This is a genomic window from Streptomyces sp. NPDC058195 (genome assembly GCF_042883525.1).
GTDB lineage: Bacteria > Actinomycetota > Actinomycetes > Streptomycetales > Streptomycetaceae > Streptomyces.
Map to the genome: position 1 here is coordinate 1 of NZ_JBHVVM010000035.1, position 57,671 is coordinate 57,671.

Annotated in this window: 24 protein-coding genes (1 of these 24 running past the window's edge); 7 read left to right on the forward strand and 17 right to left on the reverse strand. The window is 72.8% G+C overall.

The window, feature by feature from the left end:
• From ACFVWY_RS31220 to ACFVWY_RS31230, 3 genes are all read right to left on the reverse strand, one after another.
• On the reverse strand, positions 1-3,604 hold a 3,604-nt coding region (locus ACFVWY_RS31220; RefSeq protein ID WP_389878252.1), incomplete at its 3' end, for an amino acid adenylation domain-containing protein.
• 482 nt (positions 3,605-4,086) lie between these two features.
• On the reverse strand, positions 4,087-7,299 hold the full coding sequence (locus tag ACFVWY_RS31225; protein ID WP_389878254.1) for an amino acid adenylation domain-containing protein: 3,213 nt from the start codon (positions 7,297-7,299) through the stop codon (positions 4,087-4,089).
• A gap of 120 nt (positions 7,300-7,419) precedes the next feature.
• Positions 7,420-7,644: an MbtH family protein gene (locus ACFVWY_RS31230; RefSeq protein ID WP_389878255.1), complete on the reverse strand. Its 225-nt coding sequence runs from the start codon at positions 7,642-7,644 to the stop codon at positions 7,420-7,422.
• A 312-nt stretch (positions 7,645-7,956) separates the two neighbouring features.
• Between ACFVWY_RS31230 and ACFVWY_RS31235 the strand changes: the two genes are divergently transcribed.
• A complete protein-coding gene (locus tag ACFVWY_RS31235; RefSeq protein WP_389878257.1) occupies positions 7,957-8,469 on the forward strand; it encodes a flavin reductase family protein in 513 nt (170 codons plus the stop codon).
• Between the two features lie 19 nt (positions 8,470-8,488).
• Here the strand turns inward: ACFVWY_RS31235 and ACFVWY_RS31240 are convergent, their stop codons facing one another.
• From ACFVWY_RS31240 to ACFVWY_RS31250, 3 genes are all read right to left on the reverse strand, one after another.
• Positions 8,489-9,418 (reverse strand): ArsR/SmtB family transcription factor, encoded by a 930-nt coding sequence (locus ACFVWY_RS31240; protein WP_389878259.1) that lies wholly within the window; start codon positions 9,416-9,418, stop codon positions 8,489-8,491.
• A gap of 424 nt (positions 9,419-9,842) precedes the next feature.
• The gene (locus ACFVWY_RS31245) at positions 9,843-10,640 is read right to left on the reverse strand and encodes an ABC transporter permease (RefSeq protein WP_389878261.1); all 798 of its coding nucleotides are present in this window, start codon (positions 10,638-10,640) and stop codon (positions 9,843-9,845) included.
• On the reverse strand, positions 10,637-11,602 hold the full coding sequence (locus tag ACFVWY_RS31250; RefSeq protein ID WP_389878262.1) for an ABC transporter ATP-binding protein: 966 nt from the start codon (positions 11,600-11,602) through the stop codon (positions 10,637-10,639). The genes ACFVWY_RS31245 and ACFVWY_RS31250 overlap by 4 nt, the downstream gene beginning before the upstream one ends.
• 196 nt (positions 11,603-11,798) lie before the next feature.
• On the opposite strand from ACFVWY_RS31250, the gene ACFVWY_RS31255 reads away from it, so the two are divergent.
• Positions 11,799-12,491 (forward strand): response regulator, encoded by a 693-nt coding sequence (locus ACFVWY_RS31255; RefSeq protein ID WP_389878264.1) that lies wholly within the window; start codon positions 11,799-11,801, stop codon positions 12,489-12,491.
• A gap of 25 nt (positions 12,492-12,516) precedes the next feature.
• Here ACFVWY_RS31255 and ACFVWY_RS31260 read toward each other — a convergent pair whose 3' ends face one another.
• The 10 genes from ACFVWY_RS31260 to ACFVWY_RS31305 form a co-directional block, all read right to left on the reverse strand.
• Positions 12,517-14,433, reverse strand: a complete 1,917-nt coding sequence (locus tag ACFVWY_RS31260) for an ABC transporter ATP-binding protein (protein ID WP_389878266.1) — start codon at positions 14,431-14,433, stop codon at positions 12,517-12,519.
• Complete coding sequence (locus tag ACFVWY_RS31265) at positions 14,430-15,629, reverse strand: pyridoxal phosphate-dependent aminotransferase (protein ID WP_389878268.1); 1,200 nt, start codon at positions 15,627-15,629, stop codon at positions 14,430-14,432. The genes ACFVWY_RS31260 and ACFVWY_RS31265 overlap by 4 nt, the downstream gene beginning before the upstream one ends.
• Complete coding sequence (locus ACFVWY_RS31270; protein WP_389878270.1) at positions 15,626-16,585, reverse strand: TauD/TfdA family dioxygenase; 960 nt, start codon at positions 16,583-16,585, stop codon at positions 15,626-15,628. The genes ACFVWY_RS31265 and ACFVWY_RS31270 overlap by 4 nt, the downstream gene beginning before the upstream one ends.
• Positions 16,586-16,650: 65 nt before the next feature.
• Entirely contained in the window at positions 16,651-17,904 is a 1,254-nt protein-coding gene (locus ACFVWY_RS31275; protein WP_389878272.1) for a cytochrome P450, read from the reverse strand.
• A gap of 180 nt (positions 17,905-18,084) precedes the next feature.
• Positions 18,085-43,236, reverse strand: coding sequence for a non-ribosomal peptide synthase/polyketide synthase (locus ACFVWY_RS31280; RefSeq protein ID WP_389878273.1), 25,152 nt, complete (start codon positions 43,234-43,236; stop codon positions 18,085-18,087).
• Positions 43,237-43,266: 30 nt separating this feature from the next.
• Positions 43,267-43,545: an acyl carrier protein gene (locus ACFVWY_RS31285; protein WP_389878274.1), complete on the reverse strand. Its 279-nt coding sequence runs from the start codon at positions 43,543-43,545 to the stop codon at positions 43,267-43,269.
• Between the two features lie 25 nt (positions 43,546-43,570).
• Complete coding sequence (locus ACFVWY_RS31290) at positions 43,571-45,283, reverse strand: acyl-CoA dehydrogenase (RefSeq protein ID WP_389878275.1); 1,713 nt, start codon at positions 45,281-45,283, stop codon at positions 43,571-43,573.
• Complete coding sequence (locus tag ACFVWY_RS31295; RefSeq protein ID WP_389878276.1) at positions 45,280-46,989, reverse strand: acyl-CoA dehydrogenase family protein; 1,710 nt, start codon at positions 46,987-46,989, stop codon at positions 45,280-45,282. Before ACFVWY_RS31295 ends, ACFVWY_RS31290 begins: the two co-directional genes overlap by 4 nt.
• Entirely contained in the window at positions 46,986-48,764 is a 1,779-nt protein-coding gene (locus ACFVWY_RS31300; RefSeq protein WP_389878277.1) for a fatty acyl-AMP ligase, read from the reverse strand. Before ACFVWY_RS31300 ends, ACFVWY_RS31295 begins: the two co-directional genes overlap by 4 nt.
• An 89-nt stretch (positions 48,765-48,853) precedes the next feature.
• Positions 48,854-49,891: an ArsR/SmtB family transcription factor gene (locus ACFVWY_RS31305; RefSeq protein WP_389878278.1), complete on the reverse strand. Its 1,038-nt coding sequence runs from the start codon at positions 49,889-49,891 to the stop codon at positions 48,854-48,856.
• Between the two features lie 337 nt (positions 49,892-50,228).
• On the opposite strand from ACFVWY_RS31305, the gene ACFVWY_RS31310 reads away from it, so the two are divergent.
• From ACFVWY_RS31310 to ACFVWY_RS31330, 5 genes are all read left to right on the forward strand, one after another.
• A complete protein-coding gene (locus tag ACFVWY_RS31310) occupies positions 50,229-51,416 on the forward strand; it encodes a LeuA family protein (protein WP_389878279.1) in 1,188 nt (395 codons plus the stop codon).
• The gene (gene leuC, locus ACFVWY_RS31315; RefSeq protein ID WP_389878280.1) at positions 51,413-52,813 is read left to right on the forward strand and encodes a 3-isopropylmalate dehydratase large subunit; all 1,401 of its coding nucleotides are present in this window, start codon (positions 51,413-51,415) and stop codon (positions 52,811-52,813) included. The genes ACFVWY_RS31310 and leuC overlap by 4 nt, the downstream gene beginning before the upstream one ends.
• A 133-nt stretch (positions 52,814-52,946) precedes the next feature.
• On the forward strand, positions 52,947-53,546 hold the full coding sequence (gene leuD / locus ACFVWY_RS31320; protein WP_389878281.1) for a 3-isopropylmalate dehydratase small subunit: 600 nt from the start codon (positions 52,947-52,949) through the stop codon (positions 53,544-53,546).
• The gene (locus ACFVWY_RS31325; RefSeq protein WP_389878282.1) at positions 53,543-54,571 is read left to right on the forward strand and encodes an isocitrate/isopropylmalate dehydrogenase family protein; all 1,029 of its coding nucleotides are present in this window, start codon (positions 53,543-53,545) and stop codon (positions 54,569-54,571) included. The genes leuD and ACFVWY_RS31325 overlap by 4 nt, the downstream gene beginning before the upstream one ends.
• Positions 54,572-54,624: 53 nt before the next feature.
• Positions 54,625-55,650 (forward strand): MupA/Atu3671 family FMN-dependent luciferase-like monooxygenase, encoded by a 1,026-nt coding sequence (locus tag ACFVWY_RS31330; protein WP_389878283.1) that lies wholly within the window; start codon positions 54,625-54,627, stop codon positions 55,648-55,650.
• A gap of 140 nt (positions 55,651-55,790) precedes the next feature.
• Here the strand turns inward: ACFVWY_RS31330 and ACFVWY_RS31335 are convergent, their stop codons facing one another.
• Positions 55,791-57,671, reverse strand: partial view of a pyridoxal-phosphate dependent enzyme gene (locus ACFVWY_RS31335; RefSeq protein WP_389878284.1) — the 3' portion only. 408 nt of this gene lie beyond the right edge of the window; the window shows 1,881 of its 2,289 coding nt (coding positions 409-2,289); its start codon lies off the right edge, out of view; its stop codon occupies positions 55,791-55,793.

Consider the following 57,671-nt stretch of genomic DNA (forward strand, 5'->3'; position numbering starts at 1 on the left):
CCGGCAGCGCGGTCCACACCGGAGCCCCGCCGCCCAGCCGCGCCTCGTACGCCACCGTCAGATCACGCACCAGCGGACGCAACGACCAGCCGTCCATGGCGATGTGATGACACACCAACGACAGGACGTGCTCCTCGTCGGACAACGAGAACAGCACGGCCCGCAACGGCACCTCGGATCCCAGAGCGACAACGCCCGCCGCCTCCAGGGCCAGTCGCCCGGGAAGGGCCGGCTCCGCCACCGTCTCCTCGCGCCACGGCACCTCGGCCCCGGCACCCAGCACCACCTGGTACGAGCCCCCCGCGTCCTGGCCGTACACCGTGCGCAGGCTCTCGTGCCGGGCCACCACGTCATCCAGCGCCGCCCGCAGCGCCCCGCGGTCCAGCGGGCCGCTCAACCGCACCGCCATCGGCACGTTGTACGTCGCCGACGGACCCTCCAGACCGTGCAGGAACCACAGCCGCTCCTGCCCGAACGACAGCGGCACCCGCTCCGGACGCGCCATCGCCCGCACCGCCGGACGCCCCGTGGCCGCACCGTCCAGCACTCGCGCGAGCCCCGCCACCGACGGCGTCTCGAACAGCTGCCGGATCGACAGCTCCGCCCCGAGCACCGCCCGCACCCGCCCGACCAGACGGGTCGCCAGCAGCGAGTGACCGCCCAGATCGAAGAAGCCGTCGTCGATACCGACCCGCTCCACACCCAGCACATCCGCGAACAGACCGCACAGGATCTCCTCGCGCGGCGAACGCGGACCACGGATGCCGACGGCCGCGTACTCGGGCGCGGGCAGCTTCCGGCGGTCGGCCTTGCCGTTCGGCATCAGCGGGATCTCGTCGAGGACGACGACGACCGCGGGGACCATGTAGTCGGGCATCCGGTCCGCGAGGTCGGCGCGGAGCGCGGCCGGGTCAAGGACGGCACCCGGTTCCGGGCGCACGTATCCGACGAGCCGGCGGTCCCCGGGGGTGTCCTCGCGGACGACGGCGACGCTCCTGGACACACCGGTGCACTGGCCCAGGGCCGTCTCGATCTCACCGAGCTCGATGCGGTAGCCGCGGACCTTGACCTGGTCGTCGGCACGGCCGACGAACTCCAGCACACCTCCGGCACGCCAGCGCACCACATCACCCGTGCGGTACATCCGCCCGCCACCCCACGGGCACGCCACGAACCGCTCCGACGTCAGCGCCGGACGGTCCAGATACCCACGGGCCAGCGGCTTCCCGGCCACATACAGCTCACCGGGCACCCCCACCGGCACCGGCCGCAGCGCACCGTCCAGCACATACACCCGCGTGTTCGGGAACGGCCGCCCGATCGGCACCGCACCCCGCGGCGTCGCGTCCCCCGGCTCCAGCCGCCACTCGCAGCAGGTGACGGTGGATTCGGAGGGGCCGTACGCGTTGAAGACCGTCACGTCCGGGTGGCGCTCGCGCCACCGGCCCAGCAGCTCGCCGGAGAGCGCCTCCCCGCCCACGAGCAGCGTCCGCGACGGCGCCACCGACGCGTCGAGCCCCTCCAGGAGGGCCAGATGGCTGGGCGTCATCTTCAGCAGGGTCGCGCCCTCGGCCTCGGCCAGGTCGCCCAGCCGCACGCAGCCGCCCGACACCAGGGGCGCGAACAGGGCGGTCGCCGTCAGGTCGAACGAAACGGAGGTGTGCAGCAGGGAACTGCCGTCGGCTCCGGCGTAGGTGCCGCGGCTGTGCAGCAGGTACGCGCCGAACGAGCGGTGCTGGACCACGACGCCCTTCGGGCGCCCCGTCGAACCCGACGTGTAGATCACGTACGCCGCGGACGACAGGTCCGGCACCACGCCCAGCGGCTCCGCTGCGAGCGTGGCCAGTTCCGCCAGGACGCCTGCGTCGTCCAGCTCCACCACGGGCACGTCCGGGATGGTCCCGTCCAGGGTTCCCGAGGCCGTCAGCACCAGCACGGGTGCCGAGTCCTCCACCATGTAGCGCACGCGCTCGGCCGGGTACTCCGGGTCCACCGCGACATAGGCCGCGCCCGCCCTCAGGACCGCCAGCAGGGCGACGACGACCTCGGCCGACCGCGGCAGCGCCACCACCACACGCGACTCCGGCCGCACCCCACGCGACACCAGCAGACGAGCCAGCCGGTTCACCCGGCCATCCAGCTCCGCATACGACAAGGACACCTCACCGCACACCACCGCCGGAGCATCCGGCACCGCACGCACCTGCTCCTCGAACAGCACCGGCAACGACACCCCCGGCACCTCGACCGCCGTATCGTTCCACTCCTCCAGCACCCGGCGACGCTCATCCACCGCCAGCACATCCAGCCGCCCGACCGGAAGATCCGGCGAGTCGGCGATGGTCCGCAGGACACGCAGGAGCGTGCCGATGATGGCCTCGGTGCGCTCGGTGTCGAAGAGGTCGGGCCGGTGGACGAGCCGTCCGCCGACCTTCTCCCCCACGCCGGAGATGAGCGTCAGGGGGAAGTGGGTCGCGTTGCGGGAGTCCACGTCGCGTACGCGCAGCACCCCGGCGTCCGCGTCGTCGGCGGTGCGGGGGAAGTTCTCGAAGACCATGGCCGCGTCGAAGAGTTCATCGACACCCGCGGCCCGCTGGATCTCCTTCAGCCCGAGGTACTGGTGGTCCATGAGCCGGGCCTGTTCGCGCTGGATGCGGACGAGCAGGTCGGCGAGGGGTTCATGCGACCTGAGACGCAGGCGCATGGGAACGGTGTTGATGAACAGGCCCACCATGTTCTCGACGCCCTCCAGCTCGGGCGGGCGCCCGGAGACCGTCACGCCGAAGACGATGTCCTGGCGGCCGGTGAGGTGGGAGAGGACGAGGGCCCAGGCGCACTGGAGCACCGTGTTCATGGAGACGCCCTTGGCACGGGCGAGTTCGGTCAGTGCGGTGCCGGACGTGTCGTCCAGGGTGAAGTCGACGCGCTCGGGCACCACGGGGGTGCGGTCGGCTCCGGGGACGAGCAGGCACGGCTCGGTGACACCGGCGAGCGCCTCCCGCCAGGCTGCCCGGGAGGCGTCCTCGTCCCGGGTGCGCAGCCAGTCGGGGTGTTCGCGGTGCGAGCGGACGGGCGGCAGGATCCGGGGGTCGCCGCCGTTGCGGTAGAGGGCGATGAGTTCGCGCAGCAGGACCGCCATCGACCAGCCGTCGACGACCACGTGGTGGGCGGTGAGGACGAAGCGGTAGCGGTTGTGGCCGAGGTCGAGAAGGGTGAAGCGGACCAGTGGTGCGTCGCCGAGCCGGAAGCGCTGCGTCCGGTCATGGTCGGCCTCGGCTGTGACGGCCTGGTCGAGCTCCGCGTCGGGAAGGTGGCCGAGGTCGCTCTCGCGCCAGGGCAGCCGTACCTTCCGGCGGATGATCTGGACCCATTCGCCGGAGCGGCGCTGGCGGAGTCCGGAGCGGAGGCTGGGGTGCCGTCGCAGGAGTTCCTGGGCGGCGGTGCGCAGGGCGTCGCGGTCGAGCTCGCCGTCGAGGTGGAACACGATCTGGGCCACGTAGACGTCCGGCGCGTCCTCGTCGTAGACGTGGTGGAAGATCATTCCCTCCTGGAGCGGGGTCACAGGCAGGATGTCCTCGATGGACTGCGAGCGCGCGTTCACCACGGGTGTCCCTTCACTCCTCGACACAGAGCGTCAGATGCGAGGAAGCGGAAACGAAATACCGAATTCACGCTGCCTGCTCTCGTTCGAGGCGGCAGGAGAACTCGGTGGTTGTCGTTTTCCCAGTTCCTCTGGGTTGTTTTCCGACCATGGGCCGTGCCGAAGCTAATTGACCCTGGAAGACAGCGTCAAGCGTTTCGTGATCGGCCGAAGAAGGCCCGTTTCCTGGCCTCTTACCAGCCTGCCGCGGGTGTACGGAGTGTTCCGCGCACCTGGTGATCCGGGCGGCTCCGGCCCGTCGGCGGAACTCGTCGGGCGAATTCCATCAGCGTCTTTCAGGCAGGGGTTAATCAGGTGAATTCCTTCGTCAGCCGTGCGGCGGGTCCGCGGGGCCTGACGCGAGGAGGGCCCGGACCTGAGGAGGCCCGGACGCGAGGAGGGGCCGCCCGGTGTTCCCGGGCGGCCCCTCCTCACGTCAGGCGTTGTCAGGCGGCGGGCGGACCGGCCGCCGCGCGGACCCCCGCGACGATCGCCGCGGTGTCCGCGGCCCGGGTGCCGGCGAAGTAGTGTCCGCCCCCGGCCAGCTCGTGCAGGTGCAGTTCACCGGCGATGGCCGACCAGTCGCGGTACCGCTGGTCGCCGCCCTTCGTCGTGGGGTCGTCGGTCGCGATCACGACATGGACCGGGGTGCTGACCCGGTGCGGCGCCGGGTCGGCGTGCAGCTCCATCAGATACGTGTTGGTGGAGCGGACGTCGTGCTGGTAGGCGGAGCCGACGAGGGTGGCCCGTTCCGGCTTGAGCCGGTCCAGCTCCACGTAGGAGCTGTCGACCATGAGCCGCTCGGTGATCTGCCGCGGAGTGAGTGCGCTGACCTCGTCGATCTCGGCCCGGAGGTCGGCGACCGAGTCGAGGAGCAGCGCTCCGAGGAAGACCTCGGTGAGTTCCGCGTCGCTCTCCTCCAGCAGCTTGGCGGTGGCCAGGGCGTGCGCGCTGCCCGCGCAGTGGCCCCAGACCATCACGGGGCCGGTGACGTGCTGGAGCACCTCGTCGCGGACGCGGCGGGCGATCTCGGGGACTTCCTGGGGCTGCTCCGGGGAGCCGGTGAAGTCGTGGGCGGGCAGCTCCACGCCGAGCACGGCGATCCCGTGTTCCGCCAGCCGTTCCGCCAGCACCCGGAAGTTGACGGCGTTGCCTCCCGCGTAGGGGAAGCAGACCAGCGTGGCCAGCGGTTCGGGCACCTGGTCCGCCAGCGGCTGGAGCAGGCCGTACTCGGTCGGCCGGGCGTCCGCGCCGGCGTCGAGGAGGGCGGCCAGGTCGGCCAGGACCGGCGTCCCGATGAGCTGCTTCAGCGCGATGGCCCGGTCGAGCTTGACGACGAGCCGCACCGCGGTGAGCGAGGTGCCGCCGAGCCGGAAGAAGTGGTCGTCCCGGCCGATGCGTTCCAGGGGAACGCCCAGCGCCTCGGCCCATTCCGTGGCGAGCCACCGCTCGGTGGGCGTGCTGGGCGCGGTGCGCGAGCCGAGGGCGTGGCCGAGGGTCTCGGCGAGCTCGGCGAGCATCCGCTTGTTGATCTTGCCGTTCTCGTTGAGCGGCATGGAGTCCAGGCGGTGGATGTGCGCGGGAACCATGTAGTCGGGCAGGAGCGAGGACAGGTGGCTCCGCAGCGTCTGCTCCTCCACGGCCGGGTCTGAGGCGACGAAGAAGGCCGCGAGGCTCTTGTCGCCGCCCGTTCCCGCGCCGGGGTCGACGACGACGGCGCAGTCGAGCACCCCGGGCGCACTGCGCAGCTTGTTCTCGATCTCGCCGATCTCGATGCGGAATCCGCGGACCTTGACCTGCTGGTCGCGCCGGCCGAGGTACTCGATGGTGCCCTCGGGAAGCCAGCGGCCGAAGTCGCCGGTGCGGTACATGCGCTCGTCCGGGAAGTACGGGTCGGGGACGAACGCCTCCCGGGTGCGGTCCTCGTCGTTGATGTATCCGCGTCCGACGGACACACCGGAGAACACGATCTCTCCGGGGGTTCCGAGGGGCGCGAGCCGGCCGCGCGCGTCCAGGACGTAGGTACGGACGTTGCGCAGGGACCGGCCGACCGAGACGAAGTCGCGTACGGGAGCGGCGGTGAGCACCTCGTGCATCGTGTCGTCGCTGACCTCGGTGGCGCCGTAGGCGTTGACGAGCTGGACGCCGGGCTGCACCGCGAACCAGCGCCGGACCGGATCGAGTTTGAGGGCCTCGCCGGTGATGGAGATGGAGCGCAGTACGCCGAGGTCACGCGGGGTGCGCTCCAGCAGGCCGAGCAGGATCTCGAAGTAGGAGGGGACCAGCTGCGCGACGGAGACGTCGGTGGCGGCCAGTTCGTCGAGGAACCGCTCCGGGTCGAGCTGGGTGTCGGTGTCGACGATCCGCACGGCCGCGCCGACCAGCCAGGGGGCGATCAGCTGCCACAGGGAGATGTCGAAGCACTGGGAGGCGGTCTGGGAGACCACGTCCCCGGCGCGCAGACCGACGGAGTCGATCTTGGCGTACAGGTGGTTGATCATCCCGGCGTGTTCGCACTGGGCGCCCTTGGGCGCTCCCGTGGAGCCCGAGGTGAAGTAGACGTAGGCCGACTGCCGCGGCCCGATCTCCGTTCCCGGGTCGCCGGGGTCGTCCTCGCCGCGCAGCACGTCGTCGGTGAACAGGACGGTCCTGGCGTACCGCCCCTCCGGGTCGGTGGCCCGGACGAGTTCGCGGGCGGTCTCCTCCGCGATGACGAACCGGCAGTCGCTGCGCTGGAGCTGGGTGGAGACGCGCTGGGCGGGGAAGTCGGGGCGCACCGGCAGGTAGGTGCCGCCGGCCTTCATGACGCCGAGCACGGTGGCCGCCCATTCGAGGGTGCGGTCCATGACGACGGCGACGACGTCCTCGGGCCGCAGGCCGTCGCGCAGGAGGGCGTGGGCGATCCGGTTGGCGGCGGCGTTGAGGGTGCGGTAGTCCCAGCTGGTGCCGTTCCGGGAGGCGGCGATGTCGTCGGGGCGGGCGCGGACCTGCTCCTCGAAGAGTCCGGGGAACATCGTGCCGGGAAGTGGTACGACGGGGCCCGCGAGCCCGTCGAGGTGGTGCGCGCGCTCCTGCGGCGACGGCAGGTCCAGGTCGGTGTGATCGCTGCCCGGACTGGCCGCCAGGTGGTCCAGGGCGGCACGGAAGTAGCCGCCGATCCGGCGCGTGTAGGCGGCGTCGATGACACCGGTGCGGTGGCGCAGACGGAGCGCGGCCCGGTCGCCGGTCACCACGGATATCTGGAGCGAGGTGTCCGCGGCGAGCTCCGCGAAGGTGCCGGGAGCGCCGTCCGGGAAGAGGTCCAGGACGATGTCGAACGGCTGGGCGGGAGCCCCGCCGCGGCGGGCGAGGCTCAGGGCCCGGCTCGTCGCCACCACGGCCAGCAGGTCGCGCCAGCTGCCGTCGGGCAACTCCGCCTGGAAGGCGCGGAGGGCCGCCGGGTCCGCGGACCGCGGTGTGCGAAGGCCGACGGCGACGAGCCGCTCCGCGGCGAGGTCGCCGAGCACCTTCACCAGCGGTGCCAGGAGCAGCGTCTCCATCTCGACGGATTCGTCGGCGGACAGCCGGTGGAGGGCGTCGAGCAGGCTGGGTGGCAGCGGCACCACCTCTTCGCCCACCGTGTCCCCGTCGGCGCCCCACGCCGCCCATCTCGGGACCATGGTCGGCACCATCACCGGCTCCGTGGCCGACGGCGACGTCGGGTGTGGCTTTGCGGACACTTCAACCCCCGTTTCTCGGGCGACTGCCGCCCCCGGCTGCTTCAGCTGACGAACCGCGTATCACTGGCGCGAGGCGCCTTCCATGGCCGCGACAAGGCTCTTGGGGCGCATGTCGGTCCAGTTGGTGCTGACGTAGTCCAGGGCGGACTGCCGGTCGGTCTCCGTGAGCGCGACCGTCCAGCCGTCGGGGACCTCGGCGAACGAGGGCCAGAGCGAGTACTGGCCCTCGTCGTTGATCAGGACGAGGTAGACACCATCGGGATCCTCAAAAGGGTTAACGCTCATCGTTATGGCTCCTTCGGTTCCGTCAGCGCACCGCATTGTCGGGCGCACAGGACCGGAGTATACGAATCTGGATGGGCCGTAACAGGGCTCGAAGGAAATACCGGGGGCTGATTAAGGAGAAGGTGAAGGACAACGCGGGCCGGCGGGTCGGCGGGGTGCGTCATTAATCACTCGTTGAAAGCAGGTGACAAAGTGAACCGGACGTCGCAAAGCTTGCGCCGCGACCTTAGGGCTGTCCCGTAATCCCTGGCAGGCGTGCGACGACAGCCCCTTGGAAGATTCGTCGATCCGTGAGAGGTGGCGTGGCACGGCGTGAGGACTCCGCAGCACACGACGGCGACGGACGGTGAATTCCGCGCCCTGATGTCGAGCTTTCCCTCCGGAGTGGCCGTGCTCACGAGCGTCGGACCGGACGGCGCCCCGGTGGGCCTGACGTGTTCGTCGCTGTGCAGTGTCTCCGTGGACCCACCGGTCCTGCTGGCCTGCGTCAGGAGCGCGAGCCCCACTCTGGAGGCGATCCTGGCGTACGGCGGCTTCGCGGTGAACCTGCTGCATGAGGACGCCCGTGCCACCTCCGAGTTGTTCAGCTCCGGCGCACCCGACAGGTTCGACCGTGTCCTGTGGCGGTCCGCTGAGGACAGTGGTCTGCCCCACCTGGTCGACCAGGCCCACACGGTCGCCGACTGTGAGATCCACCGGTGTGAGACGGTGGGTGATCACATGGTCGTGTTCGGCGGCGTGCGGCGCGTGCGTCCCCTGACGTCCGCACCGCCCAGGCCGCTGGTCTACGGGTTGCGCCGGTACACGGGGTGGCCGCCTCGGTGAGGGGGCGGCCACCCCGCGGTCACCGTGCGGCGCTCAGTGCCGGTTCCTGATCCGTGAACGGTTTCGGAACAGGGCTGCCCATGGTGACCAGGGCGGAGCCCAGCGGTGTCAGCGAGTGCAGCATCGTGTTGAAGCGCCGGCGGCTGGTGACCAGCCCAGCCCCGCGCAGCACCGTGGCGTGCTGGCTGGCCGCCGCGGGCGATATGCCCAGCCTCCGGCCCAGTTCGCTGGTGTTGCACGTCTCGGACAGCGCTTCGAGCACTCTCGCCCTGGTACGGCCGACCAGTGCGGCAAGGGCACGGGCGTCGGTACCGGGTGCGTCCCACAACGCGTTGGCCACGGTGGCGTCCAGGATCGTCGGATAGACGAGTACGGGCGTGCGCGGTTCACCCCGCCGGCTGGTGAAGATACGCGGCCGGTCGATGAACATGGACGGCACGATCTTCAGGCCCCGGCCGTCGAGATGGATCTCCTCTCCGCGCCCCGCGGCGATCGTCAGGGACGGCGGCCGCCAGCCCATCCAGGTGTGCAGGTTGCTGAGCATGGTCTCGATCCCGCCACCGGCCATCATCCGGCACCGGAACTCGCGATCCATCTGCAGGTAGGCGCGCACCTTTCCCCAGTAGGGGCTGACACCCAGTTCGAGCATCCGCCGTACCACCGGGTCCGGTGTGATCCCCTCGCCGCCCTTCGCCGTCTGCTGATCCAGCAGGTCGAACAGCCAGGTACCACCGGTGCCCGTACGTGCCGCGGGCGGTCCGGTCTGTCGTGGGGTGGTCGGGCCCGGCGGCATGCGGCGCATCCGCAGGCTCACGTCGTCCCTCCACTTGGAGAAGGCCGCTCCGCCTCCGCCGCGCCTCAGCAACTCGGTGGCGAACACCGCCTCGGCCACAGGACCGACCGTGGGCAGGACTTTCAGTTGTGCTAAGTCGTCCATCGTGAAATGCACTCTCTGCATCTGGCTCCCCCTGTTCGAGCCCGATTCACTGAACAGCCAATATGCGTGCAAGCCGCTGCGAACCGTGCACTTTTGAGCCAACTACAGACGGTTGGACGCTGAGAACGCGCTACCGGACTCGACAACACCCCGGCCGGCCAACGGCCGGCCACGTCGCGAACACGGTTCCCGTTGTCCTTGAGAACCCCCCTGTAGCGCTCCCCGACTCATCAATAGACCGCCCACACTCTATACACAGATAGACGTAGAAGTCCTCCGACAAACCAACCATGTCCCTGCTGCCCGGTGTAGACACGCGGAGGCGGACCCCATATGTAATGTTGGGGAGTTTTGCGCTGGTCGCGCATACCAATGCCCGGGACAACCGTCGGGGGAACGGTCGTACCGGGCATTGGAGTTGGGTGGACGCCGCAGGTCAGGCGTCCTTGCGCCGCAGCACGTAGGCGCCAGCCACATGGGCCGCGACCGCCCAGGCCACGATGACCAGGAGACTCACCGCGATCGGATAGGGCGCCTTGCCATTGCCGAGCATGAGGTAACCGCCCGCCGTCTGCGGCATGTAGTCGTTGATCGCCATCAGCACCGGACCGCCCAGGCCGACCAGCATGCTGGGCAGCGCGGAGATCACGAAGAAGAGCACCGACACCGCTCCCGCCGCGGTCCGCAGCGCGAACGACACACCTACCGTCATCACCCCGATGAGGGCGCAGTAGATGGCCATCGCGAGGATCTGGTAGATCACCTTGGACATGTCGAAGCTGGCGTGCCCGCGGAAGGGGCTCCAGGCCAGCGCGACGCCCAGGACGCCGAACACCACTCCCATGACGAAGCCCACCAGGGCGCTCAGCAGCGCCTTGGCCATCTGCACCCGGTGCCGGACCGGCACCCACAGCAGCGAGGTCCGCACACTGCTGGTGGAGTACTCGCTCGTCACGATGGTCACCGCGAGGACCACGAGGGCGAACTGGGTGAGGATGGCCGAGGAGACCGGGGCGTTGCCGACCGGCTGGATCGGCTTGTCGTTGATCCGGGCGATCGACCCGTAGTAGAAGGTGAAGATCGCCGTGACGACCAGCCCCACCACCAGGCAGACATAAGGTGTCCGGATGGACCACAGCTTGGTCCACTCCGCGGTGAACGCTCCGGCGAATCCGCCACCGGTGTGGCTGGTCGTCGCGCTGTCGCTCCGGTCGGCGGTCGATACGGCGCTCATGCTCCCGCCTCCTGCATTTCCTTCGAACCCGATTCCTCGAACACCGTCTTGCCCGTCCCGTACTCCACGCTCTGCGCGGTCAGTTCCATGTACGCCTGCTCCAGCGAGGCCGAGACGCTGCGCAGTTCGTGCAGCCTGACGCCGAGTCCGTGGGCCAGGTCGCCGACCTCCTCGACGTTGCGGCCCCGCACGACGATCTCGTCGGCCGCGGACGACTCCACGTTCACATCGCTGTCCCGCAGCAGGTGGTCGACCAGCAGGCGCAGACTGTCCGGGTCGGGGGTGCGCACCCGCACCGACGCCAGCGAGCTGTTGGCCAGCAGGTCGGACATCGGGGTGTCGGCCAGCAGCTTGCCCCGGCCGATGATCACCAACTGGTCGGCGGTCAGCTGCATCTCGCTCATCAGGTGGCTGGACAGGAAGACCGTCCGGCCCTCCGCGGCCAGCGAACGCACGAGCTCACGCACCCAGCGGACGCCGTCCGGGTCCAGGCCGTTGACCGGCTCGTCGAAGATGAGCACCTTCGGGTCGCCGAGCAGTGCGCCTGCCACGCCCAGTCGCTGGTACATGCCGAGGGAGAACGCGCCCGCCCTGCGGCGCGCCACCTTGGCCAGACCGACCGTCTCCAGCACCTCGTCCACCCGGCTCAGCGGAATGCCGTTGCTGCGGGCCTGCGCCACCAGGTGGGCACGCGCGGAGCGGGCGGGGTGCAGCGCCTTGGCGTCCAGCAGCGCGCCGACCTCGCGGATCGGGTGGCGGAAGGAGGAGTACGGCTTCCCGTCGATGAGCGCCTCGCCCTCGGACGGATGGTCCAGGCCGAGGATCATGCGCATGGTGGTCGACTTGCCGGCGCCGTTGGGCCCCAGGAAGCCGGTCACCTGGCCTTCCTTGATGTCCAGCGTCAAGCCGTCCACGGCGACGGTCTCGCCATAGCGCTTGGTCAGGCCTCGCAGCGTGATCACAGGTTTTCCCTTCGGCTTACTCGAACTGCTTCCACCCTAGGAAGCGGGGGGACTTCACACATCGATCGTTCGCCATGACCACCACCTACTTTCGTCAGGGGTGGTGCCACTCCCTTGGGCAAGAGGTCGGCCGGCGGCGCTGATCGGGGCGTTCGCGCCGGTCCGCCGGGGCGTGCGCGGTACTAGGCTCGTCCTCGTGCAAGAGACGCAAGAGACGCCTCAGGACAAACCACCGGTGCGGATTCTCCTCGCCGACGACGAAGCGATGATCCGCTCGGGGGTGCGCGCGATCCTGGCGCGGCACCCGGGGATGGACGTGGTCGCCGAGGCGGCCGACGGCCAGGCGGCCGTCGAGCTGGCCCGTGTGCACCGGCCCGACGTGGCCCTGCTGGACATCCAGATGCCCCGGATGGACGGCCTGGACGCGGCCGCCCAGATGTACCGCGACCGCCCCGGAGCGGCCGTCATCATGCTGACCACGTTCGGCGAGGACAAGTTCATCTCCCGTGCCCTGCACGAGGGTGCCAGCGGATTCCTGCTGAAGGCCGACGACCCCCGCGAACTGCTCAACGGGGTGCTGGCGGTGGCCGCCGGGGGCGCCTACCTCTCGCCGCACGTGGCGGCCCGGGTCATCGGTGTGCTGCGGGACGGACCCGCGGCGCGGGAGACGCCGTCGCCGCAGGTCGTGGACCGGCTCACCAAACGCGAGCTCGATGTGCTGGCCCTCCTCGGGGCGGGGCTCTCCAACGCCGAGATCGGCGCGGAGCTGTTCCTGGTCGAAGGCACCGTCAAGGCACACGTGAGCGCGATCCTCGGCAAGCTCGGGGTACGCAACCGGGTGGAGGCGGCCATCGCCGCCCACGAGGCGGGCGTGGTCAGACGCGGATAGCGGCCGGCCTCCACCGGGCCGGGGCTCACACCTCGGCGTACGCCTCGGCCTGGAGCGCGTACATCTCGGCGTACCGGCCGCCCAGCGCCATCAGTTCGGTGTGCGTGCCCTGCTCCACGATGCGGCCCTGGTTCATCACGATGATGCGGTCGGCACGGCGCACGTTCACCAGCCGGTGCGTCACCAGGATCGTGGTCCGCGAACCGCCCTCGCTGAGCGCGCTGGCCCGGCGGAGTCCCTCGAAGACGATGGCCTCCGCCTTGGCGTCCAGGGCGGCCGTGGGCTCGTCCGCGACGAGCACGGCGGCGTCCCGGTAGACACCCCGGGCGACGCCGACGCGCTGCCACTGCCCGCCGGACAGGTCGCGTCCGCCGACGAACTCCTTGGACAGGACGGTGTCCACACCGTCCGGCAGGGAGGCCAGCACCTCGTCGATGCCCGAGGAGTCCGCCGCCTCCCGCCAGCGGGTGCCCGACTCGTCCGGGTCGTCGATGCGGCCGATCCGGACGTTCGTCCCGGCGGTCATCGGCCAGCGCGCGGGCTCCTGGGAGATCAGGCCGACCTGCCCGAAGAGCGATTCCTCCGTCGCCACCGAGATGTCGACCCCCTCCCAGAGGACGGCGCCCGAGGTGGGCCGGTACAGGCCGGTGATGACCTTGCTGAGGGTGGTCTTGCCGGATCCGTTCTCGCCGACCAGGGCCACCACCTCGCCGCGGCCGATGGTCAGCTCGATGTCCTGGAGGGCGGGTGCCGTGCTGCCGGGGTAGCTGAAGTCCACCTGGCTCAGGTGGATGTCGGCGGGGTTGTGGGGGGCGTCGACGACGGCGGGGGGCCTGCGCCGGGCCGCCGCGTCGGCGAGCAGCTCCCGGTACAGCTGGAGGTAGTGCGACAGCTCGTAGATCCGGTTGACCGACCGCATGGTCACCACGAGCCCCATGTTCGCGTTGCGCATCGCGACCACCGCCGTGCCCGCGAGGGCCAGGGGCATGAGCCCGGAGTAGAGCAGATAGCCCAGCAGGATGTAGGCGAGGCCGGTGCTGACCCCGGTCATCGTGCGCCCGATCAGCTGGACGGTGCCCTTCTTCGTCTCCAGCGCCACGGCCTCACCCGTCAGCAGCCGGGCGACCCGCCGGTGCTCGGCCATCAGGGGTTCCTGCAGGCGGTAGGCCCGCACCTCGGCGGCCACCTCCCGCTTCACGATGAGGTCCTGGACGACGCCGATGCGCAGCTGCCGGGTGGCGTTGCTGAGGAAGCTGAGGAAGTCCAGCTTGCCGACCTGGGTGGCGGTCCAGATCTCCGCCAGTGCGGCGAGCAGCATGACCGGGAGCAGCCACATGCTCAGCAGCGCGGTGGCGAAGAGGGCGGCGATCATCGACACCAGCGAGCGCAGCACCTCCGCCAGGAGGCGGATGCTCTGGTCGATGGAGGGCATGCCGCGCATCACGCCCTGGCGGACCAGCTCGCGGAAGCTGGGGTCGTCGAACGCCTTCAGCTCGACGTGGACGACGGAGCTGTCCATCGCGTCCTGCGCGGCCTCCATGATCCGGGGCCGCAGACGGCCCTGGAGCACCGTCGCGGCGCTCTCCATCAGGCCGCGCAGGGCGTAGGAGCCCACCACGGCGAGGACCGAGGGAAGCGAGTCCATGACCCGCTCGGGCGTGGGCCCTTCGGCCAGCAGGACCGTCAGGACGTTGGCGGTGGCGATGAGCCCGAACGCGGCCGCGCCGCCGGCCAGGAGCTGGGCGAGCCCGACGATCAGGGTGAGGGAGCGGGAGGCGCGCCAGGCGAGGGCGACGATGACCGCGACCGCCGACGGTACGGCCCGCAGAGTGGCGGCGACCCCCCTCTTGGCGATGGTCTCCCCGGGGATGGCCCAGGTCGGCGTCTGGAAGTTGTCGGTGCCGATCAGCGACGTGCTGGGTTGTGCGGGCTTCCCGTTCACCGGCTCTCCCCGCCGTTCGCGGCGAGCGCAGCCCCCGCGAGGTGTGCGACGACGCGGTCGAGCGCCGGGGCGAGTTCCGCGCGGTCGCGTACCAGCGCGATCCTGACCCAGCCCTCCCCGGCCCCGGGGTCGGCGAAGAAGGACGCGCCGGGGGCCACGAGCACCTTGGCGTGCGTGACGAGCTCGGCGGCGAGCTCGGACGACGTACGGCCGAGACCCGCCGTGCCGGCGAGGAGGAACCAGCCGCCCTCGGGGGCGTGCACGGTGAACCCGGCACGGCGCAGCTCCGCGCAGACCAGGTCGCGCCGGTCCTGGAAGCGGGCGCGGGCCTCTGTCACGTCGGTGCCGTCGAGCGGGCCCAGGGCCGCGGCGCCCCGTTGCAGGGGGTGCGGGGTGCCGAGTGTGGTGCGCTCGTGGACGCTGCGGAGCCCGGCGGTGATCTCCGGTCCGGCGACGCAGTATCCGAGGCGCCAGCCGCTCATCCTGCGGGTCTTGGAGAAGCTGCCCACGACGACGGAGCGGTCCCGCAGCGCGGGGACGGCGCCCAGCGGCGACAGGTGCGGGCGGCCGTCGTAGGTGAAGCGGTCGTACACCTCGTCGGTGATGAGGATCAGGTCGTGGCGCTCGCAGAACGCGGTGAGCACGGCGAACTCCGCCGCGTCGAAGACCCGGCCGGTGGGGTTGTGCGGGTTGTTGAGCAGTACCGCCCGGGTCCGCGGGGTCACCGCGGCGTTCAGCGCCTCCTCGGTGAGGCGCCAGCCCGGCCCCTCCAGTGCCACGAACCGCGGTACCGCACCGGCGAGTTCGACGACCCCGGGATGGTTCTCGAAGAACGGCTGGGGGATGAGGACCTCGTCGCCGGGGTCCGTCGTCGCGATCAGCGCCACCAGCAGGCCCTCGGTCGCCCCCGCGCTGATGACGATCTCCCGCTCCGGGTCCACCGTCACCCCCCGTACGGCGGCGAGTTCGGCGGCCACCGCGTGGCGGAGTTCGAGGAGTCCGGAGGGGTCCGCGTACTGGTGCGCCCCCGAACGCAGCGCCTCGGCCGCCGCCTCGACCGCGGCGGCGGGCGGGTCGCCGGTGGGGATGCCGAGGGCGAGGTCGGTCGCGCCGCCCGCGCGGGCGGCGGGCAGCAGGGCGGCGAGCCCCAGCGGGGGGATGCCCGCGGTCCTGCGCGACAGGTGCCTGGACGTCACAGTTCGCAGTCCTTCCGGTCCACCGGGTCACCCATGGCCACCAGCACCTCGCGCTCGCCCTCGAAGGGCTCACGGCCGTGTGCGAGGCGGATGTTGTCGACCAGCAGGATGTCGCCGGGCTGCCAGCGCTCGGCCATTCTGACCTGCTCGTACACGGCGTTGATCTGCTCGATCTCGCGCTGCCCGACCGGCTCCCCGTCGCCGTAGAAGGTACGGAAGGGCAGGTCGTCGCCGCACTCCCCGCGCAGGAACTCGCGTACGGACTCCTCCAGGCTCCACTCGCTCCAGAACGCGGCGTGGTTGAACCAGGAGGTGTCGCCGGTTTCGGGGTGGCGGACCAGGGCGGAGCGGTGCTGGGTCGTGGTCAGCCGGTCGCCGTGCCACTCGGTGGTGAGGTGCTGGGCCCGTGCGTATCGCTCCACCTCGGCGCGGTCGTCGGTGCCGAACGCCTCCTGCCAGGTGAGCCCGAAGTGGCCCCAGTAGTTGCGCACCAGCTTCCAGCCCTGCTCGCGGAAGCGTGCGACCAGGTCCTCGGGCAGCAGCCCGGCCGCGGCGCGGACATCGCCGAGGAAGGTCTCGCCGCCCGCGGTGGGCGCGGTCAGACACGCGAAGACGAGGAGGCCCGGATAGCTGAGCGCGTAGCTGTTCTCGTTGTGCAGCCGGATGCGGCGGCGGGCCGGCACGTCGGTGGCGGTGAACACGCCGCGTCCGTAGGCGCTGCGCGGGGTCGCCTTCTCCACGTAGTCGGCGGGCCTGCCGATGATCCGGTCGCGCAGGAGCGCGAACTCGTCGGCGGTGGTGAACGGCAGGCCGCGCAGCATCACCGAGCCGCGTTCGGTGCGCAGTTCCTGGAGTTCGCCGAGGTGCTCGGAGAGCCAGTCGGCCGCTCCTTCGAGGGACAGTCCCCGGGGTACCGGTCGGACGGGTATCCGGTGGGGCGCGAGTTCGGTCGGCATGCGTGTGGTTCCTTCTCGAGGAGCGGACGGCGGTGGGCCCCGCGCGGGCCGGGCGGACGGATCGCTCAGGCGGTGACGGGCAGGTGCAGCAGGCCGCGCAGGGCGGCGGTGGGGCGGCGGGTGGGGCGGCCGGTCTGGCGGAGCCCCGGCGCGCGTTCGGCCAGCACCTTCAGCGCGACGTCGGCCTCCATGCGGGCGAGCGGGGCTCCCACGCAGTAGTGGGCGCCGCTGAGGAACGCCAGGTGCGAGGTCGCGTCGGACCTGGTGATGTCGAAGCGGTGCGGGTTCCCGAAGACCTCGGGATCGCGGTTGGCGCCGCCGAGGACCAGCATCAGGACCGTGTCCGCGGGCAGCGTCTGCCCCACCGCGTCGAACTCCTCGCGGGCGACGCGGATCGAGTACTGCACGGGCGGGTCGTAGCGCAGCGACTCCTCGGCGGCGGCCGGGGCGAGGCCGGGGTCGGCGACGAGCTTCTCCCACTGCTCCGGGTTCTCCTTCAGCCGCAGGACGACGTTGGACACCAGGTTCGTGGTGGTCTCGAAGCCCGCGGTGAGCAGCAGCTGGCAGGTGCCGACGATCTCGCGCTCGGGAAGGGCCTGGTCGCCCTGGGGCTTGAGCAGTTCACTGACCAGGTCGTCGCCCGGTTCGGCACGGCGCCTGCGCACCAGTCCGGCGAAGAGTTCGTCGAGTTCGCGCACCGCGGTGCGGAACTCGTTGGCCTGCCGGGTGGAGCGGATCCCGTCGATGGCCTTGCCGGTGATCAGTCCGTAGTGGGCGAACTTCTCGACGTCCACGTCGGTCAGTCCGAGGAGTTCGCTGATGACGGTGATGGGCAGCGGCGAGGCGTAGTCGGTGACCAGGTCGAAGTCGTCCTTGGCCAGGGCGGCGTCCAGGAGCCGGTGGGCGACCTCCTCGGTACGGCGCCGGTAGTCGCCGATCTTGCGGGGCCGGAAGGCGGGCGCGACCAGGCGCCGCCACCGCATGTGGTCGGACACCTCCTCCTGGAGGAAGGAGGAGTCGCCGGACGGCCCCTGCTCACCGGGGGGTGTCACGCGCTGGGGTTCCTCGTTGCGCCGGGAGAAGGCCGGGTCGCGCAGCACCCGGGTGCACAGTTCGTGCGAGGTGACGGCGTTCAGCCCCATGCTGCTGCGGTAGACGGGACCGGCGGCCCGCATCTGCTCGTACAGCGGGTAGGGGTCGTCGAGCCGCTCGTGCAGCATCAGCTGGCTGACGAGGTCGCCCCGGCGTGCCTTGGACCATACGAGGGCGTGCCTGAGCCTGCGCTTCGCTGTCCGGCGCAGGTCTACGGCGTTGGGCATGAGGCTCTCCCGAAAGGTGGCTTCGCCGACTCTTCCAGCGAGGCGGCAGGCGGACAATCACGTTCAGGCGGTACGAAATGTCGTGGGTGGCCGGTCCGTGGCGGGGCGCCGCGGACCGGGCCGCCGGGCGGGGCCGGGCCGTGCGACGGCCTGGCCCCGGGACCGGCGCTCCCCTTGCGGTCAGTCCTCCTCGTCCAGGTCGAAGTCCAGCTCGAACTCGTCGATCTCGTCCTGGCTGAGGTGGCTCACCGCCACGTCGGAGGGGGTGAGCCCGTGGTCGCCGGAGGCGTGGCGGGCGAAGGTCTCCAGGGCCCGGGTCCACAGGGCGGCCAGCGCTTCGGCCCGCTCGCGCCCGATGGCCGCCGAGGCCCAGGTCCAGTTGGCCATCAGGGTGGGAGCGCCGTCGTGGTCGGCCACCAGCGCGGAGAGGTCCAGCAGGTGGCCGAGGGGGGCGCCGGGGTCCTGGTCGGCTCCGGTCTCGTAGCCGGGCAGGGGGGTGAAGAGGCTCTGTCCGGCGTCCTCGCCGGCGGACCCGGTGAACCGGCCGAGGTAGTTGAACGCCAGGTCGGGTGCGGGGAGGGCGGCGATCTCGGCGCCCGCCCCGGCGTTGAGGTGGCGCAGCAGTCCGTAGCCGGCCCGGCGCAGCGGCAGGGCCCTCAGCTGTTCCTTGACGGTGCTGAGCAGGCGCCCGGTCGCGGGGCCGCCGGACCAGGCCTCGGCCCGGTCGGGAGCCGCGAGGTCGAGGCGGACGGGGTAGGTCTGGGTGAACCATCCGACGGTCCGGGACAGGTCGGCGCCCGGTACCAGCTCCTCGTCGCGGCCGTGCCCCTCGATCTCGGCCACCACGGCGGTCCCGCCGTTCGCGGACCAGTCGGCCACGGCCCATCCGAGGGCGGCGAGCAGGATCTCGCGCAGTTCGCAGCGGTAGGCGGCGGGGGCCTCGGTCAGCAGGGCGGCGGTCGTCTCGGCGGACAGCCGGGTCATCAGGTGCCCCGCGTCCGCCGCGAGGTCGGCCGTCCTGTCGAGCGGCCGGGCGGCGAGCTCGGCCCGCGGCGCGCGCAGGGTCTGCGCCCAGCGCGGCGCGTCCGCGGCCAGGGAGGGTTCCTGGGCGAGTTCGGTGAGCCGGGTGGCCCAGAAGCGCAGCGAGGTGCCCACCGGCTGGAGCCGGACGGGCTCGCCGGTCATGACGGCCCCGCACGCCTCCGCGAGGTCGGGCAGGAGGATGCGCCAGGAGACGGCGTCCACCGCGAGGTGGTGGACGACCAGCAGCAGCAGGCCGTCCTCCTCGGGGCCGCGGTCGAAGAACACCGCGCGAAGGACGGCGCCCCGGCGGGGGTCGATCCGCTGCCTGGCCGCTTCGCCCTGCTCCAGCAGGACGGCCCGCAGGGCGTCCTCGCCGAGCCCGGAGGCGTCCACGTGGTGCAGGCACCCGGACGCGTCGACCGTGCCCGGCTCGCGTACCCGCTGGTCCCAGCGGCCTTCGTCGGTGTCGAGGACCAGGCGCAGCGCGTCGTGCCGGTCGATCAGCGCGGTGAGCGCGTCGCGCAGATGTCCGGCGCCCGCGCCGGCCGGGGTGCGGACGAGGCTGGACTGGCTGAACCGGGTGGACGGTCCCGCGCTGTCCCGCAGCCAGGAGACGACGGGGGTCGGCGGTACGGGACCGACGCCGCCGCCCTCGGGCTCGAAGGCGGCCTGGCCGGCTCCGGTGACCGCGGCGGCGAGCCGGGCGGGGGTCGCGTGTTCGAACACCTGGCGCGGGGAGAGGATCAGCCCGGCCCGGCGGGCCCGGCTCACCAGCTCGATGGCCAGGATGCTGTCGCCGCCCATGTCGAAGAAGCCGTCGTCGACGCCGGCTTCGGGCAGGTTCAGCACCTCGGCGAAGAGGCGTACGAGGATCTCCTCCCGCTCTCCGGAGGCGGCCCGGGTGTCGCCCGCCGAGGTGAAGTCGGGGGCGGGCAGCGCGGCTCGGTCGGTCTTGCCGTTCGCGGTGACGGGGATGCGGGGCACGACGACCACGGCGGCGGGCACCAGGTGGCGGGGCAGGACGCCCGCGGCGTACGCGCGGACCGCCGCGGGGTCGACGTCCGCGCCGGGCTCGGCGACCACGTGGGCCACCAGGCGCGGGACGCCGTCGGCGGTGTGCAGTCCGGCGACGGCGGTGAGGACGCCGGGGGCCGCGGACACGGCCGCGGCGACCTCCCCCGTCTCGATGCGTACGCCGCGCAGCTTGATCTGGCCGTCGGCGCGGCCCAGGAAGACCAGCTGGCCGTCGCGGCGCCAGCGGACCAGGTCCCCGGTGCGGTAGGCGCGTTCGCCCGGAGCGCCGGAGGGCAGGGCCACGAAGCGCTCGGCGGTGAGCGCGGGGCTGCCGAGGTAGCCGCGGGCCAGGCCGGAGCCGCTGACGTACAGCTCTCCGGGCACGCCCACCGGGACGGGGCGCAGCGCGGCGTCCAGGACGTGGACCCTGGTGTTCTGGACCGGCCGCCCGATCGGGACGTCACCGTCCGGGGTGATGGGGTCGGAGGTGGAGGTGACCACCGTCGACTCGGTGGGGCCGTAGGCGTTCACCATGCGGCGCCCCGGGGCCCAGCGGGCGACCAGTTCGGGCCCGCACGCCTCGCCGCCCACGACGAGCGTCGTCATCGAGGACAGCGCGCCCTCGGGAACGGTCGCCAGGGCGGCGGGGGGCACGAGGGCGTGGGTGACCGCGTGGGCGTCGACGACCTCGGCGAGGATCTCGCCGGCCAGCGGGCCGGGCGGCGGGACGACGAGGGTGGCGCCCGCGGCGAACGCGGAGGTGACCTCCAGGACCATGGCGTCGAAGCCGGGGGCGGACAGCTGGAGGAACCTGCTGCCGGGTGCCACCGCGAACCGCTTCCCCTCCTCGGCGGCCAGGGAGGCGAGTCCGGTGTGCGGGACGACCACGCCCTTGGGGGTTCCCGTCGAGCCCGAGGTGTAGATCAGGTAGGCGGGGTGGTCGTGGCGCAGGGGGCGCACCCGGTCGGAGTCGGTGGGCGCGTGGCGCGGGCGGGACGTCAGGTCGCTCTCGCCGACCAGGACGGCCGGGACCTGACCGGTGCGGGCGGCGCCCGCCCGGTCCGTCAGCACCCTTACGGCACGGCTCCCTTCGAGGATGACGCGGATCCGGGTGTCGGGGTGCGCGGGGTCGATCGGGGTGTAGGCGGCGCCGGTCTTGAGTACGGCGAGCAGGGAGACGATCAGGTCGGCGGAGCGCGGGAGCAGCAGGGCGACGATGTCCTCGGGGCCCACCCCGGCGGCGATCAGCTCGTGGGCGAGGGCGTTGGCGCGGGCGTCGAGTCCGGCGTAGTCGAGCTCGACGCCGTCGCCGTGCAGGGCGGGGGCCCCGGGAGTGCGGCGGACCACGGACTCGAACAGTTCGGGGAACGTGGGGCTGCCCGTGTCGGAGGCGGTGTCGTTCCACTCCCCGGTCAGGCTCCTGCGCTCGTCGGCCGGCAGGACGTCGAGCGAGCCGATGGCGCTGTCCGGGGCGAGGGCCGCCGATTCCAGCAGCGTGACCAGGCGGGCCGTGAAGGACTCGGCGGTCTCGCGGTCGTACAGGTCGAGGCTGTACTGGAGGGAGCCGTTGAGCCCGCCTTCCGGGCGTTCGCCGAAGCCGAAGGCGAGGTCGAACTTGGCCGCGCCGGTGTCGACCGGGTACGGCTCGGTGGTGAGGCCCGGCAGGCCGGGCAGGGCCGGGGTGCTCTGCGCGTCCGCGTTCTCCATCGACAGGGAGACCTGGAAGAGGGGGTGGCGGGCGGCGGAGCGCTCCGGGTTGACCAGCTCCACGATCCGCTCGAACGGAACGTCCTGATGAGCGAAGGCCGCCAGATCAGCGGCACGCACCCGCCCCACCAGCTCACGGAACGACGGATCACCCGACACATCCGTCCGCAGCACCAGCGTGTTCACGAAGAAACCCACCAACCGCTCCAGCGCCACATCACCACGCCCCGCGACCGGCACACCCACCGGAACATCATCACCACCCCCCAACCGCGACAACAGCACACCCAGAGCAGCCTGCATCACCATGAACACCGTGGCACCACACTCCCGCGCCACAGCCACCACACCCGCGTGCAGACCCGCCGGAACATCAAACTCCACACGCCCGCCACGCTGCGAACCCACCACCGGACGCACCCGGTCCACCGGCAACGACAACTCCACCGGCAGACCCGCCAGCCCCTCACGCCAGAACTCCACCTGACGCGACAGCGCACTCCCCGCATCACCCTCCGAACCCAGCAGCTCCCGCTGCCACAACGCATAATCCGCATACTGAACCGGCAACGGCTCCCACCCCGGAACCCCACCACCACAACGAGCCGCGAACGCCTCCGCGAAATCAGCCGCCAACGGCCCCACCGACCACCCATCACCCGCCATGTGATGCATCACCATCAGCACCACATGCTCATCCACCCCCACCTCAAAAAGGAAACCCCGCACCGGCAGCTCACCCGACAGATCAAAACCCCGCCGAGCCGCATCCGACAACGCCCCCTCCAGCTCCCCCTCACCAACCGACCGCACCACCCACTCCGGAGAAACCGAACCCGCATCCAGCACCACCTGATACGGACCCTCACCATCCTCCGCGATCACCGTACGCAACGCCTCATGACGCCCCACCACATCACCCAACGCCCCAAACAACGCCCCCCGGTCCAAACGCCCCGAAAACCTCAACGCCATCGGCACGTTGTACACCGCACCCGGACCATCCAACCGATGCAAGAACCACAACCGACGCTGCGCGAACGACAACGGCAGACGATCCGGCCGCACCCCACCACCCAGCACCACACCACCACGACCACCCGAAACACCCACACGCTCCGCGACACCCGCGGGGGTGGGGTCCTCGAAGAAGTCCTTCAGCGAGACCGGGACGCCCAGGGCGGCCCGTACCTGGTTCAGGAGCCGGATCGCGGCGAGCGAGTGGCCGCCCACGTCGAAGAACGACTGGTCGGCCGCCACCGTGTCCACGCCCAGCACATCGGCGAACAGCCCGCACAGGATCTCCTCCTGCGGGGTACGCGGACCACGCCGGGCCGCCGGGCCGTGGCCGGTCCCGTCGTCGGCCGGCCGCTCGGCGGCCAGGCGTTCGAGCTCGCCCGTACGGGTCCAGCGGCCACGGTCGCCGGTCTGCCGGAGCCAGCGGCCCGGCCGCCCGAACGGGTCGGCCACCATGCCCTCGCCCGGGACGTCGGCCGCCTCGTACACCTCGGCGTACACGCCGGGCGGCACCGGCCGCAGGCCGGGGTCCAGGACGTAGACGTCACCGCCCCACTCGTCGAGGAGCCGGGTGCGCTCGGCCGCGTCGAGCAGGTCGACCGCCCGGACGCGCACGTCCGGGTCGGCGGTCACCGCTTCGAGCACGCGCAGCAGGCGGGCGGCCATGGAACCGGCGGTCTCCGGGTCGAAGAGATCGGCGCTGTAGTCCAGGGTGCCGCTCATGCCGGCGGGCGCGCCGTCCACCCGGGACTCGCCGAACTCGAAGTCGAGGTCGAACTTGGCCGCGCCGGTGTCCACGGAGAGGGGTTCGGCCGTGAGTCCCGGCAGCCGGGCCGTCGCCCCGAGCGCGGAGATCTCGTCGGCGGTGTTGCAGGTGAGCGCGGTCTGGAAGAGGGGGTGGCGGGCGGCGGAGCGCTCCGGGTTGACCAGCTCCACGATCCGCTCGAACGGAACGTCCTGATGAGCGAAGGCCGCCAGATCAGCGGCACGCACCCGCCCCACCAGCTCACGGAACGACGGATCACCCGACACATCCGTCCGCAGCACCAGCGTGTTCACGAAGAAACCCACCAACCGCTCCAGCGCCACATCACCACGCCCCGCGACCGGCACACCCACCGGAACATCATCACCACCCCCCAACCGCGACAACAGCACACCCAGAGCAGCCTGCATCACCATGAACACCGTGGCACCACACTCCCGCGCCACAGCCACCACACCCGCGTGCAGACCCGCCGGAACATCAAACTCCACACGCCCGCCACGCTGCGAACCCACCACCGGACGCACCCGGTCCACCGGCAACGACAACTCCACCGGCAGACCCGCCAGCCCCTCACGCCAGAACTCCACCTGACGCGACAGCGCACTCCCCGCATCACCCTCCGAACCCAGCAGCTCCCGCTGCCACAACGCATAATCCGCATACTGAACCGGCAACGGCTCCCACCCCGGAACCCCACCACCACAACGAGCCGCGAACGCCTCCGCGAAATCAGCCGCCAACGGCCCCACCGACCACCCATCACCCGCAATGTGATGCATCACCATCAGCACCACATGCTCATCCACCCCCACCTCAAAAAGGAAACCCCGCACCGGCAGCTCACCCGACAGATCAAAACCCCGCCGAGCCGCATCCGACAACGCCCCCTCCAGCTCCCCCTCACCAACCGACCGCACCACCCACTCCGGAGAAACCGAACCCGCATCCAGCACCACCTGATACGGACCCTCACCATCCTCCGCGATCACCGTACGCAACGCCTCATGACGCCCCACCACATCACCCAACGCCCCAAACAACGCCCCCCGGTCCAAACGCCCCGAAAACCTCAACGCCATCGGCACGTTGTACACCGCACCCGGACCATCCAACCGATGCAAGAACCACAACCGACGCTGCGCGAACGACAACGGCAGACGATCCGGCCGCACCCCACCACCCAGCACCACACCACCACGACCACCCGAAACACCCACACGCTCCGCGAGAGCGGACACGGTCGGCGCCTGGAACACGTCGCGGACCGAGAGCTCCGTCCCCAGCACACCGCGGATGCGGCTCACCAGCCGGGTGGCGGTCAGGGAGTGGCCGCCCAGGTCGAAGAACGACCGGTCCACCGCCACCGTGTCCACGCCCAGCACATCGGCGAACAGCCCGCACAGGATCTCCTCCTGCGGGGTGCGCGGACCACGCCCGGCATCGCCGTCGGCGGTGCGCGGGACCTCCAGGGCCGCCCGGTCCAGCTTGCCGTTGCGGGTCAGCGGCAGGTCGTCGACGAGCATCACGGCGGAGGGCAGCAGGTGCGCGGGAACCCGCTCGGCCAGGGAGTCCCGCAGTCGCAGCGGGTCCAGGACGGCGCCTTCCTCGGCCACCACCAGCGCGACGAGCCGCTGTCCGTCGGTGGTCACCGCGCTGCGGGCCACCCCGGGGTCCTCGCCCAGGTACGCCTCCACCTCGGCCGGTTCGATGCGGAACCCGCGGACCTTCACCTGGTCGTCGTCGCGGCCGACGAACTCGAGCTCGCCATCGGGCCGCCTGCGCACCAGGTCGCCGGTGCGGTACATCCGCTCGCCCGACGCGGCGGCGACGAACCGGCCCGCGGTCAGCGCCGGGTTGCCGAGGTAGCCGCGGGCCAGACCGGGGCCGCAGACGTACAGGTCGCCGACGACTCCGTCGGGCACCGGGCGCAGCGCGAAGTCCAGGACGTGGACGACGGCTCCGTCGAGGGGGCGGCCGATGGGCGGTACGCCCGCGTCGGGGGCCAGCGGTTGCGACATGGTGGCGCAGACGGTGCACTCGGTCGGCCCGTACGCGTTCACGAACCGGCGGCCGGGTGCCCAGCGGCGCACCACCTCGGCGGTGCAGGCGTCGCCGGCGACGGTGATCACGGTTCCCGCCGGGACGGCGTCGTCCGGCAGCACGGCGAGCACGGCCGGGGGCAGGGTGACGTGGGTGATGCCCCGGTCCGCGAGGAGGGCGCTCAGTCCGGGTCCGGGCAGCAGCTGGTCGGAGGTGGCGTAGACAGCCGTCCCTCCGGAGAGCAGCGCGATCATCAGCTCGGACACGGAGGCGTCGAACGTGGGCGAGGCGAACTGCAGCACCCTGCTCTCCCCGGACACCGCGAACCGCTCGATCTGGCCCGCGGCGAGCCCCGGCAGACCCGCGTGGGTCACGACGACGGCCTTGGGCCTGCCGGTCGACCCGGAGGTGTGCACGGCGTAGGCGGGGTGGTGCGGGTGCAGCGGGGCGGCGCGCTCCTCGTCCCGTACGTCGTGGGCCGCGAGGGTCGTGAGTTCGGCGGCCGTGGCCGGGTCGTCCAGCAGCACGCGGGGGACGTCCCCGCCGTCGAATCCCGCGTCCCGGGTGGTGACGACGAGCACCGGGTCGGTGTCGTCGAGGACCAGCGCGACCCGCTCGGCCGGGTGGCCGAGGTCGATCGGGACGAAGGCCGCGCCCGCCTTGGCGACGGCGAGCATCACGACGGGCAGTTCCAGGGAACGGTTCAGGGCCGCGGCGACGAAGCGCTCGGGCCCCGCGCCGCGTGCGATCAGCAGCCGGGCCAGCCTGTTGGCCCGTTCGTTGAGCGCGGCGGCGGTCAGGGTGCGGTCCTCGAACCCGACTGCGGGGCGGCCGGGGGCCTGGGCGGCCCGGCGCTCGAACAGGTCGGGCCAGAGGGCGCCCGGCCCGGCCGGGCGGCCCAGGCTCCCGGTGCCCTCGGCGAGCGGCGCCTCCGCCGCGGTGAGCAGCCCGGCGCGGGCCGTCGGCAGCCCCGGTCCGGCGCTGATCGTGCGGAGGATGCCGGTGAAGCGTTCCGCGACGGCCGCCAGTCCCCGGTCGTCGAACAGGCTGGGGGCGCAGTCGAGCCGCAGCCGCAGGACGTCGTCCGGCAGCACCGCGAGCGCGAGCGGGAAGTGCGTGGAGTCGTAGCCGTCGGTGCCCGCGACCTGGAGGCCGGGGACGACCTCGGTGGCCTCGTCACCGGCCGGGAAGTTCTCGACCACCAGGGCGGTGTCGAAGAGTTCGCCGTGTCCGGCGATGCGCTGGATCTCGGCGAGCCCGAGGTGTTCGTGCGCGAGCAGCGCGGAGCGCTCCGCCTGCACCCGCACCACCAGATCGCCCAGCCCCTCGGCCGGATCGACCCGCACCCGCTGGGGCACGGTGTTGATGAACAGACCGACCATCGACTCGGCGCCGTCGAGCTCGGCCGGACGGCCCGAGACCGTCACCCCGAACACCACGTCGTCACGGCCCAGCAGCCCGCTCAGCAGCACCGCCCACGCCGACTGGACCACCGCACCGACCGTCACCCCCCACTCCCGCGCGAACCCCGTCACCGCCGCGGAGGTCTCGGCGTCGACCGCACTCTCCAGGCGGCGGGGCGCCTGCGCGGCGCCGTCCGTGTGCGCGGCGAGCAGTGCCGGTCCCGCAAGGCCGTCGAGCGCGGTGCGCCACGCCTCGGCGGCGGCGTCCCGGTCCCGGCCGGCGAGCCAGCGCAGATGGTCGCGGAAGGGCCGCACCGGGGGCAGCGCGGCCGGGTCGCCCACCCGGTACAGCTCGATGAGCTCCTTGAGCAGGATCGGCTGGGACCAGCCGTCCCACAGGACGTGGTGGTTGGTGATGACCAGCCGGAAGGTGGTGTCGTCCAGGCGCAGCAGCAGGCAGCGCAGCAGGGGGCCGTCGGCCGGGTCGAAGCGGCGGGCCCGGTCCTCGTCCGCGCGGCGGACGGCTTCCGCCCGGGGGTCGTCGTGGTCGCGGAGGTCCGCCTCCGTCCAGGGTGTCCCCACGTCGCGCGGGATGACCTGGACGGGTGTGCGCACCCCGTCGAAGCGGAAGCTCGCGCGCAGGTTGGGGTGCCTGCGCAGCACGGCCGCCATGGCGCCGCGGAGGCGCTCGCGGTCCAGTGCGCCGCGCAGTTCGAGCGTCGCCTGCGCGTTGTAGACGTCGGGTACTCCGGTGTCCAGGGCGTGGTGGAAGAGCAGCCCTTCCTGGAGCGGTGCGAGCGGCAGGACCGCTTCGGCCTCGGGGCCGGTGGCCGTCAGGTGGGCCAGCTCCCCCGGGGTGAGGCTGACGTCGGAGACGTCCACCGCGAGGCTGTGCGCCGGGCCGGGCCGCGGCGGGGTTCCGGACCCGCCGTCGCCCCCGCCGTTCCCGCCGTCGCCGTCGCCGTCGCCGTCGCCGTCGCCGGTGAGGGCGCGCAGGGCCTCGGTCCACGCCTGGGTGAGTTCCGTGACGTCCTGTCCGGTGAGCAGTTCACCGGCGCATGACCAGGTGGCCGTGAGGCACGGGCCCTCGGGGCTCTCCGTGGCGACGGCGTCCAGGACGAGGACGTGGGTCAGCGGCGCCTCGGCGACGTCGTCGCCGACACCGAGCACCTCGGGGACGAAGCCGTCGGTGCCGGAGGGCGCGCCGACCCGGCCCAGGTAGTTGAACATGATCTGCGGTGCCGCGGCACGGGCCAGGACGGGGGCGGTGCGCGGGTTGAGGTGGCGCAGCAGGCCGAATCCCACTCCCCCGTCGGGGACGGCGGCCACGGCGTCGGTGACGCCGCGCAGCGCGCCGCGGGCCGCGTCCGGGCCGTTCGGGTCGCCGGTGGTGATGCGCAGCGGGTGGACGCTGGTGAACCATCCGACGGTCCGGGAGAGGTCGGCGCCCTCGACGAGGTGTTCGGCCCGCCCGTGGCCCTCGACGTCCACCAGGATGCCGGAGTCGTACGGGTGGCCGCGCTCGGCACGGCGGCGCCCGACGGCCACGGCGAGGGCCGCGAGCATCAGGTGGTCGGGGCTGCCCGAGGCGAGTACCGCACCGGACAGCTCCGCGGGGAGGGTGATCTCGCTGCGGCGGACGGTGGCCGCGAGGTCGGTCCCCGGATCCAGCGGCCGGGCGCCGAGCAGCGGGTCGGGACCTTCGAGGACGGTCTTCCAGAACGGGAGTTCGGTGCGCCTGGCCGCGGCCTGCCCGGTCAGGCCCTGGGCCCAGGTACGCAGCGAGGTGGCGACCCGCGGCAGGCGGGGGCGCTCCCCCTTTGCGCGGGCGAGGCAGGCGGTGGCGAGGTCGGAGAGCAGGATCCGCCAGGAGACGCCGTCGACGGCGAGGTGGTGGACGGCCAGGACGAGAAGTCCCTGGTCCGTCGGCCCCCGGTCGAGGAAGAGGGCCCGTACGACGGCTCCTTCGGCGGGTGAGAGCCGGGCGGTGACGCGGGCGGCCAGCGCCCGTACGTCCTCGGCGTCCGGCGTTCCGGCCTCGGCGCGTTCCAGCACGGACGCGGCGGTCACCGCCCCGGGCGGGCGGACCTCGGGCACCCAGCCGGCCTCGTCGGATTCCAGGATCATCCGCAGGGCGTCGTGGTGGTCGAGGAGGTCCTGGAGCGCTTCGGCCAGGTGGCGGTGGCCGATGTCCGCGGGGATCCGGACGGCGACCGTCTGGGCGTGCCCGTCGAGGGGAACACCGGATTCGGCGAGCCCGACCATGATCGGGGTCAGCGGGATCTCGCCCACACCGTCGTCGTTGGGCTCGGGTTCGGGCTCGGCCGCGACGGGCTCCCCGACGAGCGCGGCGAGCGCGGCGGCGGTGCGGTGGTCGAAGACGTCCCGCGTGGTGAGGGTGAGCCCGGCGCGCCGCGCCCGGCCCACGAGCTGCATGGACAGGATGCTGTCGCCGCCCAGGCCGAAGAAGTCGTCCTCGACCCCGGCGTCCGGTACGCCCAGCACCTCGGCGAAGATCTCGCGCAGCAGGGTCTCCTGCTCGTTGCGGGGGGCCCGGGTACCGGAGGCGGCACCCTGCTCCGGGGCGGGCAGGGCCTTGCGGTCGAGCTTGCCGCTGGTGGTGAGCGGCAGTTCGGGCAGGACGACCACGGCGGAGGGCACCAGGTGCTCGGGCAGCCGCCCGGCCAGGTAGGCGCGCAGGTCCGGCCGCTCGGTCCCGGACAGCACGGTGTAGCCGACCAGGCGCCGGTCCCCGGGCCGGTCCTCGCGTACGACGACGACGCTCCGCGCGACGTCGGGGTGCGCGGCGAGCGCCGCCTCCACCTCGCCGGGCTCGATGCGGAAGCCGCGGAGCTTGACCTGCTGGTCGGACCGGCCGACGAACTCCATGCGCCCGTCGGGGCGCCGCCTGGCCAGGTCGCCGGTGCGGTAGAGCCGGTCGCCGGGGGCGCCGAAGGGGTCGGCGACGAAGCGCTCGGCGGTGAGGTCGGGCCGGTTCAGGTAGCCGCGTGCCAGCTGCGGGCCCGCGACGCAGATCTCGCCCACGGTTCCGGGACCGACGGGCCGCAGGGCGGTGTCGAGCAGGTGGACGCGGGTGTTGAGCAGCGGTCGGCCCAGGTGGGGCACGGTCGCGGTCTCGATGGTGGTGCCGTTGGTGTCGACGGCGCACTCGGTGGGGCCGTACAGGTTCCACGCGGTCGACCGGGACGCGGCGAGCCGCTCCCACGCGGTCGCCGTGATCGCCTCGCCGCCGAGCGCGATCACCGTCGGGTGATGGCCGTCGCCGAGGAAGCCGGCGTCGAGGAGGCGGTCGAAGTAGGTCGGCGTGATCTGTACGTAGTCCAGGCGGTGTTCGTCGACGTGGGCGACGACGGCGTAGGGATCGGTGCGGGTGTCCTCGTCCAGGACGTGCAGTTCATGCCCGGCGGCCATCCACAGCAGCGGGTTCCACGAGGCGTCGAAGGTGGCGGGGCTGAGGTGGCCGGCCCTGAGGGTCCGCCCGCCCGCGGCGGCGAAGATGCCTTCGGTGTGCGCCGCGTACAGGTTGGCGAGGGCGGAGTGCGGGACGACGACGCCCTTGGGCGTGCCGGTGGAGCCGGAGGTGTGGATGACGTACGCCGGGTGCTCGGGCCGGATGCCGCGCTCGCCCGGGTCCTGGGAGCTCGCCCCGTCGAGGGCGCGCACGGTCCGCGGGTCGTCGAGGACGACCGGCTCGGCGCCCGGTGTCCCGCCGCAGTGGGGTGCCGACGCCAGGGTGGTGACGACGGCGCAGGGGGCCGTCCCGCTCAGGATGTGCGCGGTGCGCCCGGCGGGCTGCGCGGGGTCGACCGGGACGTACGCCGCGCCGGACTTCAGCACCGCGAGGATGGTGACGATCCATTCCTCGGTGCGCGGCAGGAGGACGGCGACGTTCCGCTCAGGACCGGCTCCGGCGGCGATGAGCACGTGCGCGAGACGGTTCGCCCGCTCGTCCAGTTCGGCGAAGGTCAGTGCCCCCCGGCCGGTGACCAGGGCCACGGAGCGGGGCGCGCGGGCGACCGTCTCCCTGAAGACCTCGGTGACGGTGCCGTTCGACGCCTCGCCCACCGTGCCGTTCCACTCCACGATCTGCCGCCTTTCGTTCCGTGCGGGAAGTTCTGCTGCTACGGGTGTCCGCGGCGCGGCCGCGGTCTGCTGGACGATCCCGGCCAGCCGGCCGGCGAGCTCCGCCGCCTCGTCGGCGTCGTAGGCGCCGGAGGGGTGGCGCAGCTGGAGCCGCATCCGGGTTCCCGGGGCCACGGTCAGGGTCACGGGGTAGTGACCGGCGTTGCTGATCTCCGCCGGTCCCAGGGCCAGTCCGCTCCGGGCCGCGAGTCCGGCGAGCGCGTCCGCGTCCACCGGGTAGTTCTCGAAGACGGTGGTGGTGTCGAAGAGTTCGCCGTGTCCGGCGATGCGCTGGATCTCGGCGAGCCCGAGGTGTTCGTGCGCGAGCAGCGCGGAGCGCTCCGCCTGCACCCGCACCACCAGATCGCCCAGCCCCTCGGCCGGATCGACCCGCACCCGCAGCGGCACCGTGTTGATGAACAGACCGACCATCGACTCGGCGCCGTCGAGCTCCGCCGGACGGCCCGAGACCGTCACCCCGAACACCACGTCGTCACGGCCCAGCAGCCCGCTCAGCAGCACCGCCCACGCCGACTGGACCACCGCACCGACCGTCACCCCCCACTCCCGCGCGAACCCCGTCACCATCGCGGTGTCCTGTTCGGACAGCTCGACGACGGCCTGCCCGGAGTCGGCCGAGGTGTGGCCGGGCACCAGGAGGGCGGGGCCGGGGAGCCCGTCCAGGGCCGCGCGCCATGCCCCGGCGGCGGCGTCCCGGTCCTGGCCGGCGAGCCAGCGCAGATGGTCGCGGAACGGCCGCACCGGGGGCAGCGGTTCGGGGTCGTCGGACCGGTAGAGCTGGAGGAGGTCGTGGAAGATGACCGGCATCGACCAGCCGTCCAGCAGGATGTGGTGCAGCGTCAGCAGCAGGTGGTGCCGGTTGTCCGCCGAGCGCGACAGCGCGAACCGCAGCAGGGGCGGCCGGGTCAGGGAGAAGCCCTGTTCCCGCTCGCCGCGGGCGGTCCTCTCCAGGGCCGCCTCGCGTTCGGCGGCGGTGAGCCCGGTGAGGTCGGCGTACGTCCAGGGCACGGGCACCCGTCCCGGCAGCACCTGCACGGGCCGGTCGAGGCCCTCGTGCTGGAATCCGGCCCGCAGGTTGGTGTGGCGGTCCAGCAGGGCTTCGACCGCCGCCTTGAACCGGCCGGTGTCCAGCGGCCCGTCCAGGTCCACCGCGCACTGCACGATGTAGTCCTCGTCGAGGGTGCCGTGGTGCACGTGGTGGAAGAACAGCCCTTGCTGGAGCGGCGAGAGCGGCAGCACGTCCTCGATGTCCGGGTACCGGCCCCGCAGGGTGGCGAGGTCGTCGGCGGTGATGCCGGGGGCGGAGACGTCGGCGGGGGTCAGGACGCCCTCGTGGGCGGACAGCTCCGTCAGCGCGGCGAACCAGCCCTGGGCCAGGGCGTCCGCGTCCCCGGCCGTCAGCAGACGCGCCGCCCAGGTCCAGGTGGCGGTCAGCGCAGGCCCGTCCTCGCCGTCCAGGACGACGGCGTCCAGGGCGACGGCGTGGGACAGCGGGGTGGCCGGGTCCTGCTCGTCGAGGACGGCGCCCTCGTCGGCGGTCGACGTCCAGAACCCGTCCTGGGCCGCGCTCACCCGGCCCAGGTAGTTGAACCCGAAGTCAGGGCGGGCGAGCCGGGCGAGCCGGGCGCTGGTGTTCTGGCCGAGATAGCGCAGCAGCCCGTAGCCGATGCCCTGGCCGGGCACGTCGCGGACGCGTTCCTTGACCGCGGCGAGGACGTCGCCCGGTTCGCGCCCGGCGGGCAGCAGCAGCGGGTGCAGGGTGGTGAACCAGCCGGCGGTCCGGGAGAGGTCCGCGCCGGGCAGGACGGCTTCGGCCCGCCCGTGGCCCTCGATCTCGACCAGCACCCCGGGGCGTTCGCGGTCCGCGTCGCAGACCGCGAGGACCAGCCCGGCGAGCAGCAGTTCCTGGGGCTCGCAGCGCAGCCGTGCGGTGGCCTCCAGGAGCCGTGCGGTGGTCTCGGGCGGCAGGGTCAGCTCCAGCCGTCCGGCCGTGCCCACGACGTCCCGGGAGGGGTCCAGGGGGCTGCCGCCGACGGGGACGAGTTCCGCGTCGGCCCGCTGGAGCCACGCGGCCGCTTCCGCCTCGCGGGCGGGTTCCGCGGCGAGCCGGTGCAGGCCCTCGGCCCAGGCGCGCAGAGAGGTCGGGACCGGCGCGAGCCGGACCTCACGCCCGTCGCGCACGGCGTGCCACGCCTCGGCCAGGTCGGGCAGCAGGATGCGCCAGGACACACCGTCGACGGCGATGTGGTGGGCCGTGAGCAGCAGCCGGCCCGGCTCGTCCCCCCGGTCGAGCCAGACGGCCTGGAGCACTTCGCCGCGCTCGGGTGCGAGAGCGGCGCGTGCCGCGGCGGCCTCCTGGGTGAGGAGGTCGCGCAGCGCGGTCCCCTGGACACCGGTGGCGTCGACCCGGCGCACCTGGCGCCGCGCGTCGGCGGTTTGGGGTGCCGGGACGCGCAGTCGCCACTGCGGTGATGTCGTCAGGGTCAGGCGCAGGGCGTCGTGGTGGTCCAGGAGCGCCGCCACGGCCGCGGTCAGGTCGTCGAACTCCAGCTCCGCGGGGACGGGGACGACGACGCTCTGGTGGAAGGTCCCGGTGGGGCCGCCCAGTTCGCGCCAGCGGTGCACGACCGGCGTCAGCGGCACGTCCCCGATGTCCGGGCCGCCGCCGGTGGCCACCGGCGTGGTGACGAGGGCGGCGAGCGCGGCCGGGGTGGGGTTCTCGAACAGGTCGCGGGTGGAGAGGGCGAGTCCGGCCCGGCGTGCGGCGTTGACCAGCTGGATGGAGAGGATGCTGTCGCCGCCGAGGTCGAAGAATCCGTCGTCGATCCCGACCGGTCCGGTGGACAGGACGCGGGCGAACAGGTCGCACAGCAGCTGCTCACGGGCGTCGCGCGGAGTACGGCCGACGGAGGTGGCGGTCTCCGGGCGGGGCAGTGCGCGCCGGTCTACCTTGTCGTTCACGTTGAGCGGCAGGGCGTCGAGCACCATGCAGGCGGAGGGCAGCAGGTAGGCGGGCAGACGCTGTGCCAGCCAGTGGTGCAGGGCCGGGGCATCGACGTCCCTGTCCTGCTCCAGCACCGCGTACGCCACCAGGCGCCGGTCCCCGGGCACGTCCTCACGGACGACGGCCACGCTCTGCGCGACATCGGGGTGCGCGGCGAGCGCCGCCTCCACCTCTCCGAGTTCGACGCGGAAGCCGCGGAGCTTCACCAGGTCGTCGGTGCGGCCGAGGAACTCGATGGCGCCGTCGCGGTTCCAGCGGACGCGGTCGCCCGTCCGGTACATGCGCTCGCCCGGGGCGGCGGTCCGTCCCGGCCCCGGGAAGGGGCAGGCGACGAACCGTTCGGCGGAGAGCGCCGCCCGGTCGTGGTAGCCGCGGGCCAGTCCCCCGGCGATGTACAGCTCACCGGCGACGCCGGGCGGCACCGGGCGCAGCCGCTCGTCCAGGACGTACAGCCGCTTGCCGTCGAAGGGCCGGCCGATGGGGACCGGTCCGGTGCCGCGGTGCCGGGCGGTGTCCCAGATGGCCGCGCCGACGGTCGCCTCGGTGGGGCCGTAGCCGTTGAGTATCCGGCGGCCGGGCAGCCAGCGGTGGACCAGGCCGGGCGGCAGGACATCACCGTTGAGGGTGAGGGTCACGCCGGCCGGCAGGCTTCCGTCGGGAAGGCTCGCGACGACGGCGGGCTGGACCGCGACATGGGTCACGGCGGCGTCGCGGACGAAGTCGGCGAGGTCCTGCCCGAGCGGGGTGTCCTGGGGTGCGAGGACCAGGGTCGCGCCGGAGAGCAGCGCGCAGAAGGAGTCCCACAGCGAGGTGTCGAAGCTGGTGGACACCAGCTGGAGGACCCGGCTGCCCGCGCCGAGCCCGAGCGCCGACCGCTGGAGCGCGGAGAGCGCGGCGATGCCGGTGTGCGGGGTGATGACGCCCTTGGGCGTACCGGTCGAACCGGAGGTGTAGATGATGTAGGCCGCGTGCGCGTGGTCCAGCGGTTCCGCCCGGTCGGCGTCGGTGAGCCGCTCCGGCGACAGGCCGCGCAGGGTGCCTGCCAGCTCGTGGCCGTCGACGAGCAGGCAGTCCGCCCCGGCCTCGCGCAGCGGCGGGGCCAGCTCCTGGAGGGTGAGCACGGGACGGGGGGCCGCGTCCTGGAGCATGAAGCGGATGCGCTCCGCCGGGTAGGCGGGGTCGATGGGCAGGAACGCGGCCCCGGCCTTCGCCACGGCGAGCCAGGACACGACCCAGTCGGCCGACCGGGGCAGCGAGACGCCGACGAAGCGGTCGGGTCCGGCGCCCAGGGCGACGAGATGGCGTGCCAGCCGGTTGGCCCGCTCGTCGAGTTCGCGGTAGGTGAGGATCTCGCCGTCCAGCCCCTGCACCACGGCGGGGGCGTCGGGTGCCTCGGCCACGCGGGCCTCGAACAGCTCGGGGAGGGTGAGCGGGGCGGGCCCCTCGGCGCCCGTTCCCCACGGTCCGAGGATGGTGGAGCGCTCCTGGTCCCCGAGTACGCCGAGGTCGGCGACGGGGGTGTCGGGGTCCGCGGCGAGGGCGTCGACGACCCGGACGAGGCGTTCGGCCAGGGACCGTGCGGTGGTCTCGTCGAACAGGTCGGTGCGGTAGTCCAGTTCACCGTGGAGGCCGCCGCCGTCCCCGGCCGGTTCGGAGAGGGTGAAGCCGAGGTCGAACTTGGCGAGACCGGTCGGCACGTCCCGTGCGGTGACGTCGAGGCCGTCGAACCCGGCGAGCGAGTCCACGAGGTTCCCGGTCGGCGCGTCGTCGAGGGTCAGCATCACCTGGAACAGCGGGTGGCGGGAGAGCGACCGGGTGGGGCTCAGCACCTCCACCAGCCGTTCGAAGGGCAGGTCCTGGTGGGCGAGGGCCCGCAGGCTGGTCTCGCGCCCGGCGGTGAGCAGGTCACGGAAGGTGGGGGCGCCGGACAGGTCGGCGCGCAGCACCACGCTGTTGACGAACGCGCCGACCGCGCCGTGGTAGGTCTCGTCGGTGCGGCCCGCCACGGGGGCGCCCACGGGGATGTCGGTGCCGCCGCCGAGCCGGGACAGCAGCACCGCGACCGCGGCGTGGACGGCGACGAACACACTGGTGCGGGCGTGGGCGGCGAGCTCGGCCAGTCGCCCGCGGGTCTCCTCGGACACGGCGAAGACGACCCTGCCGCCGCGGTCGGAGACGGTGGAGCCGCGCGGGCGGTCGAGCGGGAGGGGGATCTCCTCCGGGAGGCCGGCCAGGGCCTCGCGCCAGTGGGCCAGTTGCCGGTACGCGACGCTGTCCGGGTCCTCCTCGCTGCCGAGCAGGGCGGCCTGCGCGAGGGTGTGGTCGGCGTACTGCGCGGCGGGGGCGGCCCAGACCGGGGCGGCGGAGCGGCTGCGGGCCGCGAAGGCGTGTGCCAGGTCGGTCAGCAGCGGGGTGAGGGACCAGCCGTCGCCCGCGATGTGGTGGGCCACCACGAGCAGTACGTGCTCTGTGGGGGCGAGGCGGAACAGGGTGGCGCGGAAGGGGAGTTCCCCGGTCAGGGTGAAGGGGCGCAGGGCCTCCTCGCACAGCCGGTCGTCGAGTTCCCCGGCGTCCGTCCCGACGGGGACGAGCGGGAGCGCCCGCGGTGTGCGGGGCCGTACGGTCTGGTAGGGACCGTCGTCGTCCTGGGCGAACTCGGTGCGGAGGATCTCGTGCCGGTCGACGACGTCGCCGAGCGCGGCTCCAAGGGCGTCGGTGTCCAGATCGCCCGAGATCCGCAGTGCCATCGGCATGTTGTAGGTGCTGCGGGCGGATTCGAGCTGGTGCAGGAACCACAGGCGGCGCTGGGCGGGCGACATGGGGACGCGCCCGGGGCGTTCGGCGGGGGTCCGCGGTGTCCGCGGTGCGTCGGCGCCGCGGCGGGCGAGCACCTCGGCCAGTGCGGCCGGGGAGGGCGCGTCGAAGACGTCCCGGACGCTGAGCCGTACGCCGAGGGCACCGCGGACGCGGCCGACGAGGCGGGTGGCCATCAGGGAGTGGCCGCCCAGGTCGAAGAAGCCTTCGTCGGGACCGACGCCGTCCAGGCCGAACAGGTCGGCGAACAGGGCGCACAGGGTCTCTTCGTGGTGGCCGAGCGGCGCCCGCCCGGTGGGCCGTACCTGCGCCTGGGGCGTGGGCAGGGCCTTCAGGTCCAGCTTGCCGTTGGCCGACAGCGGAAGCTCGGGGACGAGCTGGAACGCCTGGGGCACCGCGTAGCGCGGCAGCGACAGCAGGGCGTGGGCGCGCAGTTCCTCCGGGCCGGGGGCGCCGTCCTGGTGCGCGACGACGTAGGCGACCAGCCGGTCCTCGCGTACGGTGACGCCCGCCCGGATCACGCCGGGGTGCTCGGCGAGTACGGCCTCGACCTCGCCGGGTTCGACGCGGAAGCCCCGGACGTTGATCTGGTTGTCGGCGCGGCCGAGGTACTCGACGAGCCCGTCGGCGCGGCGGCGCACCAGGTCGCCGGTGCGGTAGGCGCGTGCGCCGGGCGGGGCGAACGGGCAGGCCACGAACCGCTCGGCGGTCAGGTCCGGGCGGCCCAGGTAGCCGCGGGCCAGCCCGTCGCCCACCAGGTACAGCTCGCCGGGGACGCCGTCGGGCACGGGCCGCAGGGCGTCGTCGAGGATGTGGGCGCCGGTGGCGCGCACCGGGCGGCCGATCACCGGGCGGGGCGCTTCGGCGAGGTCCGCGGCGAGGGCGTCGACGCTGAACTCGGTGGGACCGTAGAGGTTGTGGGCCTCCAGGCCGGGCACCTCCCGCAGACGGGCCCAGAGCCGTTCACCGGCGGCCTCGCCGCCGAGGAGCAGGATCGAGGGGGTGACGGGGCCGTCGAGGAGCCCCTCCTCCAGCAGGACCTCCGCGTACGAGGGGGTGACGTCGAGGACGTCGGCGCCGGTGGCGCGGATGTACGCGACGACGGCCGCGGCGTCGCGCCGGGTGGCGTCGCCGAGCAGGTGCGTCTCGTGCCCCGCCAGCATCCAGATCAACGCCTCCCACGAGGTGTCGAAGGAGAGCGGCGCGGTCAGGACGAAGCGCAGCGGGCGTCCGTGGGAGCGCTGGATCTGCGGTCCGGCCAGTGTCTCGTGGTGCTGGGCGATGAGGTTGCGTACGCCGCGGTGCTCGATCACGACGCCCTTGGGGCGGCCGGTGGACCCGGAGGTGAACAGCACGTAGGCGGCGTCGCCCGGGGTCAGCGGGCGGAGGCGGTCGGCGTCGGTGACGGGGGCGCCGGAGTGCCGGGCCACGGCCGCCCGGGTGCCCGGATCCGCGAGGTCGGCGGTGGGAACGCCGAAGGTGTCGCCCGCGGTCCCGGCGGTGAGGACGAGCACCGGCCGGGTGTCCGTCAGCAGCCGTTCGACACGGGCGGGCGGGAGGTCGGGCTCCATGGGCAGGTACGCCGCGCCGGACTTGAGCACCGCGAGCAGGGCCACGACCAGGTCGGCGCGGCGGGGCAGGAGGAGGCCGACGACGGCGCCGGGACCGGCGCCCCGCGCGACGAGGTACCGGGCCAGCCGGCTGACCCGGGCGTCCAGCTCGGCGAAGGTCAGCGGTGCCTCGCCCTCGGCGATCAGGGCGGTGGCGTCCGGGGTGGCGGCGGCCTGCCGCTCCAGCAGTTCGCCGACGTTGAGGTCCAGCGGCGGGTGGCCGGTGTTCTGTGCCGCGGCGATGGCGCGGCGGTGCTCCTGGGGGGTGAGGATGCCGAGGCGGCCGAGGGCGAGGCCGGGGGTGGCGGCGATCGTCGCGAGCACGCCTGCCACGCGTTCCACGAGGGTGGCGGCCGGGGCGAGCCCCTCCTCACCGGCGCGGCGCTCGATCTGGAGGACGAGTTCCTCGCCCAGCAGCACCGTCAGGGCGAGGGGGTAGTGGGTCGTGTCGCGGAACCCGGTGCCGGTGACGCGCACTCCCGCGGCGTCGGCGGCGTCGGCCAGCTCGCGCTGGCCTGCGGGCTGGTTCTCCACCACGAGCAGGGTGTCGAAGAGCTGCTCCGCGTCCACCGCGCGCTGGATGTCGGCGAGCCCGAGGTGCTGGTGCGCGAGGAGCGCGCCCTGTTCGGCCTGGGTCCTGGCCAGCAGGTCGAGCAGCGACTCGCGGGGGGTCCAGGACACCCGTACGGGGACGGTGTTGGCGAACAGGCCGACCATGTCCGCGTGGCCGTCGATCTCGGCGGGGCGGCCTGCCACGGTGCTGCCGAACACGACGTCGGAGCGGCCGGTGAACTGGCCCAGGACCAGGGCCCAGGCCGCGTGGACGACGGAGGCGATGGTCACTCCGGCGGCACGGGCCCGCTGCTCCAGCCGTTCGGTGACCCGGGCGGGCAGCCGGGTCTCCGCGGACTCGGACGCGTGGTCGGTGCCGGTGGAGCCGGGGGCGACGAGGGTGGGCGCCACCGGGCCCGCGAGCGCCTCGCGCCAGGCGGCGAGGCTGGTGTCCCGGTCCCTCGCGCCGAGCAGGCGGAGGTGTTCGGTGAACGGGACGGACGGGGCGGGCTCCAGGGACGGGTCACCCGCGGCGGCGTACAGGTGGAGCAGTTCGCGCAGCAGGACGGGCAGGGACCAGCCGTCGAGCAGCAGGTGGTGGTAGGTCAGGGTCAGGCGGTGGTGCGTGCCGTCCAGACTGATCAGGCGCATCCTCAGCAGGGGCGGGACGGCCGGGTCGAAGGGCGCGGCACGGTCCTCGTCGGCGGCCCGCCGTGCCGCGTCCTCGCGTGCGGCCGCGGGGAGGGCTGACAGGTCGCTGTGGAACCACGGGACGGGCACCCGGGGGGCGCTGAAGGCGACCGGTGCGCCGAGCCCTTCGTGGAGGAAGGCCGCGCGGAGGTTGGCGTGGCGGTCCAGGAGCCTGGCGGCGGCCGCGCCCATCCGGGCGGGGTCGAGCGCGCCTTCGAGGTCGAGGGAGCTCTGCACCACGTAGGTGCCGGAGCCGTGCAGCAGGCCGAGGAAGAGCAGCCCCTCCTGGAGCGGGGTCACCGGCAGGATCTCGCCGTCCCCGCGCTCCGCCAGGAGCGCGGCGGCCTCGTCGGCGGACAGCGGGTGCCGCAGTTCGGCGGGGGCGGGCCGGTCATCGGGGGCATCGGTGGCGCCGAGTACGCGGGCGAGGGCGGCGGGGGTGCGGTGGTCGAAGACGTCCCGCGCGTTCAGCACGAGCCCGGCCTTGCGGGCCCGGCCGACCAGGCGCAGCGCCGTGATGCTGTCCCCGCCCAGTTCGGGGAAGCCGTCCTCCGCCGAGACCTCGTCCAGGCCCAGTACCTCGGCGTACAGCTCGCACAGCAGGGTCTCTTCGCGTCCGACGGGCGCGCGTCCGGTGGTGCGGGGGAATTCGGGCGCGGGCAGCGCGCGCCGGTCGGTCTTGCCGCTGGGAGTGAGCGGGAACGCGTCCAGCACCATGACCACGGCGGGCACCGCGTGGCCGGGCAGCACGGTGGCGACGTGCCCGGCGGTCCCGGCCGGGTCGGGGCGGTCGTCCGGGCCGGCGGGGGTGACGTAGCCGACCAGCCGGCCCTCGCCGTCGGCGCCGTGCACGACGGCGACCGCGTCGGCGACCCCCGGCGCGGACTTCAGCGCCGCTTCCACCTCCGCCAGTTCGACGCGGTTGCCGCGCAGCTTGACCTGGGAGTCGGCGCGTCCCACGTAGTCGAGGCCGCCGTCCCGTCGCATCCGAACGCGGTCACCGGTGCGGTACATCCGGGCGCCGTCCGGACCCGCGACGAACCGCTCGGCGGTCAGGTCGGGGCGGCCCAGGTAGCCGCGGGCCAGTCCGGCGCCGGTCAGATAGAGCTCTCCCACCTCACCCGGGCGCACCGGCCCGAGCAGGTCGTCGAGGACCAGCACGGTGGTGTTGTGGATGGGGGTGCCGAGGCTGGCGCCGAGGCCGTCGCAGACCGCGGCCAGGCTGTCGCCGGTGGCCTCGGACGAGCCGTAGAGGTTCAGCAGGCGGGTGTCCGGGAGCGCCTGCGCGACCCGGGCGGCCAGTTCGCCGGACAGCGCCTCGCCGCTGCTCACCAGCACGTCGCAGGCGCGCAGCAGGGGGGCCCGGTCGCTGTCGAGGAGCGCCGACAGGAGGCTGGGCACGAGGCTGACCCGGCCGGCCTGGTGGCGGTCGACCAGCTCGATGAGTTCCTCGGCCGCCGACAGCGCGCTCTCCGGCGCGAGGACGAGCGGGTTGCCGTGCAGGAGCGCGCCGAACAGTTCGGTGGTGCCGTCGATGAAGCTGAGCGAGGTCTTGCCCAGGACGGGACGGCCGGGCGCGAGCGGGTGGGCGGTGCCGAACCAGTGGACGCGGTTGAGCACACCGCCGTGCAGGCCGACCACGCCCTTGGGGCGCCCGGTGGAGCCCGAGGTGTGGATGACGTAGGCGGCGGAGTCGGCGGTGGCGGTGGGGCGTTCGGCCCCGGTGAGGTCGTCGGCGGACCGGGCGGTCAGCTCGGCGCGCACCTCGTCGTCGTCCAGGACGACGACGTGCGCGGCTCCGTCGGGCAGTTCTCCGGCCAGCCGCGCGGTGGTGATGACGAGCGGGGGCGTGGCGTCGCCCAGCACCTGGGCGGTGCGTTCGGCCGGGTAGGCCGGGTCGAGCGGAAGGTAGGCGGCACCGGCCTTGAGGACGGCGAGTACCGCGGTGACCTGCTCCGGGGAGCGGGGCAGGTAGAGCCCGGTCACCGTCTCGGCGCCCGCCCCCCGGTCGCGGAGGTGGCGGGCCAGCCGGTTGGCGTCGGCGTTGAGTTCCGCGGCGGTGAGGGAGCGGGTGCCGTGCACCAGGGCGACGGCGTCGGGTGCGTCCGCGACCCGCCGCTCGAACGCCTCGGCCAGTCCGGAGGCGCCGGCCGGGTGCGCGGTGCTCTCGCCCCGCAGTGGCCGGGTGCGGGCGCCGGGGAGCGCGTGCGCGGTGGCGCCCACGCGGCGGCCGAGACCGGTGGCGGCGTGCTGGAGGTAGTGGGCGAAGCTGTCACGGAGTCCGGCCAGTTCGTCCTCGCGGTGGGCGGTGCCGTCGGCGTGCAGGTCGAGGACGAGGCCGCCCGCTCCGTCGGCCTGTCCCTGGACGTTGACGGCCAGTCCGCGTACGGGGCCGGTGGACAGCTGGTCGATGACGGCCTCGGCCCGGCCGAAGCGGAGGGTCCGGGCGAAGGCCATGACGTTGAGCGTCATGCCTCCGAAGCCGCCGGTCCCGCTCGACCGGCCCAGTTCCCGGTGCAGTTCCTCGCCCCGGAACCGCTGGTGGCGCAGGAGCGAGCCGACCGACCTCCGTACGTCGTCGACCAGGTCGCCGAGGGTGGTCCAGCGGCTGACCGTGACGCGCAGCGGGAGTTCGTTGGCGAGCATGCCGGGGGTGGAGAGCGCGGTGCGGCCCAGTCTGGCGGTCACCGGCAGCCCGAGCACGATCTCGTCCTCACCGGTGGTGGTCCTGCGGTGGGCCACGGCCAGCGCGATCGCCATGGCGGACCACGGGACGCGGGCCGCGCGCGCGGCGTCGATGAGGGGGCGCGCCTGCTCCGGGGTCAGCTGGCCGCGGCTGTGCAGGGCCGGTGCGGGGCCGTCGTGCGGCCGGGTGCGGGGAACGGCCAGGCCGCTCATCGTCTCCCGCCAGTAGCCCAGGTCCCGTTCACGGGTGCGGGAGGCGGTGTACGCCTCGTCCTGCTCGACGAGTGCGGCGAGGGGGCCGGCCGGGGACGGGGGAACGGGCGCCCCGGATTCCAGCGCCGTGTAGACCTCGGCGATCCGGGCGGTGTGCAGCCCCTGGCCGAAGCCGTCGAGCAGGGCGTGGTGGTAGCTGAGGAAGAGGCGGTCGCGGCCGTTCCCGAGGCGCAGCAGCGCGTGGGAGACGAGCGGCGCCGTGCCGAGCATCGAGGGGGCCGTGGCCAGCCGGGCGGTCACCCAGGCGTCGGCCGCGGCGGCCGGGTCGGGCTGCCCTCCGAGGTCGACCACGGTCAGCTCGCGCGCGGACCGCGCCTCCTCGGGGGGCAGGACGTCCTGCAGGAGCCTGCCGTCGTGCTCTGTGAACCGCACCCGCAGCGCTTCGGCGTCATCGACGGCGTGCGCCACGGCCCGTGCGAGCCGCTCGGGGTCGAGGGGACCTGAGATTTCCAGTACGGCCGCGCAGAGGAAGGCCGAGGCGTCCGCGTCGAGTTCCTCGGCGACGCGGACACCACGCTGTGCGGCCGTGGCGGGCAGGGGGGCGAAGCCCGTGCGGCGAGTGTTCACAGTGCATGCTCCTGGTCGGCGAGGGGAGCCTCAGGACGTGGCGCCCCGGGCCTCGATGAGATGTGCGGCGAGCTCGTTGATGCTGGGGTGGTCCCAGACGACGGTGGGATCGACCTCGACTCCGAGGTGGTCCTCGATGGCTGCGGCGAGCGTCAGCCCGGAGACGGACTCCAGCCCGTACTCGCCGAACGTGGCGGAGCGGTCGATGTCCTGCGCTTCGGTGCCGAGGAGCTGGGCGACCTCGGCGGCCAGCCAGTCCTGCAGGGCGGTCTGCTCGGACAGGATCTGCTGTCCGGTGGTACCCGGCATGGTGATCTCCTTGTGTGGGTTGCGGTCACGGCCTCGCCGCCCCGTGCCCGTCGGGCAGGAACCGCGCGGCGAGATCGAAGGAACGACCGGTGCGGAACCGGTCGAGCAGTTCGGCGTACAGCGCCTCCTCGGCGGCTTCGGGCAGCGCGGCGGGCCGGCCCCGCAGCCGCCCTTCGAGCCGGGTCAGCAGGGCCTGCGGCCAGACCTGGTCGTCCGGCAGGGCGCTACCGGCGTTGTGGCGCCAGATGCCGAGCACACAGGCGGCCGCGTGCACGTGTCCGAGGCGGGTCACCAGCGCGGCGGCGTCGGCGGGGGCCGTGACCGTGACGTCGCCGGGCCGCAGGGCGGCGCAGTCGCGTGTCAGTGCGGCGTGTTCGGCGAGGAACAGGTCACCGAGTGCGGCGGTGGGGCCGCTGAGCCCGGCGACGGACTCGGTGAGCGAACCGCTCAGGTGGTCGCGACCGCCCGCGGAGAGTCCCAGCCGGTCGAACTCCAGGGGCCCGAGGGGGGCGGCGAGGTCGAAGAGCCCGGCCGGGGCGTCCTCGGGGACGGGGGCCGACCAGGAACGGCGGGCGAGTACCGGAAGCTGGGGCAGTACGGCCGATTCGCAAGCGGCGCGGGCGGCGTGCCCGAAGCCGACCAGCCGGATGTCCCGCAGCAGCTTCTGGAAGATCGCGGTGGGTCCGGTCCGCAGGTAGAAGTGGGCGCCGAGCAGTTCGGACAGGGTGCTCATGGCGTCGAGCAGCACCGCCGACCCGAAGTGCTTGTACACGGCCGAGAGCACGCTCGCCTGGCCGGGCAGTACGTGCACGGCCCTGACCGCGGCCGCGCCGAAGCACTCGACGAGCAGCAGGTCGGCGAAGACTCCGGCGAGCGCGGAGCGCAGGTGGGGCAGGTCCGTGGCCCTGCCGCCGTAGAGGGTCCTGGCGGTCAGGTGGTTCAGCGCGACGCGCAGCCCGCTCTCCACCGGCCCGCACATCACGGCGGGGGCGAGGATCCTGGTGATCTGGAAGGACCTCATCGCCGTCTCCAGGCCGCGTCCGCGTCCCAGGACGGCGTCCGGCGGTACCGGGCAGTCGTCGAACTCGATGCCGTGCAGTTGCACGCCGCGCATGCCCGAGCTGGGGAAGCGGGGCAGGTCGTGCAGGCGGGTCCGGTCGAGGGTGCGCTTGTCGAGCAGGATCTGGGAGTGGCTGCGGCTGCCGGGGCGTTCGTCGGTGCGCGCGAAGACGATCAGCCCCTGGGCGCGGCTGACGTTGGTGACGACCTCCTTGCGGCCGCGCAGCACGGGTGTGCCGTCGACGTCGACGACCGCGCATTCGGCGCCCGCCATGTCGTTGCCGTGGGCCAGTTCGTGGTAGGCGGCGGCGAGGCGGTGGTTGCCGAGGATCAGATCGGCCGCGGTACGGCGCTGCCGCTCGTCACCGGCGAGCCAGACGTTGACCGAGGAGATGAACGAGCTCATGCCGTAGCCCAGCCCGAGGGAGGGGTCGCGGCGGTAGAGGGAGCGCAGCGCGGCCACCACGTCGTCGAGCCGGGACATCCGGCCGCCCAGCTCTACGGGGACGAACTCGGCGTTGAACCCGTACGCGTCCAGGGCGCGTTCCGCCGCGGAGCACATCTCACCGCGCTCGTCGGCGTCCAGCAGCGCGGCGAAACCGGTCGGGTTGCTGTCGTCGAAGGGATCCCCGAGGTGGCGCTCAAGCCTGTCGACGCGGGAGCGGTCGATGGTGGTCATGATCCCTCCAGTCCGGAGAGCAGCGAGAACTCCCCCTCGGCGAGGTCAGCGGAGAACAGTGCCTCGCAGAGCAGGTCACGGGCGTCGGGTCCGGCGGGTGTTTCGAGCCCGAGCCTGCGCAGGACGGTGGCCAGGCAGGCGCGTACCCACAGGGCGTCGCGCCACCAGCGGGCCCCGGGCGCGGGCTCGTTGTGCTGCCACAGGGCGAGCGAGGCCGCCCCGGCGAACACCAGCTCGTAGCGCTTGGCCAGTTCGAACGCCGCCGCGGACGCGCCCTTGGCGCTCTCCCGGTACGCGGCGATCTCCTCGTGCAGCCGTGCGGACTCCTGGGCCAGGGCACGGGCGGCGGCGGCGATGTCCCCGGGGCCGCGGCGGGCGGCGAGCGAGGCCGCTTCCTCCAGGGACTGGACGACGCTGGAGCCGCCCCCGCTGGTCAGGGTGAGCCGGCCGAGGTCCAGCGGCGGCTGGGCGGCGCCGAGGGAGGCCGCCGTACGCAGGCCCGGTCCGTCGTGCGTCCCCCGGGCGTGCGCGCGGGCGAGCAGCGGGAAGGCGGTGATCAGGGCGTGCCGGTTGACGGCCGTGCTGCCGTCGAAGACGGCGACGATGCGGTGGTCGCGGTCGAGCTTGGCGAACGCGCCGTGTTCCAGGACTCCGGTGAGGAACCCGCGTACACCGAGCAGTTCGGCCAGGGCGTCCACCGAGCGCTGCACGGTCGTGGGGACGAACGCCTTCGTCACGGCGGAGGTGACGGCGAGTTCGCGGGTCAGGGTCTGGGCGCTGCGCCCGGCCAGTACGGCGACGGCCTCGGCGAGCAGTATCCCGGAGGCGGCTTCGCCCAGGGCGCGGCGGATGCGCGGCAGGTCGGCGAGGCGCTGCCCGTACAGGCGGCGGTCGGCGAGGAAGCGGACGGCGATCGGCAGGGCGCGGTCGGCGGCGCCCAGGGAGAGCGAGGTGGCGCAGGTCCGGGTGACCTGGAGCGACTTGAGGAGTACTTCGAATCCGGATCCGGCCGGTCCCACCAGGGCCGTGTCCGGCACGCGCGCGCCGTGGAACGTGATGCCGCTGATGTCCGCGCCGCGGATGCCGTGCGTGGCTTCCTTGGGGAGCGGGCGGCAGGCGCCCTCGGGAAGGGTGTTCTTGTCGACGAGGACGAAGCCGAAGCCCCGCGGGCCGCCTTCCGGCGCGGTACGGGCCAGTACACAGGCGAACCGGGCCCGGGTGGCGTTGTTGATCAGCCACTTCTCGCCGTCCAGTTCGAGCCCCCCGGCGACCGGGCGGGCGTTCAGCCGGCCAGCGAGGAGGTCGCTGCCGGTGCCGCGCTCGGTCAGCGCCCAGCACACCTCGGCGCCGGCGCGGATGTCCCGGGACAGCGCCTCGGCCTGCTGTTCGTCACCGGCGACCCAGACGGGCATGGCGCCGAGGAAGGTCTTGCCGTGGGCGATGGCGACGGTGAGGTCGCGGCGGGCGACGGTGCGCAGCGCGGCCATCGCGCCGTCCAGGCCGTGCAGCAGCCCGCCGTGGCGTGCGGGGACGTAGTGCGCGCCCAGGCCCGCCTCGGTGAGCAGCCGGTGCGCGGCGCGGGGGAACTCCTCCGCCTCGTCCAGCCGGGCCAGTTCGGCGGGGTCGAAGGCACCGCCGGGCCCGCAGGCCCGGGTCAGCAGCGCGTCGAGTGCCGCCGCGTCGGCCCTGGTGGCAGAAGTCGTCACGCCGTACGCCCCTGTCCGGTGAGAGCGGCGTACCGGCTGTCGAAGTCCGCGAACAGCGGCTCCACCGCACCGGAGAGGAACAGCTGGCGCATGGCGGCGCGCTGGATCTTGCCGCTCGTGGTGCGCCGCACCCCTGCCCTGCGGACGAGCACGATGCCGGCCGCGCGGACGCCGAACTCCCGGGAGACCGTGTCGCGCATGGCGCGCGCGAGTACCCGGGCGTTGTCCGGCGAGGGACGTCCGCGGACTTCCTGGAGCACGATGAGCGCGTCGTCGGCCGTGCCGCCCCCGGCACCGTCGGCCGGTACGGAGAAGACCGCGCCCGGCAGCCCGTCCAGTTCGGCGTGCCGGTCGTGGAGGGCGTGCTCGATGTCCTGCGGGTGCAGGTTGCGCCCGTTGATGATCATCAGGTCCTTGCGGCGGCCGGTGATGTAGAGCTCCCCGTCCAGGAAGCCGCCCAGGTCGCCGGTGCGCAGGAACGGCCCTTCGCCGTCCTCGGTGCGGGCCTGGAACGCCGCGGCGGTCGCCTCCGGGTTCTCCCAGTAGCCGTGGGCGACACTCGCGCCGCGGAGCCAGACCTCTCCCACCGATCCGGCGGGCAGCTCCACGCGGGTGTCCGGGTCGACGATCCGTGCCTCCACGCCGTGCACCGCGCCGTTGCTGGGCACCGCGCGCCCCTCGGCGTCCGGCGCCGCCCTCCTCAGCAGCCCGCGTTCCAGTTCCGCCGGGTCGAGGTCGGCGACGACCGCTTCGCGGCCGGGTGATCCGGAGACGAAGACGGTGCACTCGGCGAGGCCGTAGCAGACGCCGAACGCGTCGGGCCGCAGGCCCGCCGCGGCGAAGCGCTCGCTGAACCTCCGGATGGTCGTCGCCTGGGCCGGCTCGCCGCCGCTGAGGGCGTACCGCCACCGGGACAGGTCGAGGGTGGCCAGCTGCTCGTCGGTGACCTTGGCGACGCACAGGTCGTGGGCGAAGTTCGGTGCGGCGGAGAAGCCCAGGTCGTACCGGTCGACCAGCCTCAGCCACTGCACGGGCCGCTTCACGAACGTCACGGCGGACATCAGGACCACCGTGCTGCCCATGGCCAGCGGCGCGAGCGTCTGCCCGATGAGGCCCATGTCGTGGTAGAGCGGCGCCCAGCCGCCCGTCCTGACCGGCTCCTCGGAGCGGAGCGACGACACGAACGACGCGATGTCGCAGAGCAGGTTGCCATGGGTGATCGTGACGCCCTTGGGCTCGCTCGTGGAGCCCGAGGTGTACTGGAGCATCGCCGTCGTGCCGTGGTCGGCCGGTGCGAGACGCGCCAGGTGGCCCTCGGTGTCGTCGAAGGTGTCGCTGGCCAGGACGCGCAGGCCGGGCAGCGCGGCCTCGTCGGCCCATGCCCGCACGGAGGCGAGGTTCTCGGTGTCCGTCAGCACCACGGATATGCGGGCGTCGGAGACGATCGAGGTGACCCGCTTGCGGTCCTGCTGGTAGCTGCCCGGCATCGGGGCCAGCACCGCGAGGGTTCCGGCGTACAGGCAGCCCGCGAAGGCCGCCACGGCTTCGGTGCTCTGCGGGTAGAGCAGCAGCACCCGGTCGCCGGGGCCGGTGTGCGTGCGCAGGACCTCGGCGATGGCTCCGGCCCGCCGGTCGAACTGCTCGTAGCTGAGGGTGTCCGCGTCCCCGGTCTGCGGGTCGCGTACGAACACCACGGCGTCCTGGTCCGCCCGGTCGCGTACGTGCTCGCGCAGCAGGGCGCCCAGGGAGGACGCGTTCCTGATGTTCTCGGTCATGTCGTAGCCCACTGAATGCCTCTCCGTACCGGTGGCCGCCTGTCGAGGGCCGACGCGGCGCCGCGGCGGGTGATTCGGGTCTGTGCGCGTCAGGCGGAAGCGCGGCTCGGCGCGGAATTCCGGGGGACGCGGTGCGGCCGGTGCCGCGGGGACGTTCCTGGAACGTCCGTGAGGGGTGTGCACTGCTGCGAGCGGCCGGAGAACGGCGTGCAGATCTCGGACAACGCGGCAGTGCCCGGGGGAAGCGCCGAGTCCGTCTGGGAGAGTTCCTCGCCCTCCCTGAGGAGGATCAGGCCCAGGTCGGTCAGGGAGTGCAGCACCGCGTTGAGCTTGCGGCGGCTGGTGATGAGTCCGGCCTCCCGCAGCACGGTGGTGTGCTGGCTGGCGGCGGCGGCCGAGATGCCGAGCCGGCGTCCGAGCTCGGTGGTGGTGCAGCTTTCCGTCAGAGCGCTCAGGACACTCGCGCGGGTGCGGCCCATCAGCGCGCCCAGGGCCCGGTCCTGCTGTTCGGGCTCGTCCCACATCGCGGCCGCCGTCACGGCGTCCAGCGGTACGGGGTACACCAGGACGGGCGGGGTGTTACGGCGGTCCGGGCAGGAGTACACCACGGGCCTGCTGTGCAGGAACAGCGAGGGGACGATCATCAGGCCGGTGCCCTCGGGGCGGATCTCCCCGTCCAGGCCGTTGTCCAGCTCCAGCACCGGGGAGTTCCACTCGATGCGCGCGTGCAGGGTGCCGAGCAGGGCCTCCACCCCGCCGCCGAGGAAGATCCGGCTGCGGTGTTCGGCGTCGGCCCGGAGATAGGCGTTGATGCGCTCCCAGTAGGGAGCCACCACGCGCTCGAAGAAATCGTTGTCGTCGGCGGTTCCGCGGCTTCCCGCCCAGTTCTGCAGCACGGCTGCGCCGCTGGCCTGCGCGAGCAGCTTGAGGTGGTCGGGGACGGAGGGCCTCGGCGGAAGGCGCAGGGGGCCCGACTGGCTGACCAGGTCCCGCCAGCGGCCGAAGATCGTTCCACCGTTCCTGCGGCGGAGGAGATCGGCAGCCAGCGCCGTCTCGACCGCCGGATCACCGGCAGACGCGATGGTGATACGCGTCAGGTCTTGGACGGTGAAATGAATCCGCTGCACTGATCTCCCCCAGATCATGGACGAATTTCGAACCAGCCGGTAAGAACGACATGGCTCATGGAGTATCGTCCGAGGTCTGTGGCACCGCAATGAGATTTAGATCAAGACGAATGATGGCCGCCACCTCCCCCCGTCGACACGCAGCGTAGCCGCACGCATCCGCTGCGTCACCGATCGGTGCGATTCTCATTGCAGGGACTTTCGTCCGAGCATGAAACCCTGCACTCCCCGCTCCAGGCCGAATTACGATCCTCCCGGTGCAAAATCGGAGCAGGCCGAGTCAGTGCGGCCCGTCCACCCGAAAAACGGCACTCGACACCGTCCAGGGGGCGACCAGGTGACCACCGAAAGCACATACCGCCGACGCCGGATTTCCGTATTCGACGCCACATTGCGCGACGGGGAACAAGCACCGGGCAACGCGATGTCGCCGGAGCAGAAATTGCCGCTGGCACTCGCGGCCGAGGCGTACGGCGCGGACATCGTGGAGGCTGGTTTCCCCGGCTCGTCCCCGGCGGACGCCGAGGCGACGCGACTGATCGCCGAATCCCTGACGACCGCCCGGTTCGCGACCTTCAACCGGGCGTCCACCGCCGACGTCCGGGCCTCCATGGCCGCCGGCGGGGCCCGCCCGAACCACCAGGTCCAGATCTGCGGGACCGGCAGCGACCTGCATCTTGAGCACAAACGCGGCATCACGCGCGCCGAGTCCGTCCAGGAGGTCCGCGACGCGATCCGGCTCGCCGCCGACCTCGGCGCGACCGACATCTCCTTCGGTGTGGAGGACGCCAGCCGGGGGAGCAAGGACCACATCGAGGCCCTTGTCACGGCCGCCGTCGAGGACGGCGCGACCACGGTGATCCTCGCGGACACGACCGGTTGCGCGACCCCGCAGGAGTACGGCGATCTCTGCGCCGCGGTACGTTCGTGGATTCCGGATGAAGTCATCCTCTCCACACACTGTCATGACGATATGGGACTTTCTCTCGCCAATGCACTTGCCGGAATCCAGGCGGGGGCCAACGAGGTGCAGGCAACACTCGGAGGTATCGGCGAACGCGCCGGTAACACTCCGCTGGAAGAACTGGCATCCGTACTGAGGCACAAAGGTGACCAGTTCGGCGCGAGCATGGACGTGAAGCTCGACGGCCTTTATCCGGCATATCTTCTGCTCTCGGAAACGATCGCACTGAACCCGTCGCGCAATAAAGCAGTTTTCGGGATCAACGCATTCGCCACGGAAGCCGGAATCCACCAGGCCGGAATTCTGAAGAACCCGATCAACTACGAATACCTGAATCCGCATCTGTACGGGCGTGAACGGTCGCTGCTGGTCGGTCGGCACTCCGGCCGGTCGATCCTGCGCTACCTGCTCGACCGCATGGGTGTCACGGCGGAGGAGGAACTGGTCGAGGGGCTCTACGAGGAGTTCGTGGCCTCCCGCCCGGCCGGTGAGTGCGACGAGCTGAACGACCTGGCCCGGCGGATCGCGGACCGGTTCACCGAGGCGGCGAAGACCTCGTGAGCGCACCCTCCACCCTCGTCGACAAGCTCTGGGACGCACACGTCGTCCAGCAGGAGGAGGACGGGGCCGATCTCCTCTACGTGGATCTGCACCTGGTCCACGAGGCCACCTCGGCTCAGGCGTTCGACGGGCTGGCCCAGGCGGGCCGCCGCGTCCGGCGGCCGGACCTCACGCTGGCCGTGGAGGACCACAACGTCCCCACCGACTCCCTGACGATCAGCGACCCGATCGCCTCCCTCCAGGTCGAGACCCTGCGGAGCAACTGCGCCGACCAGGGCATCCGGCTCTTCAGCCACGGGGACGACCAGCAGGGGATCGTCCATGTGGTGGGCCCCGAGCTGGGGATCGTCCTGCCCGGGATGACGGTCACCTGCGGCGACAGCCACACCTCGACCCACGGCGCCTTCGGCGCGCTGGCGTTCGGTGTCGGCACCAGCGACGTCGAGCACGTCCTGGCCACCCAGGTGCTCGCGCTCCAGCGGCCCCGGACGATGGCCGCCGAATTCGTCGGCACCCCCCGCGCGGACGTCACCGCCAAGGACCTCGCCCTGGCCCTGCTCGCCGAGCTCGGGGCCAACGGCGCCCACGGGCACGTACTGGAGTACCGCGGCGAGGCGGTGCGCGCCCTCACCGTCGAGGGCCGGATGACCCTGTGCAACATGAGCGTCGAGGCGGGCGCCCGCGCCGGTGTCGTCGCACCGGACGAGACGACGCTGGACTACCTGCGCGGTCGCCCGGAGAGCCCGCGCGGGGCCGACTGGGACGAGGCGGCGGCCTACTGGGAGGGCCTGCGCACCGACGAGGGCGCGGTCTTCGACCGCACGGTGGTGATCGACGTCTCGTCGCTGACCCCGTACGTGACCTGGGGCACCAACCCCGGCCAGGCGGTGGGGATCGGCGACCGGGTGCCCGACCCCGCGTCCCTCGCCGACCCGGTGGAACAGGCCGTCGCCCGCAAGGCGCTGGAGTACATGGGCCTCACGCCCGGGACCGCCATGCGGGACATCGCGATCGACTCCGTCTTCCTCGGTTCCTGCACCAACGGCCGTCTGGAGGATCTGCGGGCCGCCGCCGACGTCCTGCGGGGCCGTGCCGTCGCCCCCGGCATCGACATGCTGGTCGTCCCCGGCTCCATGGAGGTGCGGCGGGCCGCCGAGGCGGAGGGCCTGGACAAGGTGTTCACCGAGGCGGGCGCGCAGTGGCGGTTCTCCGGCTGCTCGATGTGCCTCGGCATGAACCCCGACCGGCTGATGGCCGCCCAGCGCTGCGCCTCCACCTCCAACCGCAACTACGAGGGCCGGCAGGGCACGGGGGCGCGCACCCACCTCGTCTCCCCCGCCGTGGCGGCGGCCACGGCCGTCACGGGCCGGCTCGCCGCCCCCGCCGACCTCGGCTGACACCGGGACCGTGACGCGGCGGCGCCCCGGTCAGCACGCCGACCCGACCGACCACGCGGACCGGCTCCGCTCCTGCGGCCCGACGGCCGCAGGAGCATCCGCCGCGGCCGTCGAGCCAACAGGAACGAGGAACATGGAAGCGCTCACCGAGCACACCGGCACCTGTGTGCCGCTGCGCCGCAGCGATGTGGACACCGACCAGATCATCCCGGCCAGGCACTGCCGCAAGCTCACCAAGACGGGCTTCGCGGACGCCCTGTTCAACCGCTGGCGCGAGGACCCCGGATTCATCCTCAACGAACCGGCGCGCTCGGGGGCGAGCATCCTGGTGGCCGGGCCGAACTTCGGCACCGGCTCGTCCCGCGAGCACGCGGTGTGGGCCCTGCGCGACTGGGGCTTCCGGGCGGTGATCGCACCCAGCTTCGGTGACATCTTCCTGCGCAACGCCCTGCGCAACGGGCTGCTGGCCGTACGGCTGCCGCAGGACGCCGTGGACGGGCTGCTGGACCGCGCCGAGGCCTCGCCCTCCTTCGCCCTCACCGTCGACCTGCGCGAGCAGCGGGTCGTCGACGGCGGGCGGAACTGGCCGTTCGACGTGGCGGCCCGTGCCCGCAAACTGCTCCTGGGCGGCCTGGACGACATCGAGGTGACCCTGAAGTCGACGGAGGTCATCGCGCGTTACGAGGAGGACCGGCCCCGCTGGATGCCCAGGCCGTCGGGGGGTGTGCGGTGAAGCGCATCGCCGTACTGCCCGGGGACGGGATCGGCCCCGAGGTCACCGCGGAGGCACTGCGCGTACTGGCGGCGGTGGCCCCCGACATGGAGACCGACGTTCTCGGCCACGTCAACGCCGACACCTTCCTGGCCGGCGGTCCGGCGCTGTCCGACGAGGACTTCACCAGGATCGCCGGCAGTGACGGCGCCCTCCTCGGAGCCGTCGGCGACCCGCGCGTCACCGATCCCGGCTACGCGCGCGACGTGCTGCTGCGGCTCCGGTTCGACCTCGACCTCTACGTCAACCACCGCCCGGCGAAGCTGCTGCACGACCGGCTCAGCCCGCTGCGCGACCCCGGACGCCGGGCGATCGACTGCACGGTGGTGCGCGAGAACACCGAGGGCCTGTACGCGGGCATCGGCGGCACACTGCGCGCCAACACCCCGCACGAGACCGCCATCGACACCGAGCTGAGCACCCACCGCGGGGTGAGCCGGGCCCTGGAGTTCGCGTTCGCCCACGCCACCACCTCGGTCTGCCTGGTCGACAAGGCCAACGCCGTGCCGAACAACGGCTCGCTGTGGCAGCGCTGCTTCCGCGAGGCCGCGGCCCGCCACCCCGGACTGAAGACGCGCCATCTCTACGTCGACGCGGCGGTGATGCACCTCGTCGACGACCCGACGGCGTTCGACATGATCGTGGCCAACAACGCGCACGGCGACATCCTGAGCGACCTCACCGCCCAGCTCGCGGGCGGCATGGGGACCGCCGCCTCGGCCAACCTCAACCCGGAGACGGGTTTCGCCCTGTGCGAGCCGGTCCACGGCTCGGCTCCCGGCCTCGTCGGCACCCAGACGGCGAACCCGCTGGCCGCCATCCTGAGCGCCGCGCTGCTGCTGGACCACGCGGGACGCGACGGCGAGGCCGCCGCGGTGCGCGACGCGGTCGGCCGGACCATCGAGAAGCGGCTGTGCACGCCGGACCTCGGGGGCTCGCTCAGCACCTCGCAGACGGGTACCGCCGTACTCGACGAACTGTCCTGACCAGCCCGCGCCGACGCCGCGCGCGGTCGCCGTACACGAACAAGAGGTAATCGGTGGACTTCGGCCTGTTCTACTTCGCCAACAACTCGGCCAGCACGGACGGCTACCGCCTGCTGCTCGACGGGGCCCGCTTCGCGGACAGCCGGGGGTTCACCTCCGTGTGGACGCCCGAGCGGCACTTCCACGCCTTCGGCGGCGCCTACCCCAACCCGGCCGTCACGGGCGCGGCGGTGGCGGCGGTCACCGAGCACGTGCAGATCCGCTCGGGCAGTGTGGTGGCGCCGCTGCACCACCCGCTGCGGATCGCCGAGGAGTGGTCGGTCGTCGACAACCTGTCCAACGGCCGCGTCGGCCTGTCCTTCGCGTCCGGCTGGCACGCGGCGGACTTCGCCCTCGCCCCGCACAACTACGCCGACCGCAAGGAGGTGCTGGCGCGCACCATCGCGGACGTGCGGGAGCTGTGGCACGGCGGCGCCATCACCGTGACCGACGGCGACGGGGAGACCCGCAAGCTGCGCACCTACCCGGCGCCGGTGCGCGAGCGGCTGCCGGTCTGGCTGACGGCGGCGGGCAATCCCGAGACCTTCCGCGAGGCGGGTGCGATGGGCGTCGGCGTCCTCACCCACCTGCTGGGGCAGACGATCGGTGAACTCACCGAGAAGATCGCCGTCTACCGTGCGGCACTGCCCGAGGGCGACCCCGGCCATGTGGTGCTGATGCTCCACACCTTCCTCGGCGACGACCGGGACAAGGTGCGCGAGACCGTGCGGGAGCCCTTCAGCGCCTATCTGCGCAACTCGCTCGGGCTGCTCCTCAAGGCAGCGGGCGACATCATGCCGGACCTGGATCCGGACGACCTCAGCCCCGAGGACATGGACTTCCTGGTCTCCCTGGGCTTCGACCGGTACTTCGAGACGGGCGGCCTCTTCGGCACCGTCGAGGAGAACGCGGACCTGCTGCGGAGCGTCCGGGACGCCGGAGTCGACGAGGTGGCGTGCCTGATCGACTTCATCGACGACGCCGACACCGTACTGGACGGCCTGGAGCACCTCGACCGGCTGCGCCGCGCCTGGGCCTGATCCAGGCCCGGCTCCTCCCCACGACGAAGGCTCCTGACAGACCGTCCCGCCTCGCGGGCGGTGGTCCGTCAGGAGCCTTCACTCGTATGTGCCGGAAACCTTCACGCGCGGGGCCGACGGCCCCGCGCGCGCGGCCGTCGTCAGACCGCCGGGTCGTCCGGGGCGGCGGGCGCCGTGCCGGTCACCTCCAGGCGAACCGCTTCGAGGGCGGCGTCCAGAACGCTCCCGACCCCGGCCGCGGTGTCCGCGCCCGCGATCACATGACCGAGCCGGTCGTAGGCGTTGCGCGCCGGGCGCACCCGGGCCCCGGTCCGCCCGGTGACCTTGACCTGCTCGACACCGCTGAGCCGGGTGGCCTCCGGTACGCCGCTGACGCCCGCCAGCACCCCCTCCCGGTCCGGGACCAGGAACTGGATGCCCGCGTGCCGCTCACGGCTCGGGGTGAGTACGGGGGCCAGGCCCACCGCGGCCCGCAACTGCTGCTCCAGCAGATCGGTCCCGGTGGCCAGACGGATCAGTTCCGGGATCATCCCGCCGGCCAGCCTCGGGTTGATCTCGATGATCACCGGCCCGCGCGGGGCCAGCCTGACCTCGGTGTGCGTGGGGCCCAGCTCGATGCCGCAGGCGGTCAGGGCCGCCGTCACGGCGTCGGCAAGGGCGGTACGGACGCCGGCCGGCAGCGGGGCCGGGAAGACGTGCCGGTTCTCCACGAAGTACGGTGTGCCGCCGACCCGCTTGGCGGTGATGCCCACGCATTGCGCCACCCCGTCCCGGCTGAACATCTCCACGCTGAACTCGGGGGCGTCCACGAACTCCTCGACGAGCACGGTCCTGGCGGTCGGCATGCCGCGCATGTTGGTGCGGATGCCGAGGATCAGCGCGGCCTGTGCCGCCGCCTCCTCCTGCGTACGGCACAGGAGCACGTTGTTGGAGCCGGAGTCGTCGGCCGGCTTGACCACGCACGGCAGGCCCACCGAGGCCACCGCGCCCGCCACCTCGTCCGGCCCGGTCACCACGGCGAAGCGCGGCTGGCCGACGCCCGCCCCGTCCAGGGCCGCGCGCAGCAACGCCTTGTTGCGGCACACGGTGACCGCCTCCACCGGGTTGCCGGGGAGCCCCAGCCACTCCGCGATGTCGGCGACGGCCGGTACGTAGAAGTCGCTGGTCGTGGTGACACCCGCGATCTCCTCGCGGGAGAAGCGCTCCTGGACGGCCGCCCGGATCGCGTTGGCGTCGTTGGTGTCGCAGCGCAGGACCTCGGAGCCGGTCTCCTCAAGTCCCGCGTACCGGTCCGGGTCACCGGTCAGCAGCACGGGCCTGAGGTCGAGCGCGGCGGACGTGCCGAGGGCCATCATGCCCGTCCCGGTGGTGTTGGACTCGATGAAGAGCAGATGCCGGTCCTTGTCGACGTCCCCCTTGGTGACCGCGCGCGACCAGGACCGCACGGGCGTCCCGTAGTCGACGGCCTCCGGCGCCAGGGCCGCCTCCAGCTCGCCGAGCCGCTGATCCGCCCAGTGGTCCGGGTCGTGCACGGTCTCGGCGTAGCGGTCCCCCCGGTCGGGGAAGATGCCCACGATCCGGCTGCCCGGCCGGGCACGTGCGGCGACGTCGCCGAGAACCCGGTAGACGGAACCGGAGGTGTTCCCCGCGAAGATCTGCTGCTCTCCCGCGAGGGCCACGGTCGCCTCGAACGCCTCCCGGTCGTTCAGCCAGTGCACCTCGTCGATGACCCGGCGGTCGAGGTTCTTCGGCAGCAGGCTGTTGCCGAGCCCGCTCTGAAGACGTTTCGGCTCGTCGGGCTGCTCGAACAGGACGCTTCCGACACAGTCCACCCCCACCGCCCAGAGGTCGGGCAGGGAACGGCGCAGGGCGCGTACCGAACCGCACAGCGAGCCGCCGGAGCCGACCGCGCCCACCACGGTGTCGATGCGGTCCAGATCGGTGAGGAGTTCACCGGCGAGCTCCCGGTACGCGCCGGGGTTGTCCGGGTTGCTGTACTGCTGCGGCCAGAAGGCCCCGGG

Bases quoted from the DNA above. Each gene is read 5' to 3' on its own strand.
- ACFVWY_RS31225 (WP_389878254.1), bottom strand. From the start codon at position 7,299: ATGGTCCCGAGATGGGCGGCGTGGGGCGCCGACGGGGACACGGTGGGC.
- ACFVWY_RS31230 (WP_389878255.1), bottom strand. From the start codon at position 7,644: ATGAGCGTTAACCCTTTTGAGGATCCCGATGGTGTCTACCTCGTCCTG.
- ACFVWY_RS31245 (WP_389878261.1), bottom strand. From the start codon at position 10,640: ATGAGCGCCGTATCGACCGCCGACCGGAGCGACAGCGCGACGACCAGC.
- ACFVWY_RS31270 (WP_389878270.1), bottom strand. From the start codon at position 16,585: ATGCCGACCGAACTCGCGCCCCACCGGATACCCGTCCGACCGGTACCC.
- ACFVWY_RS31275 (WP_389878272.1), bottom strand. From the start codon at position 17,904: ATGCCCAACGCCGTAGACCTGCGCCGGACAGCGAAGCGCAGGCTCAGG.
- ACFVWY_RS31285 (WP_389878274.1), bottom strand. From the start codon at position 43,545: ATGCCGGGTACCACCGGACAGCAGATCCTGTCCGAGCAGACCGCCCTG.
- ACFVWY_RS31290 (WP_389878275.1), bottom strand. From the start codon at position 45,283: ATGACCACCATCGACCGCTCCCGCGTCGACAGGCTTGAGCGCCACCTC.
- ACFVWY_RS31300 (WP_389878277.1), bottom strand. From the start codon at position 48,764: ATGACCGAGAACATCAGGAACGCGTCCTCCCTGGGCGCCCTGCTGCGC.
- leuD (WP_389878281.1), top strand. From the start codon at position 52,947: ATGGAAGCGCTCACCGAGCACACCGGCACCTGTGTGCCGCTGCGCCGC.